The sequence below is a fragment of the Streptomyces sp. NPDC057271 genome, assembly GCF_042668715.1.
Classification (GTDB): domain Bacteria; phylum Actinomycetota; class Actinomycetes; order Streptomycetales; family Streptomycetaceae; genus Streptomyces.
In genome coordinates, this window is sequence record NZ_JBHUYJ010000013.1 from 66,857 (window position 1) to 123,328 (window position 56,472).

At 72.6% G+C, this 56,472-nt stretch carries 48 protein-coding genes and 4 tRNA genes; 25 read left to right on the plus strand and 27 right to left on the minus strand.

Features of this window, described 5'->3' with window-relative positions; translation table 11 throughout:
• The 5 genes from ACFUJR_RS09365 to ACFUJR_RS09385 form a co-directional block, all read right to left on the minus strand.
• Positions 1–813, minus strand: an 813-nt coding sequence (locus ACFUJR_RS09365; RefSeq protein ID WP_383450291.1) for a hypothetical protein, incomplete at its 3' end; no start/stop codon positions are given.
• A complete protein-coding gene (locus tag ACFUJR_RS09370) occupies positions 810–1,817 on the minus strand; it encodes an SPFH domain-containing protein (RefSeq protein ID WP_383163512.1) in 1,008 nt (335 codons plus the stop codon). The genes ACFUJR_RS09370 and ACFUJR_RS09365, both read right to left, overlap by 4 nt.
• Positions 1,818–1,868: 51 nt before the next feature.
• The gene (locus ACFUJR_RS09375) at positions 1,869–2,540 is read right to left on the minus strand and encodes a MerR family transcriptional regulator (RefSeq protein WP_383163511.1); all 672 of its coding nucleotides are present in this window, start codon (positions 2,538–2,540) and stop codon (positions 1,869–1,871) included.
• Positions 2,541–2,661: 121 nt separating this feature from the next.
• Positions 2,662–3,678, minus strand: a complete 1,017-nt coding sequence (locus tag ACFUJR_RS09380; RefSeq protein ID WP_383163509.1) for a DMT family transporter — start codon at positions 3,676–3,678, stop codon at positions 2,662–2,664.
• Positions 3,675–4,403 (minus strand): phosphatase PAP2 family protein, encoded by a 729-nt coding sequence (locus tag ACFUJR_RS09385; protein WP_383163507.1) that lies wholly within the window; start codon positions 4,401–4,403, stop codon positions 3,675–3,677. Before ACFUJR_RS09385 ends, ACFUJR_RS09380 begins: the two co-directional genes overlap by 4 nt.
• A 314-nt stretch (positions 4,404–4,717) precedes the next feature.
• On the opposite strand from ACFUJR_RS09385, the gene ACFUJR_RS09390 reads away from it, so the two are divergent.
• From ACFUJR_RS09390 to ACFUJR_RS09400, 3 genes are all read left to right on the plus strand, one after another.
• Complete coding sequence (locus tag ACFUJR_RS09390) at positions 4,718–5,335, plus strand: TetR/AcrR family transcriptional regulator (RefSeq protein ID WP_383163505.1); 618 nt, start codon at positions 4,718–4,720, stop codon at positions 5,333–5,335.
• A gap of 29 nt (positions 5,336–5,364) precedes the next feature.
• On the plus strand, positions 5,365–5,739 hold the full coding sequence (locus ACFUJR_RS09395; RefSeq protein WP_383163503.1) for a DUF488 domain-containing protein: 375 nt from the start codon (positions 5,365–5,367) through the stop codon (positions 5,737–5,739).
• A gap of 80 nt (positions 5,740–5,819) precedes the next feature.
• A complete protein-coding gene (locus tag ACFUJR_RS09400) occupies positions 5,820–7,070 on the plus strand; it encodes a cytochrome P450 (RefSeq protein WP_383163502.1) in 1,251 nt (416 codons plus the stop codon).
• Between the two features lie 19 nt (positions 7,071–7,089).
• Here the strand turns inward: ACFUJR_RS09400 and ACFUJR_RS09405 are convergent, their stop codons facing one another.
• Positions 7,090–7,551 carry a DUF309 domain-containing protein gene (locus tag ACFUJR_RS09405; RefSeq protein ID WP_383163604.1) on the minus strand — a complete coding sequence of 154 codons (462 nt, stop codon included), beginning with the start codon at positions 7,549–7,551 and terminating at the stop codon, positions 7,090–7,092.
• A 147-nt stretch (positions 7,552–7,698) separates the two neighbouring features.
• Here ACFUJR_RS09405 and ACFUJR_RS09410 point away from each other — a divergent pair.
• Positions 7,699–7,772 (plus strand) — tRNA-Pro (locus ACFUJR_RS09410).
• Between the two features lie 523 nt (positions 7,773–8,295).
• On the opposite strand, the gene ACFUJR_RS09415 is transcribed toward ACFUJR_RS09410, so the two are convergent.
• Positions 8,296–8,640 carry an alpha-amylase gene (locus ACFUJR_RS09415; RefSeq protein ID WP_383163501.1) on the minus strand — a complete coding sequence of 115 codons (345 nt, stop codon included), beginning with the start codon at positions 8,638–8,640 and terminating at the stop codon, positions 8,296–8,298.
• A 401-nt stretch (positions 8,641–9,041) separates the two neighbouring features.
• Here ACFUJR_RS09415 and ACFUJR_RS09420 point away from each other — a divergent pair, with 401 nt between their 5' ends.
• Positions 9,042–11,105 carry a carbohydrate binding domain-containing protein gene (locus ACFUJR_RS09420; RefSeq protein ID WP_383163499.1) on the plus strand — a complete coding sequence of 688 codons (2,064 nt, stop codon included), beginning with the start codon at positions 9,042–9,044 and terminating at the stop codon, positions 11,103–11,105.
• 352 nt (positions 11,106–11,457) lie between these two features.
• On the opposite strand, the gene ACFUJR_RS09425 is transcribed toward ACFUJR_RS09420, so the two are convergent.
• From ACFUJR_RS09425 to ACFUJR_RS09455, 7 genes are all read right to left on the minus strand, one after another.
• A complete protein-coding gene (locus tag ACFUJR_RS09425) occupies positions 11,458–12,774 on the minus strand; it encodes a phytase (RefSeq protein ID WP_383163497.1) in 1,317 nt (438 codons plus the stop codon).
• Positions 12,775–12,962: 188 nt separating this feature from the next.
• A complete protein-coding gene (locus ACFUJR_RS09430; RefSeq protein WP_383163495.1) occupies positions 12,963–13,424 on the minus strand; it encodes a hypothetical protein in 462 nt (153 codons plus the stop codon).
• Positions 13,425–13,463: 39 nt separating this feature from the next.
• On the minus strand, positions 13,464–14,708 hold the full coding sequence (locus tag ACFUJR_RS09435) for a mannosyltransferase family protein (RefSeq protein ID WP_383163494.1): 1,245 nt from the start codon (positions 14,706–14,708) through the stop codon (positions 13,464–13,466).
• Positions 14,709–15,030: 322 nt separating this feature from the next.
• Positions 15,031–15,480, minus strand: coding sequence for a hypothetical protein (locus ACFUJR_RS09440; protein WP_383163492.1), 450 nt, complete (start codon positions 15,478–15,480; stop codon positions 15,031–15,033).
• Positions 15,473–15,970: a SigE family RNA polymerase sigma factor gene (locus ACFUJR_RS09445; protein WP_383163490.1), complete on the minus strand. Its 498-nt coding sequence runs from the start codon at positions 15,968–15,970 to the stop codon at positions 15,473–15,475. The genes ACFUJR_RS09440 and ACFUJR_RS09445 overlap by 8 nt, the downstream gene beginning before the upstream one ends.
• Positions 15,971–16,261: 291 nt before the next feature.
• A complete protein-coding gene (locus ACFUJR_RS09450) occupies positions 16,262–16,990 on the minus strand; it encodes a YoaK family protein (protein WP_383163488.1) in 729 nt (242 codons plus the stop codon).
• Positions 16,991–17,150: 160 nt separating this feature from the next.
• A complete protein-coding gene (locus ACFUJR_RS09455; protein ID WP_383163486.1) occupies positions 17,151–17,636 on the minus strand; it encodes a DedA family protein in 486 nt (161 codons plus the stop codon).
• A 365-nt stretch (positions 17,637–18,001) separates the two neighbouring features.
• Here ACFUJR_RS09455 and ACFUJR_RS09460 point away from each other — a divergent pair, with 365 nt between their 5' ends.
• Entirely contained in the window at positions 18,002–19,822 is a 1,821-nt protein-coding gene (locus ACFUJR_RS09460) for an ABC transporter ATP-binding protein (protein WP_383163484.1), read from the plus strand.
• A 106-nt stretch (positions 19,823–19,928) separates the two neighbouring features.
• The gene (locus tag ACFUJR_RS09465; protein ID WP_383163482.1) at positions 19,929–20,771 is read left to right on the plus strand and encodes a hypothetical protein; all 843 of its coding nucleotides are present in this window, start codon (positions 19,929–19,931) and stop codon (positions 20,769–20,771) included.
• Positions 20,772–20,800: 29 nt separating this feature from the next.
• On the opposite strand, the gene ACFUJR_RS09470 is transcribed toward ACFUJR_RS09465, so the two are convergent.
• Positions 20,801–20,876: transfer RNA gene (locus ACFUJR_RS09470), tRNA-Trp, on the minus strand.
• 104 nt (positions 20,877–20,980) lie between these two features.
• Here ACFUJR_RS09470 and ACFUJR_RS09475 point away from each other — a divergent pair.
• The 4 genes from ACFUJR_RS09475 to ACFUJR_RS09490 all read left to right on the plus strand — a co-directional run bounded on the left by ACFUJR_RS09475 (position 20,981) and on the right by ACFUJR_RS09490 (position 28,263).
• Positions 20,981–22,387, plus strand: a complete 1,407-nt coding sequence (locus tag ACFUJR_RS09475; protein ID WP_383163602.1) for a hypothetical protein — start codon at positions 20,981–20,983, stop codon at positions 22,385–22,387.
• Complete coding sequence (locus ACFUJR_RS09480) at positions 22,384–24,225, plus strand: AAA family ATPase (RefSeq protein WP_383163480.1); 1,842 nt, start codon at positions 22,384–22,386, stop codon at positions 24,223–24,225. Before ACFUJR_RS09475 ends, ACFUJR_RS09480 begins: the two co-directional genes overlap by 4 nt.
• A gap of 300 nt (positions 24,226–24,525) precedes the next feature.
• A complete protein-coding gene (locus ACFUJR_RS09485) occupies positions 24,526–25,386 on the plus strand; it encodes an alpha/beta hydrolase family protein (RefSeq protein ID WP_383163478.1) in 861 nt (286 codons plus the stop codon).
• A gap of 195 nt (positions 25,387–25,581) precedes the next feature.
• Entirely contained in the window at positions 25,582–28,263 is a 2,682-nt protein-coding gene (locus ACFUJR_RS09490) for a LuxR C-terminal-related transcriptional regulator (RefSeq protein WP_383175955.1), read from the plus strand.
• A 58-nt stretch (positions 28,264–28,321) separates the two neighbouring features.
• Here the strand turns inward: ACFUJR_RS09490 and ACFUJR_RS09495 are convergent, their stop codons facing one another.
• From ACFUJR_RS09495 to ACFUJR_RS09510, 4 genes are all read right to left on the minus strand, one after another.
• Positions 28,322–29,611, minus strand: coding sequence for a ribonuclease inhibitor (locus tag ACFUJR_RS09495; RefSeq protein WP_383175952.1), 1,290 nt, complete (start codon positions 29,609–29,611; stop codon positions 28,322–28,324).
• The gene (locus ACFUJR_RS09500) at positions 29,608–30,957 is read right to left on the minus strand and encodes an SDR family NAD(P)-dependent oxidoreductase (RefSeq protein ID WP_383175949.1); all 1,350 of its coding nucleotides are present in this window, start codon (positions 30,955–30,957) and stop codon (positions 29,608–29,610) included. Before ACFUJR_RS09500 ends, ACFUJR_RS09495 begins: the two co-directional genes overlap by 4 nt.
• Positions 30,958–30,988: 31 nt before the next feature.
• Positions 30,989–31,061: transfer RNA gene (locus ACFUJR_RS09505), tRNA-Gly, on the minus strand.
• 7 nt (positions 31,062–31,068) lie between these two features.
• Positions 31,069–31,141, minus strand: a tRNA-Glu gene (locus tag ACFUJR_RS09510).
• Positions 31,142–31,262: 121 nt separating this feature from the next.
• On the opposite strand from ACFUJR_RS09510, the gene ACFUJR_RS09515 reads away from it, so the two are divergent.
• Complete coding sequence (locus ACFUJR_RS09515; protein WP_383175946.1) at positions 31,263–31,835, plus strand: antibiotic biosynthesis monooxygenase; 573 nt, start codon at positions 31,263–31,265, stop codon at positions 31,833–31,835.
• On the opposite strand, the gene ACFUJR_RS09520 is transcribed toward ACFUJR_RS09515, so the two are convergent.
• The gene (locus tag ACFUJR_RS09520) at positions 31,832–31,993 is read right to left on the minus strand and encodes a hypothetical protein (RefSeq protein ID WP_383175943.1); all 162 of its coding nucleotides are present in this window, start codon (positions 31,991–31,993) and stop codon (positions 31,832–31,834) included. The two genes, ACFUJR_RS09515 and ACFUJR_RS09520, sit on opposite strands and share 4 nt — an antisense overlap.
• Before the next feature lie 181 nt (positions 31,994–32,174).
• On the opposite strand from ACFUJR_RS09520, the gene ACFUJR_RS09525 reads away from it, so the two are divergent.
• The 4 genes from ACFUJR_RS09525 (at position 32,175) to ACFUJR_RS09540 (ending at position 36,820) form a co-directional block, all read left to right on the plus strand.
• Entirely contained in the window at positions 32,175–33,452 is a 1,278-nt protein-coding gene (locus ACFUJR_RS09525) for an ROK family protein (protein WP_383175958.1), read from the plus strand.
• A 175-nt stretch (positions 33,453–33,627) separates the two neighbouring features.
• The gene (locus ACFUJR_RS09530) at positions 33,628–35,100 is read left to right on the plus strand and encodes an ABC transporter permease (protein WP_383175940.1); all 1,473 of its coding nucleotides are present in this window, start codon (positions 33,628–33,630) and stop codon (positions 35,098–35,100) included.
• 118 nt (positions 35,101–35,218) lie between these two features.
• Positions 35,219–35,917, plus strand: a complete 699-nt coding sequence (locus tag ACFUJR_RS09535) for an ABC transporter ATP-binding protein (protein ID WP_383175937.1) — start codon at positions 35,219–35,221, stop codon at positions 35,915–35,917.
• Positions 35,918–36,097: 180 nt separating this feature from the next.
• Positions 36,098–36,820 (plus strand): CDP-alcohol phosphatidyltransferase family protein, encoded by a 723-nt coding sequence (locus ACFUJR_RS09540; protein WP_383175935.1) that lies wholly within the window; start codon positions 36,098–36,100, stop codon positions 36,818–36,820.
• Here the strand turns inward: ACFUJR_RS09540 and ACFUJR_RS09545 are convergent.
• Positions 36,801–37,292 carry an adenylyltransferase/cytidyltransferase family protein gene (locus ACFUJR_RS09545; protein WP_383175932.1) on the minus strand — a complete coding sequence of 164 codons (492 nt, stop codon included), beginning with the start codon at positions 37,290–37,292 and terminating at the stop codon, positions 36,801–36,803. The genes ACFUJR_RS09540 and ACFUJR_RS09545 overlap by 20 nt on opposite strands.
• Positions 37,293–37,488: 196 nt before the next feature.
• On the opposite strand from ACFUJR_RS09545, the gene ACFUJR_RS09550 reads away from it, so the two are divergent.
• Genes ACFUJR_RS09550 through ACFUJR_RS09560 form a run of 3 tightly spaced genes read left to right on the plus strand, consistent with a single transcriptional unit; the run spans position 37,489 to position 41,671 of the window.
• Positions 37,489–38,694, plus strand: a complete 1,206-nt coding sequence (locus ACFUJR_RS09550) for a glycosyltransferase family 4 protein (RefSeq protein ID WP_383175930.1) — start codon at positions 37,489–37,491, stop codon at positions 38,692–38,694.
• Complete coding sequence (locus ACFUJR_RS09555) at positions 38,691–40,433, plus strand: lipopolysaccharide biosynthesis protein (protein ID WP_383175927.1); 1,743 nt, start codon at positions 38,691–38,693, stop codon at positions 40,431–40,433. The genes ACFUJR_RS09550 and ACFUJR_RS09555 overlap by 4 nt, the downstream gene beginning before the upstream one ends.
• On the plus strand, positions 40,430–41,671 hold the full coding sequence (locus tag ACFUJR_RS09560; protein ID WP_383175925.1) for a hypothetical protein: 1,242 nt from the start codon (positions 40,430–40,432) through the stop codon (positions 41,669–41,671). The genes ACFUJR_RS09555 and ACFUJR_RS09560 overlap by 4 nt, the downstream gene beginning before the upstream one ends.
• Here the strand turns inward: ACFUJR_RS09560 and ACFUJR_RS09565 are convergent.
• A complete protein-coding gene (locus ACFUJR_RS09565; protein ID WP_383175922.1) occupies positions 41,644–43,149 on the minus strand; it encodes a hypothetical protein in 1,506 nt (501 codons plus the stop codon). The genes ACFUJR_RS09560 and ACFUJR_RS09565 overlap by 28 nt on opposite strands.
• 159 nt (positions 43,150–43,308) lie before the next feature.
• Between ACFUJR_RS09565 and ACFUJR_RS09570 the strand changes: the two genes are divergently transcribed.
• Together ACFUJR_RS09570 and ACFUJR_RS09575 are read left to right on the plus strand one after the other, a co-directional pair.
• Positions 43,309–43,845 carry a WcaF family extracellular polysaccharide biosynthesis acetyltransferase gene (locus ACFUJR_RS09570; protein WP_383175919.1) on the plus strand — a complete coding sequence of 179 codons (537 nt, stop codon included), beginning with the start codon at positions 43,309–43,311 and terminating at the stop codon, positions 43,843–43,845.
• Positions 43,842–44,969: a glycosyltransferase gene (locus ACFUJR_RS09575; protein WP_383175916.1), complete on the plus strand. Its 1,128-nt coding sequence runs from the start codon at positions 43,842–43,844 to the stop codon at positions 44,967–44,969. The genes ACFUJR_RS09570 and ACFUJR_RS09575 overlap by 4 nt, the downstream gene beginning before the upstream one ends.
• A 72-nt stretch (positions 44,970–45,041) precedes the next feature.
• Here the strand turns inward: ACFUJR_RS09575 and ACFUJR_RS09580 are convergent, their stop codons facing one another.
• From ACFUJR_RS09580 to gmd, 3 genes are all read right to left on the minus strand, one after another.
• Positions 45,042–45,728 (minus strand): hypothetical protein, encoded by a 687-nt coding sequence (locus ACFUJR_RS09580; protein ID WP_383178637.1) that lies wholly within the window; start codon positions 45,726–45,728, stop codon positions 45,042–45,044.
• A 77-nt stretch (positions 45,729–45,805) separates the two neighbouring features.
• The gene (locus ACFUJR_RS09585) at positions 45,806–48,529 is read right to left on the minus strand and encodes a DNRLRE domain-containing protein (RefSeq protein WP_383178634.1); all 2,724 of its coding nucleotides are present in this window, start codon (positions 48,527–48,529) and stop codon (positions 45,806–45,808) included.
• 188 nt (positions 48,530–48,717) lie between these two features.
• Positions 48,718–49,731: a GDP-mannose 4,6-dehydratase gene (gene gmd / locus ACFUJR_RS09590; protein ID WP_383178631.1), complete on the minus strand. Its 1,014-nt coding sequence runs from the start codon at positions 49,729–49,731 to the stop codon at positions 48,718–48,720.
• Between the two features lie 125 nt (positions 49,732–49,856).
• Between gmd and ACFUJR_RS09595 the strand changes: the two genes are divergently transcribed.
• Positions 49,857–50,825: a GDP-L-fucose synthase family protein gene (locus ACFUJR_RS09595; RefSeq protein WP_383178628.1), complete on the plus strand. Its 969-nt coding sequence runs from the start codon at positions 49,857–49,859 to the stop codon at positions 50,823–50,825.
• Between the two features lie 21 nt (positions 50,826–50,846).
• Here the strand turns inward: ACFUJR_RS09595 and ACFUJR_RS09600 are convergent, their stop codons facing one another.
• On the minus strand, positions 50,847–52,322 hold the full coding sequence (locus ACFUJR_RS09600; RefSeq protein WP_383178625.1) for a sugar transferase: 1,476 nt from the start codon (positions 52,320–52,322) through the stop codon (positions 50,847–50,849).
• 786 nt (positions 52,323–53,108) lie between these two features.
• Here ACFUJR_RS09600 and ACFUJR_RS09605 point away from each other — a divergent pair.
• Positions 53,109–54,641, plus strand: coding sequence for a glycoside hydrolase family 71 protein (locus ACFUJR_RS09605; RefSeq protein ID WP_383178622.1), 1,533 nt, complete (start codon positions 53,109–53,111; stop codon positions 54,639–54,641).
• Positions 54,642–54,677: 36 nt separating this feature from the next.
• A complete protein-coding gene (locus tag ACFUJR_RS09610; RefSeq protein WP_383178620.1) occupies positions 54,678–55,151 on the plus strand; it encodes a hypothetical protein in 474 nt (157 codons plus the stop codon).
• A 59-nt stretch (positions 55,152–55,210) separates the two neighbouring features.
• Here ACFUJR_RS09610 and ACFUJR_RS09615 read toward each other — a convergent pair whose 3' ends face one another.
• Complete coding sequence (locus ACFUJR_RS09615; protein ID WP_383178617.1) at positions 55,211–55,633, minus strand: DUF350 domain-containing protein; 423 nt, start codon at positions 55,631–55,633, stop codon at positions 55,211–55,213.
• A gap of 199 nt (positions 55,634–55,832) precedes the next feature.
• Between ACFUJR_RS09615 and ACFUJR_RS09620 the strand changes: the two genes are divergently transcribed.
• A complete protein-coding gene (locus ACFUJR_RS09620; RefSeq protein ID WP_383178614.1) occupies positions 55,833–56,378 on the plus strand; it encodes a DoxX family protein in 546 nt (181 codons plus the stop codon).
• Positions 56,379–56,472 lie beyond the last annotated feature (94 nt).

Here is a 56,472-nt window from a genome sequence, read left to right on the forward strand (position 1 = left end):
GGCCTGCGGCTCGGGCGCCGAACCCGCCCGACCCGCCGAATCAGCCCAACCCGCCGCCCTCGCCGCCGAACCCGCCGTCCCCATCGAACCCGCCACCGACCCAGCCGCCGTCCCCATCGAACCCGCCGCCGTCCCAGCCGAGCCCGCCACCGTTCCAGCCGAGCCCGCCACCGTTCCAGCCGAGCCCGCCACCGTTCCAGCCGAGCCCGCCACCGAACCCGCCCCCGGCGCCCCCGCCGGACCCTTCCCATCCGTTCCGCCGTCGACCGCGAGGGTGTAGCGCGCGGTCTGGTGACTCGGTGGGCCGAGATAGATCTCGTTCAGGGCGAGGAGCCGCTGCGCGTCGTCCGTCACCGCCTCCGCCATCGTGAGTTCGTCCACCCCCGTACGTTCCGCCGACGCGGCCGCCGACCGCAGCAACGTCCCGGCGTCCGCCGCCCGGTGGCGGACGAGGACCCCCGGGTTCCGCCCGGGGTCGGTGTCGATGCCGACGACCGGCTGACCGTCCAGGTACTTGGCGGCATTGGCCACCAGGCCGTCCTGCCCGACCACCACGACCACGTCCTCGGGACCGAACAGGAACCGGTCCAGGTCCGCCCGCTCCACCGTCGCCTGCCGCCACGACAGCGGCACCGCCGCCGCGACCTCCGCGAGCCCCCGTCGGTGGCGCTCGTGCCGCCGACGTACGTCCTCGATGCTCCGGCCCCGGCTCGACAGGAAGAACTCCGCCTGCCCGTGCGTACCGTGGCGCGCGAGCAGCCCCTCGTACTCCGTGACGCGGTGCACGAGCACCGCGCGCGGCGCCAGGCTCACGACGACGACCCGCCGCCGCCCAGCCTGCCGAGCAGTGCGGTCAGTACGTCGGGGGAGACCGTCACGCTCTCGATCCGCGGCAGGTTCTCCGCCGCCCTGGTCGCCGCCAGCGCGTGCAGCGTCCCGGCGTCGACCTCCCCGTGCACCCGCAGCCACGCCGCCTGCGCGGCCGCCCGTGCCTCGCCGACCTCCCGCGCCGCCTCCGCCTCGGCCCGCGCGAGGCGGACCTTCCGTACCGCCTCGGCCTCCGCCCGTACGGAGTCGGCGGCGGCGCTCTCCTCGGCCTCGCGGCGGGCGTTGGTGCCCCGCTGGTCGACGAGCCGCTCCTCCTGCCGGGCCAGCTCGATCTTGCTGGCGAGCTCGTTCTCGGCGATGGTCCGCTCCCGCTCGACCGCCACGGCCCGCCGTTCGTACGTCGCCCGGTCCGCCTCCTGCTGGATCTGCTCGCGGGCCGGGGTGCGCAGCGCCCGCTCCACCTCCGGCTCCGGGCGGATCGCCACCACCCGTACCGCCACCACCTCGATTCCGGTGGCCGGCAGACGCGGCTCGGCCGCGAGCCCGTCGGTGATCCGGTCGCGTACCGCCGCCACGCCGTCGACCAGCGCCGCCGCCAGCGGGGTGCGCGCGAGGACGTCGAGGGCGTGCTGCTGGGCCGTCTCGGTCAGCAGCGTGGCGATCTGCTCCAGCGGCGCACCGCGCCACGCGCCCGTGTCCGGGTCGATGGAGAAGTCGAGCCGGGTGGAGGCCGCCTCCGGTTCGCCGATCCGGTACGTGACGGTGGACTGCACGCTCACGTCCTGGAAGTCGGCGGTCCGCGCGTGGAAGGCCATCGCGAGCTCCCGGTCGTTCACCGGCACTTCGGAGAGCGCGGCGGACAGGGAGCGGTACCAGAAGCTCAGGCCCGTCCCGTCGTGGACGAGGCGTCCGCGACGGTGGTGACGGATGTGCGCCGTGGGCGCGGACCGCAGATGGCGCCAGCCGGCGCGGCGGGTGATGTCGGCCATGGGAACTCCCCCTTGTCGTCATGTTGACGATAACGGGAGGGTGCCCTTTCGTCAAGATGACGATATCGGGGGTTCCGGTGGGGCGGCGTCATGCAGGTGAGCCGAGACGTCCTCGTGTGCCAGGCGGCGCAGGGCGAGCAGGATCGGCTCGTAGAGCATCGTGTACGCGACGGCCGCCTCGATCGCCTCCTCCACGACCGGGTACTCCTCCATCACCGTGTACTCCTCGGCGGCGATCGGGTGCATCACCTCGGCGTACCGCCGGATGTGGTCGACACCGCCCCGGTAGCCCAGCGCGCGGAGCGTCACGACCGCCCGGGTCAGCGCGGCGAGCGCAGGCGCCCCGTCACTCACCCGCCAGCCCATTTCGGCGAGCAGATCGCGCATCTCCGCGAAGACCTCGTCCCAGCGCGCGCGCTCGGGGTCGGACGTTTCGGGCGGCGAGATCTGCGGACCGAGCATGTACGCGGCGACGCTGACGCGCTCGTGGCGGCCGGAGGCGGGGTCGTCCGCCACCGCCAGGACGTCCCGGGCCTGCTGGATCGTCATCCCGCCCACCGTGAGGAGCGCCCGCACCAGGCGCAGCCTGCGCAGATGCTCCTCGCCGTACGTCGACTGCCGGGCCGTGACCGGCGTTCCCGGGGGCAGGAGCCCCTCACGGAGGTAGTACTTCACGGTGGCCACCGACACACCCCCGCGGTCGCTCAACTCGGAGAGGCGCACAAGCGGTTCACCGTTCCCATCGTCTCGACACGCACACCGGGGAGTTCTACTCCGGGCATCGAGGATAGTGCAGCTATCCAAGAGGGGATCGGGTGTCTGCTCGGGGCGGATTGACCCGCAGTCAGCCGGCGACGGCCGCCGGGGCGGCCGCCGGAGGATTCGCCGGTGCGGTCGTGGGAGTGGTCCCGGGCATGCTCGGTGCCTCGTCCTTACGGGGGTGGGGGAGCGGCGGTCCGGAGGTGACCACCGGAGACGCGCTAGGGGTGTTCGGAGGTGCGGGCGGGGATCCCGCCCCGGTCGTCAGGAGTACGACCCCGCGTGCCGCCACCGCCGAGGCGGCGGCCGCCACCGGCCAGCCCCACACTCCCGCGCGGAACGTCTCGCCGAGCAGCGCCACGCCGATGATCGCGGCGGCGGCCGGGTTGGAGAGGTTCACCACGGCCAGCGGCGCGGCGAGACCGCCCCGGTAGGCGGTCTGCGAGAGCAGTAGCCCGCCCACGGCGAAGGCCGAGATCAGGACGGCGATCAAGGCCGTCTGCCACCAGACCGTCGGTCCGCCCGGCAACTCGCGCGCGAGCGCGGCCGTCAGCGTCTGCGTCAGCGCGGAGCCGACTCCGGAGGCGATCCCCGAGGCCGTGGCGTGCCCCAGCCCCCGGCCGCGACCCGGCCTGCGCCGTCCGCCCGAGGCGAGGGCCGCGATCAGGAGCGCCGTCAGCGCCGCGACGACGAGGGCCTCCCGCAGGCTGAGCGCGTCGCCCGGGGTCGCCGGTCCGGTGACCGAGATCAGGCCGACGAGCCCGGTCAGCGTCCACAGCGCGCCGCGCCATTCCGCCCGGGTCACGCGCCGCCGCGCGTAGTACGCCCCCAGGGGCAGCGCCGCCACCAGGGTGAGCGCACCCAGTGGCTGAACGAGCGTCAGCGGACCGTAGTGCAACGCGGCCACGTGGGCGAGCGCGCCCGCCGCGTTGAGTCCGACCGACGACCACCACTGGCCACGGGCGAGAAGCGCGCGGAGCGTGCCGCTTCCGCCGTCGGAGCCAGAGGCGAGCCGTGACTGCGCTACCGCGGCCAGCGCGTAACCGGCCGTCGAGACCAGGGACAGGAGGACGGCGGGCAGGGTGCCCTGGAGGGCGTTCATTGCAGGACCTCCGCCGGGCGGGGTGCCGCGGCGTGAAGGACGGACCCGGGGGCGGCGGGGCCGGTGTCGGGGGCCCGTACGACCGCGAGGGCGAGACCGAGCAGCGCCGCCGCCGCGAGCGCGTCGAACCAGTAGTGGTTGGCGGTGCCGACGATCACGAGCAGGGTCAGCGCCGGATGGAGCAGCCACAGCCACCGCCATCGCGTACGGGTCGCGGCGATCAGACCGATCGCGACCATCAGCGCCCAGCCGAAGTGGAGCGACGGCATCGCGGCGAACTGGTTCGCCATCGAGTCCGTGGCGGGGGTCGCGCCGTACACCGACGGGCCGTAGACCCGCGCGGTGTCGACGAGGCCCGTCGCGTCGAGCATCCGGGGCGGGGCGAGCGGCATCAGGAGATGCAGCGCGAGCGCGGCGGCGGTGAGGAGCGCGAGGACGCGTCGGGACCAGAGGTAGTGGTCCGGCCGGCGCCGGTAGAGCCAGGCGAGGAACGCGATCGTGGCGGGGAAGTGCACGGCCGCGTAGTAGGTGTTGGCGGCCCGCACGAGCGGTTCGCCGTGCATCAGCAGGGCCTGTACGGACCCTTCGCCGGGCAGACGCACGGCGCGCTCCGCCTCCCAGATCCGGTCGGCGTTGTGGAAGGCCCGCAGCTCGTGCCCGTTCGCGAAGAGCCGGCCGAACTTGTAGACGAGGAACAGTGCGGAGACGAGCAGCAGCTCACGCACGAGGGACGGCCTCGGGGTGCGCGACGGGCTGGGGGTGCTCGGGGTGCGCGACGGGTGCGGCGGGCTCGGGGTGCTCGACGGGTGCGGCGGGCTCGGGGTGCTCGACGGGTCCGGGGTAGCGGTCGGCCCCGGTCCGGTGGGACGTGTCCCGCGTATCCCGGCAGCCATGCCGTGGCCCCTTTTTCCGTCAAATCGCCAGCAAACGGAGGAAGCCTAGATCCGAATTCATCGAGACGCAAGCGTCTCGATACGTTTGCGTCTCGATTGTGCACCCCCTACTCTCGTATGTGCAGAGAGCTGTCCGGGAGGAAGCCATGTCCACGCAGGCCGCGACCGAAGCCGCCCGCCGCAGCAAGATCACCCCCGAGCGGGAGACCGAGCTGTACGAGGCGGTGCTCTGCCTGCTCCGCGAGGGCGGATACGACGCGGTGACCATGGAGGGGGTCGCGGCCCGCACCAAGTGCGGCAAGGCGACGCTCTACCGGCAGTGGGGGACCAAGCCGAAGCTCGTCACGGCCGCCCTGTCCAAACAGCGTTGCGTGTTCTTCGCCGGCATCGACACCGGTTCGCTCGCCGGGGATCTCCGCGAGGCCGCCCACCTCGCCTCGACCCGCCGCGACCACGACGCCGAGCTGATGGAGGCCGTCAGCCAGGCGTACGTCCAGTACCCCGATCTGCGCGAGGCGCTCCGCGAGACCGTCATCAGCCCCGAGATCGCCGCGCTCGACGAGATCCTCCGACGGGCAGCGGAACGCGGCGAGATCGACCCGGACAACCCGGCGGTCGGTTTCGTCGCCCCCAGCTTCCTCGGCATGCTCCGCATCGAGCGGCTCTTCGAGGAGCGGTTCGCCGACGCGTCGACCATGCGCGCCTTCGTCGACTCCGTCCTCCTGCCCGCCCTGATGCCCGCACCGGGGCGCGCCGAGGTGTGACCGCCCGTCCCCTCCGGCACCCTGGACCCATGGATTCCGCCACCCCCGACGTACGCGTCCGACGGATCTACGAAGCCCCCTCGCCCGACGACGGCGTGCGGGTCCTGGTCGACCGCCTCTGGCCGCGCGGCCTCGCCAAGACCGACGCCCGGATCGACGAATGGCCCAAGGCGCTCACCCCCTCCACCGAACTGCGCCGCTGGTACCACGGCTCGGAGGGCTCGTACGAGGAGTTCTGCCGGCGGTACGAGGACGAGCTCGCCGAACCCGAGGCCGCCGAGGCGCTCGACCGGCTGCGCATCCTCGCCGCCCAGGGACCCGTCACCCTCGTCACCGCCGCCAAGGACCCCTCCGTCAGCCACACATCGGTACTCGAACGCGCGCTGGCCGACTCCGCGGCGTAGCCAGGGACACGCGGGTCCGGTCACCATGGCGTGACAGCACCCTGCCCGAGTTCCGCACCTTCCCGTTCCGGAGGCGCCGCGTGGACCCGTCGACATACGCACGTCACGAGCTGCTCGACGAGCTGCAGCGCGACCCGTACCCCCTCTACGCACGTGCGCGACAGGCCGACGGTCTGACTTTCGTCCCCGAGCTCGACGCCTGGCTGGTCGCCCGGGACGCCGACGTCCGGGAAGTGCTGCTGCGGCCCGACGACTTCTCCTCCGCCCAGTCCCTGCGGCCCGACGTGCTGCCCCCGCCCGCCGTCTTCGGCGTCCTCGCCCGCGGCTTCGGGAGACGGCCCACCGTCGTCTCCACGGACGGCGCCGCGCACCGCCGCCATCGGGCCCCGATCAACCGCGGCCTCTCCGCCGCGCGCGTCGCGGCCCTCACGCCGTACGCCGCCGAGGTGGCCGCCCGCCTCGTCGACGGCTTCGCCGCGGACGGCCGCACCGAGGTGATGGGGTCGTACGCGCGCGAGCTGCCCGGCGCCGTCATCGGCCGGCTCATCGGCTTCGACCCCGAGGACGTGCCCGCCGCGGTGCACGGAGGACACCGCGCCGAGCAACTCCTCTTCCGGCCGATGGCCGAGGACGAACAGCTGGCCGCCGCCGAGGACGTCGTCGCGCTCCAGCGCCTCCTGGACCGCTACGCCCGCGACCGGCGCGCACGGCCGCGCGACGACCTCTGTTCCGCGATGGTCGCCGCCCTGGCCCCCGACACCGGCCTCGGGCCCGGCACCCGTGAACTCACCGACGACCAGCGGAACGAACTCGTCTCCAATCTGCAGAACCTCCTCATCGCCGGCCACCTGACCACCACCGCGCTGATCGGCACCGCCCTGTTCCACCTGCTGTCCCACCGCGACCGGTGGGAGCTGCTCTGCGCCCGGCCCGAGCTCATACCCGGGGCGGTGGAGGAAGCGGCCCGCTTCGACACCGCCGTCCAGGGATTCCGCCGGACGACCACCCGGCCGGTCGTGCTCTCCGGAACCGAACTGCCGGCAGGAGCCACCGTCTTCGTCGCCTACGGCTCCGCCAACCGTGACGAGGCACGCCACGAGGACGCCGACACCTTCGACATCACCCGGTCCGCGAGCCCCGTGCGCCACGTCAGCTTCGGCCACGGCGCCCACGGCTGCCCCGGCTCCCAGCTCGCCCGCACCCAACTCCGGCTCACCCTGGAGCTGTTCACCCGCCGCCTCCCCGGGCTGCGGCTGGCGAAGGACCAGGAGGTCGTGATGCGGCCGACCATGATCCACCGCTCGCCCCTGGAGCTGTGGGTCACCTGGTGACCCTCCGCGAGGCGCCGCGTCACTCCCCGAGCAGACGCGGCGCCTCGGCGGCGGCGTCCGTCACCTCACCCGCGCGGTCGGCCAGCGCACGGGCCCACCGTACGAGTCCGCCGACATCGATCCCGTACGGATCGGGCTGCCCGGCGATCCGCGCGGCGCCGCGCAGCAACAGCCGTGCCCCGCCCGCCGCGTTGCCCCGTGCCGCGTGCGTCAGCCCCACGGCCAGCTGGGCGAGCCCCTGCCAGAGATCCTGCTCCTCGGCGGGGCCGCTCTTCCAGGCGTCCTCGAAGACCTCGTGCGCGTGGAACGGCATCCCCGCGTCGAGGAGCCGCTGTGCCTCGCGCACCGTCGCCTCCGGGGTTCGTACGACGCCCTCCGGCTGCCGTGGCACCCCCTCGGCCCCGTACGGCAACGGTCGCCCCAGCCCGTCCCGAGGCCGCCCGCTCCGCGCCCGCCCCTCCGTGTCCCGGTCCCTCGGCATCCTGTCCACGCTCCCATTCTCCCCCGAGCCCGCCCCGCCTGGGCGGATACCACCCGCGACCCGGCAGGGGGTGCGCCCCGGCGCCGCACGGAGTGGGGTAATGTTCTCTTGCACGCCGCCGCCGGGGACAACCGGGGGCACGGGCATCGGGACGTGGCGCAGCTTGGTAGCGCACTTGACTGGGGGTCAAGGGGTCGCAGGTTCAAATCCTGTCGTCCCGACGAGAGGTTCGCCTCGTAGTCGCAGATCAGGGGCCGTTTCAGAGCAATCTGAAACGGCCCCTTGATCGTTTTTGGGGACCCGTCGGGGACCGACTCGCTTGACCGTGTCAGCGGGCGACCGCGATCGGGCTCGTAGCCGAGTTTCACACCCTGGACGAACTCGCGGCGCGCTGCCGACCGAGGCGCGCACCCCGGCGACGCTGACGGAGTCGTCGGCCCCCGCGGCCTCCGCCGTCGCGACGCACGGCACTCGTCGTGGCGCCCTCCATCGGCCTGATCGGCAAGCCCCCCGGCTAGCGGGTCGTGGAAGCGGCGATGGCCGCCTTGTACCAGTGGTACGAGGACTTGGGGGTGCGCGTTCCGGTCGGGAAGTCGAGGCGGTGTCGCCGTCGATGGAAGGCACGATCACTGCGGCGGGCGCGAAGAGGGTGAGCGACCCGCCACTCATGGGAACGGTGCAGGTGCAGGGCAGGGGGTGTGGCCTCCGGCCTTCACCTGCACCGGTCATGGAGATGTCCGGGGCTCAGGCGCCGTCGGCTGTGACGAGGGAGGGGGCACACGTCTTCAGCCCCAGGACGTAGTTGGCGTTCGTCCCGTAGCCGGTGAAGGTCGCCCAGCCGCCGGGCTCGATGACGCGGCACGGGGCCCACTGGCCGTTCGTGTACGTGACAGTCACGGAGACGGTGTCGCCGCAGCCGTTGTGGACGTCGGTGTAGCGCCAGCTCTGGAAGTACTCCACACACTCCGGAGCCGGCGATCCGGTGGACGCCGCAGCGGACGGGGCGGTGGTCAGGGCCATCAGGAGACCCGCCGCGGTCATGGCGGCGAGAGCGACGGGACGCGATACGCACTTCAAGTGGTTTGCCATGTCCCGAATCCTCGGGACACATGGATACCTTGTGCAAGTTTCTGCAAGGGTTTTCAGCCAAGGGGCTTGTCGCGCGCGGGAGGCATTCTCGTAGGCGCGCGCCTGTGACGCCGCGCCCCCGGTGACGGCCGGGAGATCCGCGTACTTCGGAGGGTCAGACCGCGTCTGCCATCCAGGAGTTCCTCCGGCCCCGCGTCCGCTGCGCCTGCTCCCCCAGCCGGTTCGGCGCAGGTGGCCCGGATGCCGTGGCGGCGGGCGAAGTGGTCGTGCCGGAAGTCTTGACCCGATGCGGTGGAAACCTTAACTTTCTGGCACTTGCTGAAAGTTACAGCAATGTTTTGCGGAGCTTGGGGCCCGTAACTTCCGCGACTCACATCCACCTGACCCTTGGGAGCCGCCGTATGAGCTCGATCGCACCTGCCCGAAGACGAACCTCTGCTGCCCTGGCGGGCGTCTGCCTGATGCTGGGTCTGACCACCGCCCTCACCGTGCCCGCCCAGCCGGCGGCGGCGGCGCCGACCGTCAACGGGAACAAGAAGGTCACCGCCGTCCTGTTCGAGTGGGACTTCGACTCGATCGCCCGCGAGTGCACGCGCACCCTGGGCCCCAAGGGCTACGGGTACGTGCAGGTCTCCCCGCCGCAGGAGCGCATCCAGGGCAGCGCCTGGTGGACCGCGTACCAGCCGGTCAGCTACAAGATCCAGGGACCGCTCGGCGACCGTGACTCCTTCCGGAGCATGGTGAACACCTGCCACGACGCGGGTGTGAAGGTCGTCGTCGACGCCGTGCTGAACCACATGACGTCCGGCTCGGGCACCGGCACCGCCGGCACGCAGTACAGCAAGTACAACTACCCCGGCACCTACTCGGACGCGGACTTCCACGGCTGCCGCCGTCCCATCGGCAGCAACTACGCCGACCGCTACAACGTCCAGGAATGCGAGCTCGGCGAGACGGGGCAGCCGTCGCTCTCGGACCTGAACACCAGCAGCGACCACGTGCGCGACAAGATCGCCGGGTACCTCAACGACCTGCTGTCGCTGGGCGTCGACGGATTCCGCATGGACGCGGTCAAGCACATGGCCGCCGGCGACCTCGCCGCCATCCGCGGCAAGCTCACCGACCAGAACGTCCACTGGATGCAGGAGGCCATCCACGGCGCGGGCGAGGCCGTCTCGCCGAACGAGTACCTGGCCACCGGCGACGTCCAGGAATTCCGCTACACCACCGACCTCAAGCGGACCCTGACCGGCGAGAAACTGTCCTACCTCAAGAACTTCGGTGAGGCCTGGGGCTACATGCCCTCCGGGCAGAGCGGCGCCATGGTCGCCAACCACGACACCGAGCGCAACGGCTCCAGCCTGAGCTACCGCGACGGCGCGAACTACACGCTCGCCCACGTCTTCATGCTCGCCCACCCCTACGGCGCACCGTCCGTCCACTCCGGGTACGAGTTCGGCAACCGGGACGCCGGTGCCCCCAACGGCGGTAACGTCAAAGCCTGTTACAGCGATGGCTGGAGCTGCCAGCACGCCTGGCGCCAGATCGCCAACATGGTGGCCTTCCGCAACGTCTCCGAGGGCACGGGCATCACCAACTGGTGGGACAACGGCAACAACGCCGTCGCCTTCGGCCGCGGCAGCAAGGCGTTCGTCGCCGTCAACCACGAGGGCGGTTCCCTCACCCAGACCTTCCAGACCTCGCTCCCGGCCGGCACCTACTGCGACGTCCAGCACGGGGACCCGACCACGAGCGGCGGCTGCACCGGTACCACGTACGCCGTCGGTACGGACGGGAAGTTCACCGCCACCATCGGCAGCAACGACGCCGTTGCCCTGCACATCGACGCGATGGTCGGGGACAAGCCCGGCGACAACACGGCCACCGTCTACTACAGCACCGACAAGAACTGGTCCGCCTACAAGATCCACTACGCCCCCGCCGGCGGCACCTGGACCACCTCGCCCGGTGTCGCCATGGAGAGCGCGTGCACGGGCTGGGTGAAGAAGAGCATCACCCTCGGCTCCGCTACCGGCCTCAAGGCGGCCTTCAACAACGGCTCCGGCACCTGGGACAACAACAACGGCGCCGACTACGCCCTCGGCACCGGCGAGATCACGGTCATGAACGGCACCGTCGGCACGGGCAACCCCTGTGACGCGCAGCAGACCGAGCCCGGCGCGGCCTTCGCGGTCACCGCCACCACCGTCCCCGGTCAGAACATCTACGTCGTCGGCAACCAGGCCGCCCTCGGTAACTGGGCGCCCGCCGCGGCCCTCAAGCTCGACCCCGCCGCGTACCCGGTGTGGAAGCTCGACGTGGAGCTGCCCGCGGGCACGTCCTTCGAGTACAAGTACGTCCGCAAGGACGCCTCCGGCAACGTCACCTGGGAGAGCGGCGCCAACCGCACGGCCACCGTCCCCGCCGACGGTCAGGTCTCGCTGAACGACACCTGGCGCGACTGACCTGCTGTTACGTGCTCGGGTACGGGTCGACGCCGGCACCCGCCCGACGCACACGCGACAACGCTGCCTGCGGGCATCGCCCGTGGGCAGCGTTGTCCCCTCCCGTCGAGCGGGTCGCCAACGGCGAGCCCCTCCTGGTGGACGGGGCGCGCCGCTGGGTCGAGTTCGACGAACCGGCCGTCAGCGACGGCGACTTCCCCGCGGTGGGGGAGGCGTTCGCCGCACGGACGGGCCTGCCGTACCGGCTCGGTGGGCGGGCTGCGGGCCGTCCTGCTCCCATGCGCCCGCTGGTGGACGTCGCGTCGCGGTGGTCCGGGGCACGGAGCCGGACGGTACGAGCTGACCGACGAGGTCAGTCCGTGTCGCGGGGGTCGAACGAGTCGGTGTCGACCGTGAGCGGTTCGGGGAAGGCGCCGGCGACGGCGTCCCAGCGAGTGAACTTGAAGTTGGTGCCCTCGCGGTCGCCGTCGGTCGGAGTGGCCTCGCCGTCGTGGGTGATCAGCAGCCCCTTGGGGAAGGAGCGGCCCAGGGGAACGTTGACGACGGTGGAGCCGTCGGAGTGCTGCACGCCGTCGGTGGCGCCGTCGGTGACGGCGAACGAGCCGAGGTAGTCGTTGTCCCCGTCGCGCTCGTACACGGCGAAGGTGTTGTCGCCCTGGCTGGAGGCGAGGACGTAGCCCTCGCCGTCGTCGCCGTGGTAGACGGTGACGCCCTCCGCGTCGGCACTCAGGTGCTCACCGCCGAAGCCGGGGTCGTTCTCCGTGTCGAGGACGCACTCCTCCTCCGCCGCGTCGTACCTCCACGGCGTACCGTACTCGCGGACGCGGTCGATCAGCTCGGGGTCCTCGAACTCCTCGTCGTCCAGGTCGATCCGCCACAGGCCGACGCCCTCCTGGGCGGCGTACAGGACGTGCTCCTCCAGGTCGACGGCCATGCCCTCGACCTGGGGGTTCTCGCCGGGGTCCGCGCACGGGGTCCAGTCGGTGCCGTCGGGCAGAGTGAAGGCGGCGGGCAGGTCGAGGGTGTCCTCGGTCTCGTAGCCGACGCGTCCGTCGGCGTCCTTCAGCTGGAGAAGACGCAGGCGGGTCTCCTCGCGCTGCGACACCACCGCGTAGGCGTCGTCGCCGTCCTTGAAGGCGGTCAGGCCGTAGGAGGTGCGCTGGTCATCGACCTCGGTCTCGTCCGCGGCGAAGACCGGTGTCGCGTCGGGGGCGGTGACGTCCTTCAGCGGCGGCCTTCCGGCCGCGACGGCGGCCGGGTCGATGGCGTAGGCGCGGATGCGGTCGCGGCCCCGGTCGCTGACGAGCGCGAGGTCCGTCTTCTCGCCGTCCAGTTCGAAGCCGTAGACGATGTCGACGTTGTTGAAGCGGCCGGGCTTGGCGTCCTCGTTCGGGGCCTGAGGCGCGGCGATGTGCTGCAGGCGGCGGCCGTTGAGCCCGTAGACGTCGAGGCCTGCCTCCTTCAGAGTGCCGATGACGATGCTGCGGCCGGGGTTCTCGGGGTCGACCCAGACGGCCGGGTCGTCGGCGTCGGCGTTGCCGCCCGCCTCGTCGTCGTACACCACGGGGGTCTCCACCGTGGCCCTGACGGTCACCGGGACGGCGGGCCCGGTCGTCAGGGAGAGAGCGGTGGCGAGTGCGGTCAGGGTGCTGAGAGCGAAGGCGCTCACGTTACTCCTTGGTAGGGGTGCGAACGCCGAGAACGCTATGGAAGGTCCGCGAAGGAATCGCGACGCGATCATTAACGCGACGTGATGTCGCGGTTCCGTCTGTCTGCATGCTGGACACCGCCCTCGGGCAGGGTCACGCCCGCTCCGTCGGGCGGCCCGAGATCCGCAGCGCAGGCGGAGCGTTGTGACTACCGCTCGGCGGGGGCGGGTTCCTGCGGGGCTCGGCGAAGTGCGCCGAGCGCGAAGGCGGACCAGGCGGCCGCGGCGGCGAGTGCGATCGCGGCCATCCCGACGAGAAGAGGGGCCTCCGGGCGCCAGCCGAGGGTGAGTCGGGTGCCCAGGTAGGTGAGGCCGGCCGCGATACGGCCGGGGGCGTAGACCGGGACCCTCGCGGCGACGGCGCGCAGAATCGTCGCCACAGCGAGGCCCACGGCGCCCCAGGCGACCAGATAGGCCGTGAGATCACCGGAAGCGGCGGCCGGAAGTCCGTACTCCATGAGCCCCAGGCGGAACAGGGATGTCACCCAACCCAGCGCCAGCGCGGCGACCGTGATGCCGACCACCCACAGCGCGTGGCGCCAGAACGGGCCGGGGCGCACGGCATCTTCTTCGTCATCGGGGTGGGTGCCGGGGTCGTGTAAGTCGATCATGTTCCGAAGGACGTGTTCCCGCGGTGGGAGGTTGCCTGGTCAGCCGGCCCAGCGTCCTGTCAGATAGGTGAGGGCGAAGACGGTCGACAAGGGTGCGACGAGGCAGAGGTAGGCGGTCCCGAAGCGGGGATGACGCAGGCTCCACGCGGCGAGCGTGACCCACAGCGGCCACCAGAGGAGGGTCGCCCGGGGGATGGACGTGTACCAGTACGACGTGCCGAGGGCCCAGAGGCTGAGGGCGATGTAGACGGCCTCGGGCCAGCGGCGCCGCCGGATCAGCAGGGCCGCCAGGGCCAGTCCGATGAGCATCGTGAGAAGTTCGGCCTGGAACATGAAGGCGTAGCCGGTGGTCTGGACGTGGTCGAACGCGGACTCCCACGTGGTGCTCCAGGCTTCCCAGGGTGCGTGGAACCGGCGGTACCAGCCGCGTTCCTGGGCGTGCTTCCAGGCCATCCAGTCGCCGGTGTGGGCGTGCAGATACCAGGCGTAGAGGACGGCGGGCAGGGCGGGCAGCGCGAGCCAGGGCAGTCGTCCCCAGTCGGCGCGGGTGCGGGCGGCCAGGAGGAAGTGCAGCGCGAGCGCGGCGGCGAGGAAGAGACCGCTGATGCGTACGGTCGTGGCCAGGGCGGCCAGCGTCGCCGCGAGGGGCCACCGGCCGCGCTGGGCGGCGAGCCAGGCGGGCAGGGCGAGGGCGAGGAAGAGCGACTCGCTGTAGCCGGCGGCGAGGAAGACCGCGCACGGCGAGAGCAGCAGGAGCTGGACCGCCCGTGGTCCCGCCTGGGCGTCCGGCAGGTACAGCCGCGCGATCCTCGCCAGCGCCAGGACGGCCACGCCTCCGGCGACGAACGAGATGAGCAGCCCCGCCGCGGTCCAGTGCGGGACGACGGTGTGGACCGCCCGCAGGGCGAGCGGGAAGCCGGGGAAGAACGCCTCGCGGTTGTCCCAGGCGGTGTTCCAGGGGCCGTCTCCCGCCGGGAAGTAGCCGTCGCGCGCCACGTTCAGGAAGTGCCCCCAGTCCCATCGCTCGAAGGAGGCGAGAACGGGGCCCGGGTCGCGGCTGTCGGCGTCGGCGGGAAAGATCCACCGCGCGCAGTAGGCGGTCGTCCAGACGGCGGTGCGGGTCAGCAGGTAGAGCCAGAGGACGTCCCGGTCCGTGCCGCTCAGCCGCGGGCGGCCGGTGCGCCGTCCGGTGCCTGGGGAGCCACCGGCGTTCGGTTCCGGGGCGGTGCGGGGGAGGGCGAGCGACGTCGTCTCTTCCCGCGACTGCGGGGATATCACGGACATTTCAGACTCTCGTGGGTGTGAGAAGGCAGGGGGATCGCGCGACGACGACGGCGCATCGCGAGGAACGGTGGCGAAGCCCGGCGGCGCGGAGGCCGGGCGGCCCGGAGGCCCGGAGGCCCGGAGGCCAGGAGGTAAGCGGTCAGGCGGGGGCGGAGGCCAGGAAGGCGGGGGTAGGGGGCAGGGGGCGGAGGCCGGGAGGGTGGCGGTCAGCGGGGGCGGAGGTCGGGCGGCCGGCGGTCAGGCGGAGGGGAAGGCCAGGGGGCAGGGGGGCGGAGGGCGGAGGTCAGGCGGTCGGCGGTCCGGGGAGGGCGGAGGGTGGTGGTCAGGGAGACGGAGGGCTGGGGGGCGTCGTGGTCGTCCGTCCCGACGGCTGTGTCGTGGTCGTCCCCGACGGCCATGTCGCGGAGGCCGACGGATCGCCGGGGACGCCCTGACCGGTGGCCGTGGTCGGTGACGTCGAGCCGGTCACCGGCGGCCGGGTCGTCTCCGCGGGAGACGGCGGTTCGGCCGGCGGGCTCGGGCTGGGACTGGGGCTGTTCGCCGGGACGACGGGCGTCGGCCCGTCCGACAGAAGCGCCGCCGCGGTCACCCCGCCACCGGCGAAGATCAGGCACGCGGCGCCGGCCGCGACGGCGAGGCGCCGCCGGCGCGCGCGCCTGGCGCGTTCGGCGATGTGCGCGACCGGTACGGCACGCGAACGGGACTGCCCGGAAGCGGCGGCCTGCCGGAACAGCTCACGAAGGGGGTCCTGGGGTTCCTGGGGGTCAAGCACCGGGGTCCTCCTCAACGTTCCGGGGCTGCAGGCGATCGGCGAGGGCGACCCGGCCGCGGACCAGGTGCGTCTTGACGGTGCCGGCGGACTGTCCCGTCTCGCCGGCGATCTGTTCGACGCTCAGGTCGCACAGGTAGTGCAGCGTCACCGTGCGCCGCTGCTGAGCGGGCAGGTCACGCAGCGCCTCGACGAGCACCACATGCTCGGGGCCGGGGCCCTCGACGGGTGGTGGGGCGCCCGCGCGGTCCCAGGCGTCCGACGTGCGCCGGCGGAAACGCCAACGACTCACGGCGAGGCGCCAGGCGACGGTACGGATCCACGCCTCCGGCTGCCGGTCGCGGTCGAGCTGGCGCCGTCGGCTCCAGCCCTTGACGAACGCCTCCTGCACGACGTCCTGAGCCTCGTGCAGATCGCCCAGCATCACGTACAGCTGCCCTGTGAGTCGCGCGACCGCCTGCTCGTAGAACGCCTCGAACTCCTCAACGGTCAACACTCACTCCCGGATCTTTCGCTTCACCCCGCATACGCCTGGCACCAGGCGTCCGGTTGACACGGGCCACGAATCAACAGGGTGACGGTGATCACGGAACCGAAGGAGGCCGACACGCGTCGCCCCCGCGGAGCGTACGCAGGCCGCTCTCCGACCTCTCCGACCTCTCCGACCTCTCCGGCCTCTCCGGCCTCCCCGGCCTCTCCGGTCCACCGCGGGCCGCCCTCCCCTCCGCGAGGACCTTCACCGCGCCGACCGCGCGCAGCTCCTCGCGCAGTCTCGTACGGGAGGCTAGGGCCTGGTCCAGGCGGCGTCGGTGGCGGACAGGCGTCGGACGACCAGGTGCACCACCACGAGCAGGGCAAGCGTCACCGCCAGGGCGAGGGTGAGCCGGACCTGGAGGAGCAGCGCGCCCGCGAGGGCGCCGAGGAGCATGGCCAGGACGGACAGGGCCCGCCTGGCCGGCCGGGGCGCGGGTCCGCCGGCGGTGGCGGAGTCGGCGGCCAGTCCGGTCAGCGTCTGCGTCAGTACCGTCGTGGTCAGGTCGGGCACGGCGACGCGACGGGCGACCGCGGTCTGCAGCCCCATGGCGAGGCCGAGGGCCACGATCAGGGTGTACCGCACCGGCGTGCTCACCTCGTCCCCCGACACGACCGCGGTGACGAGCGCCGCGGCGACGAGCACCACCTGCACGGCGATGCCAGCGCCGAGCAGGCGCCCCCGGTGCGCGGTGAACCGGGTGCCGAAGCGGCCGCCGGTCACCGCGCCGACGAGGAACGACGCCAGCGCCGTGAGCGAGGCGAGGGCGGACAGGCCCTCGGCACCCGCCACGGCGAAGCCCAGGAGTGCCACGTTGCCGGTCATGTTGGCCACGAAGACATGCCCGAGCGCCAGAAAGCTCACCGCGTCCACCAGGCCTGACACCAGCGTCAGGGTGAGCATGAGCGGTGGCAGGGGCCCGTGCCGGTCGCCCTTCGGCGGAACGAGCGTGTGGGCCACGTCGGCCGGCAGCTTGCGCATCCTCGGAGGTCCTTCCGGGACGGAGGGGCGATGCGGACACCGAACGGTGTCGGTCCCCCAGGACATGATCCACCGCCAGGCGTCCAGGACCGGCGTCCCCGGGCCATCGGCCCGGCGAACCCCGTCGCGCCCGGCGCGCCTCGCCCTCGCCGGGAGGGGCTCAGGAGTCCTCGGCCACGGTGTCGCCGGCGGACAGCGCCGCCGCCCTTCTTCTGCGACGGACCACCACCCCGCACACCGCGAGGAGAAGCAGGGCCACGGCGGACACCCCGAGGGCCGTCCGCTCGGCGAAGAGCCTGCCCAGTACTTCGAGCACGCCGATCCCCGCGGTCGCGTAGATCAGCGCCCAGGCCGCTCCGCCCACGAACAGGGCGGGGAGGTAGCGCGTCAACGGCATGCGCATGCTGCCGGCGAGGAAGTTGACGGCGGTCTGGAAACCGACGGTCAGGAAGGAGAAGGCCACCACCGGCGCGCCCCACCGCCGGATCGCCCGTTCGGCGCGCTGGAACCTCGCCGAGGAGATCCGCCCGGAGAACCTGCTGCGCCGGGCACCGGCACCGGCGAGCCACCCGACGGCGAACGTCCCACCGGCGCGGAGCAGGACGATGGCGTACAGGGCTCCGGCCGTGAGCGCGATCTCATCCACGGCGCCTCGTCCCCGGCAGCGGGCCGGAAACCGCGTCGGCGGGCACACGACGGGCCCAAGCCCGGTCACTGTCTCTCACCTGCGCCCCCCTCTGCCCGGTCCGTCCTGTGGGTTCCCGCCCGCGGCACCGGGGACTGCACGTCCGCGCGCAAGGCAAGGTCAGCCTAACCGAACGTGCATACGGCGGGCATACGGTACCGGGCTGCCCAGGCTTGAGCCCGGCAGGTCGGGTGCGGGACCGAGGGGCCGCGAGCCTCATCCGTCTCCGGCTCCCGCCCGCGCGGAGAAAACACGTGGACCGGGCACGTGCCGACACGCAAGACTGACGTTTTGTCACCTGTCGGTCCGAGAACACAGGGTTCGAGATGGGATCACCTGAATCATCCGAAGGTTTACCGAGCAAGGGCTCGGTGCTCCTCGCGCTCCGCTACTACGGAAGGGAACTGGCCCGGCTCCGTCGGATGACCGTGCCTGCCTTGCTCCTGCCGGCGCTCGGCAACATCGGCATCTTCTACATCGCGCCGCTGGTCGTCGCCAAACTCGTCGGCCGGATCGCCGGCGACGGCGACGCAGCCACCGGAATCGGCCCGATGCTGCCGTACGTCCTCGGCTTCGCCGGCGTCCTGCTGCTCGCCGAGGCCCTGTGGCGCATCGGCCTGCACTGTCTGAACCGCCTCGACGCCCGCGGCATCGAGAACCTGTACGTGATCGGCATGGACGAGCTGTACGCCAAGGACGCCGCGTTCTTCCACGACAACTTCGCCGGATCGCTGACCAAGCGGGTCCTCAGCTTCGCTTCCCGCTTCGAGGAGTTCGTCGACACCCTCACGTTCTCCGTCATGGGCAGCTTCGTACCGCTGGTGTTCGCTTCGGTGGTGCTCTGGCAGTACGACCCGCTGCTCGTGGTCGGCCTTCTCACGCTGATCACGGTCACGGCGGTGTGCGTGACCCCGCTCATCCGTCGCCGCCAGGCGCTGGTCGCCCGGCGCGAGCAGGCGATCGCCCGCGTCTCCGGTCATGTCGCGGACAGCCTGATGAACATGGACACGGTCCGGTCCTTCGCCGCCGAGGAACGCGAGGCGGCCGAGCACCGGTCCCGCGTCGCCGAGTCGCGACGACTCACGCTGCGCTCCTGGGACTACGGCAACCTGCGCATCGACACTCTCGTCGCGCCGATGTCCGTGCTGACCAACGTGCTGGGGCTGCTGCTCGCACTCGGGCTCGGCGCGGGACAGCACGGCGTGGAGGCCGTCATCGTCGCCTTCACGTACTACGCCAACGCGACGCGGATCATGTTCGAGTTCAACCAGATCTACCGTCGGCTGGAGAGCTCCATGACGGAGGCCGCGCAGTTCACCGAACTCCTCCTCCAGGCGCCGACCGTGCGCGACCCCGCGTCCCCGGAACGGCTCACGCCGCGGGGCGCCGACGTGTGCTTCGAGAAGGTGACCTTCGCCCACGCGGGGGCCGAGCCGCTCTTCGAGGGTCTCGACCTGGCCGTGCCCGGCGGGGCGAAGATCGGCTTCGTCGGGCGGTCCGGCGGGGGCAAGACCACGCTCACCCGGCTGTTGCTGCGGATGTCGGACATCGACGGCGGCCGGATCACGATCGGAGGACAGGACATCAGCCGGCTGCGCCAGGCCGAGCTGCGCAGCCAGATCGCGTACGTACCGCAGGACCCGGCCATGTTCCACCGCACCCTGCGGGAGAACATCGCGTTCGCCCGGCCGGGCGCCACTGAGGCCGAGATCCGCCGCGCCGCTGAGGCGGCGCACGTCACGGAGTTCGCCGACGCGCTCCCCGACGGCTTCGACACCATGGTGGGCGAGCGCGGGGTGAAGCTGTCGGGCGGGCAGCGCCAGCGGGTCGCTCTCGCCCGGGCGATCCTGCGTGACGCGCCGATCCTGCTGCTCGACGAGGCCACCAGCGCCCTGGACTCCGAGAGCGAGATCCTGGTCCAGGACGCGCTGTGGAAGCTCATGGCGGGACGCACGGCGCTCGTGGTGGCGCACCGGCTCAGCACGGTCGCCGGCATGGACAGGCTCGTCGTCCTCGACCGCGGCCGGATCGTCGAACAGGGCACGCACCAGGAGCTGCTCACGTTCGGCGGGGCCTACGCGAAACTCTGGCAGCACCAGTCGGGTGGCTTCCTCGACGACACCCCCGCCCAGGCCGACCTGCGCTGACACCGTCGCACCGCGACCGGGCCGCGCCCGTGATTCCCGTACTCTTTGCCGACCTCGGCAAGATCGGGACGGACGCGGCCCGAGCAACAGGAAAGGGGCGGGGGCCATGCATCATGACCGAGACACGGACGGCGCGCTGGACGTGCTCGTCTCCCTGGCAGACCCGGACGACGCGGGGCGGATACGGGAGCGGATCGGGATGGCGGAGCGGCCGAGCGGGCGGGACAGGCAACGCGGGCTCACCACGAGGCAGATCGCCTCCACCGAGCCACGCGCTTCCACCTGGCTGTGGATGCTGGAGGAGGACGACCCCGAGACCAACGAGATCGTGGTCCTTCTCGACGGCGGCCTGAACGGCGCACTGGAGCTGGCGGTCCTGGGCGGCGAGCCCTTCGGACCCGACGAGCACCGCCGGGTACCCGTGACGGCAGCGCTGGCCGGCCGGCCTCGACCGGAGGCGGTGAAGCGGCTTCCCCTCGACGAACTGGTCCCCGCCCTCCGTGCGGTGACCACCATGCGCCAGGGCCGACGGGCTGCGAAGTCCGTGGCCCGCGGGGACTGGCCGCGGGTCGTCGAGGCGGACACCGAGAACCCGTTGCCCGGGTACGCGCGGTGGGCGCTCGCGCTGCGGCCCGACTGCCCCGTGGCCCTGCGGAAGCGGTTCTCCGACCACCCGAGCTACGCCCACCGGATGCGGACGGCCGGCATCGTCGAGAGCCCGGCCGTCTACGTCAGGGAGTGGCGCCCCGCCCGCACGGTCCTTGCCACTCTGGACACCGGCCGATGGGCCTTCCCCACCCGGGTGCGGGAGGCCGAGGACGTGCTGCGGCCGCTGGTGCACGGCTCGTTGGGGGCGAACGTCGAGGCCTGGGCCGTACTGGCGCACCTGCTGCCCACCTTCACCGGGACCGTTCCGGAGCTGATCGTGACGGCGGGCGCGATCGCCTGAGGCGCCGCCAGGGAGGCGCCGTGGAAGGGGGCGGGGCGGCTGGAGTCGAACCAGCGTGTCCCGGTTCTGGAGACCGGTGCGTCTGCCTCTGCGCTACGGCCCCGCCTTGCGGCCGATCCTAGACCAACCGGCAGAGCCGAAACGCCTTCGCCCGTTGTCGGTGCCACCTGATAGCAATGGGTGAGCACCAGGGGAGTGACGGGGGAGACATGGCGTACGGGGAGCGCGGAGGACGGCCGCGCCGTGTGGTCGATCTGGCGGACCGGCGTGCGCTGGAGCGGTGGCGGCCCGCCGACGAGACGGTGATCGCGGAGGCCCGGCGGCTGAAGGAGGCCGCGCTGCTGGACTTCGGGCTCTCCGGATCGGCGGTGGCCTCGTGGCTGTACGCCAAGTGCCGCCACCAGATACCGACCACGGCGGTGGACACGGCCGCGGTGGTGGCGAGCGGTGACGGCACCTGCCTGCTCGTCTACAACCCGGAGTTCTTCGTCTCCCTCGGGCTCGAAGGGGTGAGGTTCGTCCTCTTCCACGAGGCGCGACACCTGATCCACCGCCATCTGTTCGTCGAGCCGGAGCTGCGGAGCGATCCGGTCTTCACCCTGGCCGCCGAGGTCTCCATCAACCATGTGGCGATGGTGCGTCTCGGCGTGCGCGAACTGCCGTCACGTGACGGCACACCGGTGGGCGTGAACCCGCGCGAGATCCACACCGCCTACCGCGAGGACCTCCGCGCCCACGGCCTGGAGCCCGTGGATTACCGGGAGTTCATCGCCACGGACATGTCGGTGTACGGCGAGCTGAAACGGATGGCGCACCCGCCCGTACCGGCCCCGGCGCTCTGCCCCCGGCTCTCCCACGACGGGATACCCACCGACCAGGAGACCGTGGACACCCTCGCCTCCTCCGTGCTGCTCAACTCCCTGCTCGCGGCACGCCGGGGACACACGGTGGCCGAGGCGGAGATCGGCGAGCTGATGGACCGTACGGACGGGGCCTCGGACCGGGTGACCCGGATGTGGGGACGGCTCGGCGTGGGGCTGTTGCGCGGGCAGACACCCCGCACGGCGCGGGTGGACTGGTGGCAGCGCTGGCTGGTGGACGTCGTCGCGTCGAAGCTGCGCGACGGCGAGCGGCTGGTGTACCCGAAGAAGCGCGGTGCGCTGCTTGCCGCGCTCGGCCTCGACCCCATGCTGTCGCGGCGCGGGCCGGTGCGGGACAAGGTCCTCGTCATCGCGTACGACACCTCGGGTTCCATGCCGGACCACGTCGTCGGCTGGCTGACCGAACTGGTCGGCGGGATCGACGGGGTGGAGGCGCACTGGCTCTCCTTCGACGCCGTGGTGATGCCGTTCCGCCCCGGCGAGAGGGTGTACGGGGGCGGAGGCACGAGCTTCCAGGTCGTCGCCGACTACGTGGAGGGGCGCACGCCCGTCGACGGCCGGCCCTTCGAGGAGACCCCGGACGCCGTGGTGATGCTCACCGACGGATACGCGCCCCCGATCACCCCGGCCGAGCCCGACAAGTGGATCTGGCTCATCACCGAGGGCGGCGACGACTGGCCCGACTCCCACACACCCGCGATGGCCTGCCATCGCGTCACGACAGGATCGACATGACCGCGCTCCGTACCGTCCCGTGGCGGCCCAACGCCACCTACCCACAGCCGCCCGAGGGCTGGACGGGCGTGTCGCGCCTCGAGGCCTTCATCGACGCGATGATCGACATGGGCCAGACCGGCCAGGTCTTCGGCGAGCACGGCATCGGCAAGACGGCGACCTTCTTCTCCCACGTCGCCGCGGCCTACCCGGACGCCGAGCTGGTCTTCGTCCCGGCCGCCAACCTCACCCCCGACGACCTGCTCGCCAACGCTCCCGTACGGGACGAGGAGACCGGGCGGCTCGTGCTGAGGCAGCTGGTGATGAGCCAGTTGAAGCCGGGGAAGCCGTTCGTCCTGCTCATCGACGACTCGCTGCAGGCGGGGGAGTCGATCCAGTCGCAGCTCATGCAGATCGCCTGCAACTGGACACTCGGCGGCTACGACCTCCGGGCCCTCGGCTGCATCGGCGTCTTCCTCACCGACAACGAGTCGCTCGCCGAGACCGCCGCCCGCCGCAGCGACCTGGCCATCCTGGACCGGATGGTCACCATCCGGATCACCGCCAACGACACGGCCTGGCGGCTCAAGCTGGCGGCGAAGTACCGCGGTCGGGACCTTGGCGGAGTGTTCCACGTGTGGGCGTCGCTGAGCCCCGCACTGCGCGAACTCCTCTCGCCGCGCACCGTGGACCACATTCTCGCCAACGCCCAGGAGGGTTTCCCGCTGAACTGGGGGCTGCCCCTCGTCAACGGGGAGCGGCTGAGGCTCGCCGAGCCGCGCCCCGACGGCAGCCCGGGACCCAACCGGACCCAGGAGATCCTCGACCGGATCGCGCAGGCGCTCGGCGTGCCGAACCCGGCGCGGATCGCCGACCCCGTACGCAGCGTCGTGCGGGCGGCCCTGCGCAACCGGTGGACCGTCCTGCTCCAGGGCCCGCCCGGATGCGGCAAGACCGAACTCGTACGGCAGACGGTCCGCGAGGGCCTGGGCGGGCGGGAGCCGCTGTACTTCTCGCTGCCCGTCACGAACGTCGAAGACCTCTGCGCACCGATCCCGACCTCCGACGGCTCGCTGGACAACCTGCTGGCCGCCGCGTTCACCGGCACCGAGCCGAAGGCGATCGTCTGGGACGAGTACAACCGGCCCAAGGACAAGGCCGCCTTCGCCAAGCTGATGGAGATCACGCAGGAGTGGTCCCTGGCCGGCCGACCGATCGAGGGGCTGCGGGCGCAGGTCGCGGTGCAGAACCCGCCGTACCACCTGGGCCGCAAGCTCCTCGTGGCGCGGAACAACATCGCCCAGGCGACGCGGTTCACGGCCTCGCTGATCGTGCAGCCCGGAGACATCCCGGCCAACGAGTGGCTGATCGACACGTACGGTCCGGTCGCCGAGACGGTGCTCGAGTGGTGGAAGCACGACATCGACGACGACGGCCGTGCCTGGATCACGAAGCGGACCATCGAGCGGCTGATCAAGCTCCATCAGCGGGGGCTGCCCCTGGAGATGGGAACCGTCTACCTCGGGGACGGCGAGTACGCCCCGGTGTCGATGAGCGGCCTCGTCGAGCGTCTGAACAACCGGCCGGTGACGGGGCTGCGGGAGATGGCCCGCCAGTTGGAGGCGTGGGAGACGCGGCTGCGGCGTGCGGCGGACGAGTCCTCCGAGGGCGGCGACGACAGCGATGTGGTGCACCAGGTCATCGCCAACGCCGAGCTGTCGCAGCTGAAGAAGCACCGCAAGGCCGTGACCCGGCTGGTCGCCCTGCTGCCTCCGAAGCTGCGGTCGACCTACCTGGTCGGAGCCTCGGAGGAGCATCAGCGGTTCTGGATCGAGGTGTTCGCCGCGATGCCGCGGTGACACCCCTCGGCTGAGGACGGCGGGAGCGGCGAGCGCCGGGTCCCGTGGCCGTCTCGACACCGTGTCGCCGTCGCCGTGCGCGGCGGTGACGCGGCGTTCTGCCGTGACGAGGCGTTCTGCCGTGTCATGTCCGACCCGGTAGGGGCGGCCCCCGGGTGACCGGTCATTTCGCCGATGCCTTCCTCCGTCGCTGCCCCGACAGTGGCCGAGCCGGTCGATACCGGTGCGCCGGCCGATCCCCGGGCCGACGCCGAACGCCCCACGACATGACGCAACACGACACGAGAGGACGACTCCGTCGTGAAACGACACCTCGCCGCCGCCGCAGCCCTGTCATCCCTGGTCTTCCTGGCCGCCCCCGCCGCCGGCGCCGCGGACAACCCCTACCAGCGCGGACCCGCGCCGACCGTGGCCTCCATCGAGGCGGCGCGCGGCTCCTACGCCGTCTCCCGGACCAGCGTCTCCTCCCTCTTCGTCACCGGATTCGGCGGCGGCACCATCTACTACCCGACGACGACGAGCGACGGCACGTTCGGCGCTGTCGTGATCTCCCCCGGCTTCACCGCGTACGAGTCGTCGATCGCCTGGCTGGGACCGCGGCTGGCCTCGCAGGGCTTCGTCGTCTTCACCATCGACACCCTCACCACGCTCGACCAGCCGGACAGCCGGGGCCGCCAACTGCTCGCGGCCCTCGACTACCTGACCCAGCGCAGCTCCGTCCGTGGCCGGGTCGACGCCTCGCGCCTGGGCGTGATGGGGCATTCGATGGGCGGCGGCGGCACCCTGGAGGCGGCCAAGAGCCGGCCCTCCCTGAAGGCCGCCATCCCGCTCACCGGCTGGAACACGGACAAGACCTGGCCCGAGATCAGTACGCCGACCCTGGTCGTGGGCGCCGACGGCGACACCATCGCCCCGGTCGCCACCCACTCGGAGCCGTTCTACGAGAGCCTGCCGACGTCCCTGGACAAGGCGTATCTGGAACTCAACGGCGCGACCCACTTCACGCCGAACACCTCGGACACGACGATCGCGAAGTACAGCATCTCCTGGCTCAAGCGGTTCATCGACGACGACACCCGCTACGACCAGTTCCTCTGTCCGTTGCCACGGCCGAGCCTGACGATCGAGGAGTACCGGGGCACCTGCCCGCTGGGCTCCTGACGGCGGCCGCCGCCCCCGCAGCGCGCCCGAACGCGGGGCGGGGGCGGCGGCTGGGCGGGGGCGAGGGGAGGAGGGCGAGGGGGTGCCGGGCGGCGGCGATGCTTGTCCCTGAGCACAGCGGGCCTCCCGCAGGTGTGGGCCCTGGCCCAACACCCAACTCTTTCCTCGGCCCTTACCCGCCAGTACCGTTACGGCGTGAGTGGAGCGACGAGAGCCGCCGCTGCTCCGCGGCTGTACGACCGTACGTCCGAACTCGCCGCCGTGGCGGCGTTGTCGGCGCGCGCCGCCGACGGTTCCGGCGGTGTTCTGCTGGTCACGGCAGGCCCGGGGATGGGCCGTACCGCGCTGCTCGACCGAGCGGTCCTGGACTGTGCGATCCGCGCGCACCGGGTGGGCGCGCCGAACGGCAACCGGGTGCCCTGGAGCGGAGTTCGGGCCCTGGTGTCCGCTCTCGCCCCGACGCCCTCGGCCGCGCGCCGCGCCGTACGGGCGGCCCGCGGGCCTGAGGGCGTGGCCGGGGCACTGGCCCTCCTGCGCCCCGGCGAACCCCTGCTGCTGTGCGTGGACGACCACCACCTCTGGGACGCGCACTCGCGCACCGCGCTCGACGCGGTGTGGCGTGCGGGGCCGGTCCCCTGGGCGTGGGTCGTCTCGTTCGCGGAGCACCACCGGCCGCCCGGGGTGCCCGGTTCCCGACTGCTGCGTCTGGGGCGGCTGGGCAGACAGGGTGCCCATGCCCTGCTCGACGATGTGTGCCGGTCGCCGCTCCCCGCCTCCGCACGCGCCCGGCTGCTCGACGAGGCCGCCGGGCATCCGGGCGTCCTGACGGCGATGGCCGCACGCCTCTCCGCCACGGGTTTCTCCGCCGCGTCGTCGGATGCTGTGGGAGGCGGCCGCCCGGGTTCCGTGACGGATGACGCCGTGCTGTCCGAGGTGTACCGAGGGCTGCTGGAGTCCCTGCCCGCCGAATGTGTCCGGGTGTTGACACTGGTGGCGGTCGCGGGCGAGCCGGACGGGGTCGCGGCCGGGCCCGGCGCCGTACGCCCGGTCGGCGCCGACGCCGTCCTGGCGGTGACCCGCGCCGTGCGTGCCTCGCCCGAAGCGCTCGACCGGCTGGTCGCGTACGGGCTGATCGGGGGGCCCCGCGAGGCGCTCCGGTTCGAGGAGCCCCTTCTGCGGCGCGCCGTCCTGGGCACCGTACCGCCGTCGCGGCGCCGGGACCTGCGCACCCTCCTGACCCCACCGGCTCCACCGGTCTCACTGATCCCATCACCCCCACCGGCTCCACCACCCCCGCCGGCTCCATCACCCCCGCCGGCTCCATCGGCCCCGGCGGCTCCACCACCCCCGCCGGCTCCATCGGCCCCGGCGGGAGGCGAGGTGTCGTCCGGTCGCGCGCCCGCCGGTGTGGTGCGGGGGCGGGCCGAGCTGATGCGCGGCCTGGCCGCGCTCGCCGACGGTCCGGCCGGCGACGCCCACCAAATGCTGCTTCTCGCCGCCTCGCTGCTGCGCGAGGGTGCGCCGCAGGAGGCGGCCGACGCGCGGTTCCTCGCCATGGAGGCGGCCTGGGCCGCCGGGGACCCGGAAGCGTGCGCGACCGCGCTCGGCGGCGGCGACGGCGTCCGTACCCCCGGAACGGACGGGTGTGCCGACGCGGCAGAACGGGACTTCCGCGACGGGATGTGCGCCGCGCTGGCCGTCCGGCTGCACGAGGCACGCGCGCCACTGGCCCGCGTCGTGGCCCGCGACGGAGCGGCCGACGAACCGCGCCCCCTGCTGAGGGCCGGGGCCGCCGCCCTGGTGCTCGGGGACATGACCACCGCCGTACGCGTCCACGCCCGCCTGCTGGCCAAGGTACGGGCCGAGGGGCTCACCGCGCTGCTTCCGCGGGTCCTCGAACACCTGGCGTACGCCGAACTGAGGGCCGGTCGTCACGAACGCGCCGCCGCCCATGCCCGGGAGGGACTGCACACAGCCGAACGCACGGGCCAGCGCAACGCGGCGGCCCACCAGCACGCCGTACTCGCCCTGGCGGCCTCGGTCTCGGGCGACAGGAGCGCCGTGACGGAACACGCCGGACGGGCGCTCCGGACCGCACGGCCGCACGGACTCGTCCAGGCGATCACCCTCGCAGAGTGGTCGCTGGCCCGGGCCGAACTGGCCGACGGACTCGCCGCCCAGGCCGCGGCGCGCCTCGCCCCTCTCGTCGGCCAGGGCCCCCGCAGCGGCCACTTCGCCCTCCGGATGCTCGTCGTTCCCTGCTTCGTCGAGGCGGCCTGCGTGGCGGGCCGGGCGGCGGACGCCCAGGGTGCGGCCGAGGAGTTCGCCGTCTGGTCCGGCCTGGGGGTCGACCCCCAGGCGCCCGCGCAACTGGCCCGCTGCCGTGCTCTGCTGGCCGGTGCGGACGAGTCCGCGCACTGGTACGGGGAGGCGGTACGGCACCACGAGGAGACGGGCAACGACTTCGAGCGGGCGCGGACCCTGCTGGCCTACGGCAAGTGGCTGCGCAGGCGCAGGCGTCCGGTCGAGGCCAGGGGGCCCCTCAGTGACGCGCTCGTCACCTTCGAACGGGCGGCGGCCGGTGTCTGGGCCGACCAGGCGAGGGCGGAACTGCGAGCGACCGGCGGCGCCGTGGGCGGGACGGCCACCGCGCCGCCGGACGCCGTCGGCGGGCTCACCCCTCAGCAGCAGCGCATCGCCTGCCTGGTGGCGGCGGGGGCGACGAACCGCGAGATCGCCGACCGGCTGTCGCTGAGCCCCCGCACGATCGACCACCATCTGCGGAACGTGTTCGCCCGGCTCGGCGTCCGCTCCCGTGTCGAACTCTCGGGGCTCCTGGCCCGCGCAGCTCGGGACACACAGGGAACCGGCCCGTGACCGACCCGCGCCCCGTCGTCCGCCCACCCCGGGGACGTCAGTCCTCGCGCGCGGGACGTCAGTTCTCGCCAACCACGTCCGCCGGGTCGGCCGGGTCCGCCGGGCCCGGAATGTCCGCCGCATCCGTCGGGGCCGGTGGGGCCGTGCGGTGGACGCTGCGGACGGCGTCGACGTCTGCGGAGACCGCCGGCCTCGGCAGGTGCGCGCTGAACGCGTCGAGCCGACGGCGGACGCTGGTGGCGATGCCCTTGCCGAGTACGAAGCGCGTCGCGGTGACCGCCCGCGGCGCGGCGTCGAGGAGCCGGTGCGCCTCGCGGCTGCGCAGACCGGTGTGGGCGAGGACGAGATGGGTCAGACGGTGCTCGCGCGCCGCCAGCGCCTCACCGATCGCGGTCGCGGCGGCCAGGTCGACGTGGTTGTCCGCCGCGCCGAGCGTGCCGGCGGCCCGGACCCGGCCGAGGTCGAGCAGTTCGACGCCCGCGCCCGCCGCCGCGGCGACGAGCCGGGCGGCGGCCCCGGGCCCGACGCCGTTGCTGGCGACGGAGAGCCGGACCGTACGGCCGTACGGCGCGCGCTCCATGGCGTCCGCGAGGAGCAGCGCCCCGTCGTCGCCCAGCCCGGCGGCCGAGGCGTACAGCTCGCCGACCGCCCCGGCGGACAGCAGCGCGGCGAGCGGTACGGCCCCGGCGCGGCCCAGCGGATTGCCGCCGACGAGGAGCCGTTCGATCCGGCGGCCGGAGACGGCCGCCGCGAGCAGCGCCTCGGCGAGAACGGCGAGGCCGGCGGGGTCGAGACCGGTCTGCACGAGGTCGAGGGTGCGCAGACCGGACGCGGCGGCCACCAGATCGGCCGCCGCCCTGCCGCCCTCCGTACCCAGCGGGTTGCGCTTGAGCCACACCCCGCTGACGACGTGCTCGGAGGCCCGCAGACTGTCTGCGATCCGGCAGGCACCGCCCGCGGTGATGCCGTTGCAGCCCAGGTAGAGGGTCTCGACGCCCGCGCCCACGGTCTTCTCCGCGACATCGGCCGCGCCCTCGTCACCGAGCCCGTCCGTGCCGAGGAGCAGATGGCGGACCTGCGACGGGCCGGCCGTGGCGCCGAGGGCCTCGGCGATCAGCGCGGCACCTTCGGGGCCGAGGGCCTGCTTGCACAGGTCGAGCCGTCCGTCGGGCATCGCCGTGCCCGCCGGGAAGTCGAGCCGCCGTTCGGCCGCCCCGCCGTCGCGCAGCCAGGCGATCAGCGGGCCGAGATCGGCGATCGATCGGGGCAGGACGTGCGGCACGCCGGCGAAGGAGGAGGTGCCCCCGGCGCCCGGGGCGTCTCCTGCCGCGTTCTCCTGACCGCTCACCACTCCGCCTCCCGGTAGTCCTTGAGGAAGACGCCGGACACCGGCGCGCCGGCCTCTCCGCGCACGATCGGGTCGTACACCCGCGCCGCCCCGTCCACGATGTCCAGCGGCGTACGGAACCCCTCGGCGGCGAGGCGGTTCTTCTTCGGCAGGGGGTTCTCGTCGGTGATCCAGCCGGTGTCGACGCTGCACATGTGGACACCCTGGGCCGCGAGTTCGGGTCCGCTCGTGCGCGTGAGCATGTTGAGCGCGGCCTTCGCCATGTTGGTGTGGGGGTGCCCGGCGGTCTTGCGTCGCGCGGCGAAACGGCCCTCCACGGCGGTCACGTTGACCACGTACCGGTTCGGCCGGGGCGAGGCGAGCAGAAGCGGCAGCAGCCGGTCCACGAGCAGCGCGGGCGCGAGCGCGTTGACAAGCTGGGTCTCCAGGAGCTCCGCCGGGTCCAGTGCACCGATCCGCGCCGACCAGGAGTTCACCGGGGCATGATCGGGCAGCAGTCCCGCCTCGTCCGCCTCGGCGAGTACCAGCGCCAGCGCTCCCCCGGCGGAAGGCGCCTCCAGGGCCCGCAGCGGGGCGTAGCCGGGGGCGGCCCAGGCGGCACGGGGGAGCGCCGCCGTCTCGCCCGCGGCGAGCAGCGCGTACGACTCGGGCGGGCGACGGACCGTCTGTGCGGCGTTGTTGACCAGGATGTCGAGCGGTTCGCCGTCCGCGCGGAGCCGTGCGCAGAGCCCGAGGACCTGGCGCGGGTCGCGCAGGTCGACGGCGACGACCGTCAGCCGGTCGAGCCACGCCGCGCTGCCCGGCGCGGCCTGGAAACGGCGGAGCGTGTCGTGCGGGAAGCGCGAGGTCACGAGGAGTTCGGCGCCGTCCCGAAGCATCATCAGCGCCAGCTGGAAGCCGATCTTGACCCGGCCGCCGGTGAGCAGGGCGCGGCGCCCGGTGAGATCGGTCGACAGGGCGCGCCGGGCGGTGTTGTCCGCGGCGCACCCGGGACAGAGCGCGTGGTAGAACGCGTCGACCCGCCGGTAGTGCGCCTTGCAGACGTAGCAGCGCCGTGGCCGGTGGAAGACCCCGCCCTCGCCCGCGTGTTCGCGGCTCAGCGGGGCGTCCTCGCGGCGGGCGACGGCGCCGGTCGCCGTGGCGGCCGCCACCGTGGCGTCGGCCTCGCCGAGGGCGCCCCTGCGGGCCTTGCGACGCCGGGTGCGGCCGTCGCGGGCAAACGATTCGGCGACCTGCTCGGCGCGGAGGCGGACCGGATCGTCGACGGGCAGGGCGCGGAGCTTGGCGACCGTGCGGTCGAAGGCGGCGAGCTCCTCGTCGCTGATCTCGTCGCCGACCCGCCCCATGCCTGTTCCGCCCCGCTGTCGTCCGTCGTCGTGGTCCCGGCCGGATTCGAACCGGCGTGTCCCCTCCGGGAAGGAGGGCGCGACTGCCTCTGCGCTACAGGACCGGAAAGGCCCGGACGGTCGGATTCGAACCGACGTGACCCGACCTGAGAAGTCGGTGCGACTGCCTCTGCGCTACATCCGGGTGGGGTGATCATACCGACGGCACGCGGGGCGCCCGTCAGCCCCTGGACCCGCCCCCGGAGCGCCCCGACCGGACGCCGCGTACAGTGTCGGCGGGCGCGGTGTGATCACGAGGAGTACGTGTGACCGCGGTGAGTCTCGAACACGCCACCGTCCCCGCCGACACCGGCGAGGTGACCCTGTTGATAGCCCGCCGGGTGGAGCCCGGCTACGAAGCCGCCTTCGAGCGCTGGGCGAGGGGCATCCTCGACAGCGCGGCCGCCTTCCCCGGCCACCTCGGATACGGACTCTTCCGCTCCTCCGGCGGCGACGCCCCCTGGTTCCTCGTCCATCGCTTCCGGGACGCGGCGGCCTGCCGGGCCTGGCAGGAGTCGCCGGAGCGGGCGGCCTGGTTCGCCGACTGCGAGGGCCACCACCACACCGAGATCGCCCGGCGGAAACTGACCGGCATGGAGACCTGGTTCGCCGAACCGGGCTCGACGCGGCCCGCGCCGCCCCGGTGGAAGATGGCGATCAGCGCGACGCTCGCGATCTATCCGATCTCCCTGCTCGGCAGCGTCTTCCTCGCGCCCCACCTGACCGCCCTGCCCCTCCTGCTCAGCAGCGCGGTCGTCGCCGCCGTCTTCAACGTCCTGATGACGTACGTGGCGATGCCGGCCGTGAGCAGACTCCTCCGCGGATGGCTCGGCCGCTAGCGCCGCCTCCCGGCCCGCGAGTGGAGTCCGGTGACGGAGTGCCGCCGGAAGGTGGTGATGAAGACCCGCTTGTGCCCTGTGCGGGCCGTCACGTCCTCCCGGACCAGGACGTCGATGCCGGTCTCGGCCAGGGCGGACCGGATCTTCTCGACTCCCACGGTCTCTGGAGAGGGACCCGACCGCCACGGCCGGGGAGGGAACGGCGAGGAGGGGGATTAGGCTCGTCGCACGATGACGAAGACTCCGCGGACCGGGGACGCTCGCCCGAAGCGGCGGAAGCCGGTGGCCGAGGGCGGCGCCCACGAGGGCGGCGCGGCCGAGGGCACGCCGGCGGCCGGTATGCCCGCGCGGAGTGCGCCGGGAGAGGAGCGGGCGCGGGTGGAAGCGCGGCCCCGGGAGCCCAAGGCCGACAAGGCGAGCGTGCGGCGGCACAACCTCAGCCTCGTCCTGCGGACCGTGCACGAGGCCGGCGAGACGACCCGGGCGGCTGTCGCCGCGCGCGTGGGACTCACCCGTGCCGCCGTCTCCTCCCTCGTCGAACAGCTCCTGGAGCAGGGTTTCCTGGTCGAGTCGGGCAAGACCTTCAGCGGACAGGCCGGGCGGCCGGGGACGGTCCTGAAGGCGGCCGGCACCGGTCCGGCCGGGGTCGGGGTCGAGATCAACGTCGACTACGTGTCCGTCTGCGTCGTCGACCTCGCGGGAGCCGATCGGGTTCGTGTCACCGAGCCCCTCGACAACCGCGCCGCCGAGCCGGACGAAGTCCTCGCACGCGCCGCCGGAATCGCGGCGGGCGCGGTGCGGAGCGCGGCGGATCTGGACCTGCGTCCGGCCGGGGTACGGCTCGCCCTGCCGGGCCTGGTCTCGTCCGGAACCGTCCGCCAGGCACCCAACCTCGGCTGGAACCGCGTGGCGGCCGACCGGTTGTTCGGGGCCGCACTGGTCGCGCAGCACCGCTTGCGGCCGGAGCTTCCGGTCGCCTCGGACAACGAGGCGAACGCGGCGGCGCTGGCCGAGCTGTGGTTCGGCGCCCTGGGCGATGTACGGAGCTTCCTGTACCTCACCGGCGAGATCGGCGTGGGCGGGGCGATCGTCGTGGACGGCGCACTGCTGCGCGGCGCACACGGCTTCGCGGGCGAGATCGGCCACCTGCCCGTGGACGCGGACGGGCGCATGTGCCGCTGCGGCTCGCGCGGCTGCCTCGAGCAGTACGCGGGCCAGACGGCGCTGCTGCGGTCGGCGGGCGTGGCCGACATGGAGGAGCTGTCGCGCCGCGCCGACGCGGGTGAGACGCGAGCGGTGGCCGCCGTCGAGGAGGCGGGGCGGATGCTCGGGCTCGCGCTCTCCGGCGCGGTGAACCTGCTCGACCCCGAGGCGGTGGTCCTCGGCGGGATCTACCCGCGCCTGATGCCCCGTCTCGGACCGGCCGTCGACGCCGAACTCGCCCGCCGTGTCGTCTCCGGCCTCTGGACGCCGGAGGCCGGCCGCCTCCGCGCCGCCTCCGCCGCGAGCCCGGTGGGCCCCCTGCGCGCGGCCTCCGCCGCCAGCCCCGCGTCGCGCGGCGCGGCCGCGTTCGTCATCCGCCATGTCCTGGCGGACCCCCTCGCGTACCAGTCCTGAGCCGGGCCCCGCTCTCGCGTGCGGGCCCGCTTCGTTCCCGGCCCCCGCCTTTGGCCCCGATCCTGCCGGGCCGTTCCCACGTGGCGCCCCGCCTCCGCGGCCCCCCACGCGACTCTCATCCCGCTCTCACGTGGGCCTTATTCAGCCATCACCGTGCGCACCTAGCTTCGCGCCCATGTTCTTCACCTACCTCCGGCGCGAGCTGCGCCGTCGCAGAAAGGCGGCGCTCGTCGTCGCCTCCGGGCTCGCGCTCGGGATCGCGTTGGTCATCGTCGTCAACTCCGTGGCCTCAGGCATGAAGCAGGCCCAGACTCAGGTCCTGGAGTCCCTCTACGGGCTCGGCACCGATCTGACCGTCACCAAGGCCTGGGAAGAGCCTCAGGCCGGTGGGCAGGCGCAGCGGCCGCGGTTCGAGTTCGACGCCAACGAGGACGGCGAGGAGCAGAGCAGCGACCGGCTGATGGTCCAGGGGTTCCAGACCCTGCCCGCCTCCACCTCCGCGACGGTCGCCAAGCAGGCCGGCGTCGCCCAGGCCGTCGGCGGTCTCAGCCTCGTCAACCTCAAGATCGACGGCGAGTTCAGGCGCGGCGAGTTCAAGCAGGCCCAGCCCGCCCAGCCCGGCACCCCGGGCGGCGGCAACGGCGGCGGCGGGGGCGGAGGCCGCGTCGAAGGCGGTGGCGCCGCCTTCGACGTCAACTCCTTCACCCTCTACGGCACCGACGTCACCGCGCCCGACCTCGGCCCCCTCACCACCTCCAGCCTCACCAAGGGTCGTACGTTCAAGGCCACCGAGACCGACGCCGCCGTCGTCGTGATCGACAGCGCCTATGCCAAGCAGGAGGGCCTCGACGTCGGCGAGACGCTCACGGTCAGGGGCGTGAAGTTCGAGGTCGTCGGCATCGCCACCGCCGACAGCGGCCAGGCCGCCGCCCAGGTCTACCTCCCGCTCACGAAGGCGCAGACGCTCTCCGACTCCAAGGACAAGATCACCACCGTCTATGTGAAGGCGACCGACTCGACGAAGATCGAGGCCGTCAAGGCCGCCATCCAGAAGAACGTCACCGGCACCACCGTCACCACCTCCGCCGATCTCGCCGAGACGGTCTCCGGCTCCCTCGACACCGCGGCCGATCTCGCGACCAACGTGGGCAAGTGGCTGTCGTACGCCGTCCTGGTCGCCGCCGTTCTCGTCGCGGGTCTGCTCACCTCCTCGGCCGTCAGCCGCCGGGTGCGCGAGTTCGGCACGCTCAAGGCGCTCGGCTGGAAGAGCGGCCGGGTCACGCGGCAGGTGATGGGCGAGGCGCTGGTCAACGGCCTCATCGGAGGCGCTCTCGGCATCGCCGTGGGCCTCGCCGGCGCGTACCTCGTCACCGCCGTCAGCCCCACGCTCACCGCCGAGCTCGGCGGTGGCGCGCTGACGGGGGGCGGCCCCGGCGGGGGACGGATGCTCGGCGGACCCGGCATGGCCGCGGTCCGCGACGCGGGCGGCGGCAACACCCTCGACATCGCCCTCACCGCGCCCGTGAGCCTCACCACCGTCGGCCTCGCCGTCCTCCTCGCCCTCGGCGGCGGTCTGGTCGCGGGCGGCTTCGGCGCCTGGCGCGCCTCGCGCCTGCGCCCGGCTGACGCGCTGCGCCGCGTCGAGTAGCCGCTGGGTCGTGTCGTCGAAATCCCGTCTGCCCGGCGCCCGCCCTTCGGGCGGACGGCGCTCCTTTGACGACACTCCCCAGGCCCCGAACCCCTTCCCGTATCGCAGGAGTTGCACCATGTACGAACTCACAGGCGTCACCAAGCAGTACCGCAGGGGCCAGGAGAGAGTCGACGCCCTCGCCGGGATCGACCTCACCATCAGGGAGGGTGACCGTCTGGTCATCCAGGGTCCCACCGGCGGCGGCAAGTCCACGCTGCTGCAGATGCTGGGCGGTCTCGACCGGCCCACGGCGGGCAGCGTCATGCTCGACGGCGTCGATCTGGCCAGACTTCCGGAGAGCCGGCTGACGGCCGTACGGAGTCAGAACATCGGCTTCGTCTTCCAGTCCTTCAACCTCATCCCCACGCTCACCGCCCAGGAGAACGTGGAGACCGCGCTCGTCCCGATGGGCATCAGGACCGGCGAGCGGCGGACCATGGCCGCGGAGGCGCTGGAGGCCGTCGGTCTCGGCGAGCGCCGGGCGCACCTGCCGTCCGAGCTCTCGGGCGGACAGCAGCAGCGCGTCGCGATCGCCCGCGCCCTGGTCAAGCGGCCCAAGGTGCTCCTCGCCGACGAGCCGACCGGCAACCTCGACGAGTCGATGCGCGACGAGATCGTGGAACTGCTCGAAGGGCTCTGGAAGGAGCACGGGCTGACGTTCGTGATGGTCACCCACGACAGTGCCATCGCCCGCCGGGCCCCTCGCCTCGCGACGATCCGCAAGGGCCGGATCACGATCAAGGAGAACCGCCACGCGGAGGCGGTGGAGGCCTAGGGGTGTCGTGAAGGGAGCGCCGTCCGTCCGAAGGGCGGGCCTCGCGGGTCATGGGGGTCCCCCTGCTCGCGGGGCGGGCGGGACTTTCGCAACACCCAGGACTCGTCACCCCGACCCCCCCGGTGATGCGATGATGTGCGCCATCACGTACGAAAATCACACAAAGACCCGGGGGGGTTCGTGGGAACGTTCGGGACCGCGCTGGCCGAGCTGAAGTCCGCCCAGAAGTCGGCGAAGGGGGTCTCGCTCTACTCGCGGTTCGTCAACCGCCCGGTGGGTCGCCTCCTCGCGGCCGGTTCGTACCGAGCGGGACTGACGCCCAATCAGGTCACGCTGATCAGCGCCCTGTTCAGCTTCGCGGCCGTCGCCGGAGTGGCCGTCGGCGGCCCGTCCTGGGCGCTCGGCCTGCTGGTCTGGCTCGGCCTCGCGGTCGGCTTCGCCTTCGACTCCGCCGACGGGCAGCTCGCACGGTTGCGCGGGGGTGGCAGCCCGGCGGGGGAGTGGCTCGACCACGTCGTGGACTGCGCGAAGATCACCGCGCTGCACACCGCGGTCCTGATCGCCTTCTACCGTCGTCCCGAGCACTTCGGCACGGAAGCCGACGGCTGGCTCCTCGTTCCGCTCGCGTTCCAACTCGCGGCCGTGGTCACCTTCTTCGGCGGACTGCTGACCGAGAAGCTCAAGCCCCGCCCGGCGCCGGGCAGCCAGGCCCCCCAGCCCTCCACCCTGCGCGCGGTGGCCCTGCTCCCCGTCGACCACGGCGTCTTCTGCCTGGTCTTCCTGCTGCTGGGCGGCGGAGCGGTCTTCCGCTGGGGCTACACCGCGCTCGGCGCCGCGAGCGCGGTGTTCCTCCTCGCCTTCCTCGCCAAGTGGTTCCGCGAACTCAGCGCAGCCCCTCGCTGACCCCGCCGATCCCGCCCGCACCGGTGCCCGGCTCGGCCTCCTGCGTCAGGAGGTCGAGCGCGCGCCGGAGTTGGGTGCTGGAGGTGTGCATCGTGTACGGGAAGTAGACGATCTCCACCCCCACCCCCGCGAAGTCCCGCTCCAGCCGGTCCCCCTTGGGCGTACCGCGCCAGTCGTCGCCCTTGAACAGCACGTCGAACCGGACCTGCTTCCAGGTCTCCAGCTTGTCCGGCACCGTCTCCACGAAGGCCGCGTCGACGTACTTCACATGGCGCACGATCTCCAGCCGCTCGACCAGCGGAATCACCGGCCGCCGGCCCTTGGCCAGCTCGGCCATCTCGTCCGAGACCACGCCCGCCACCAGGTAGTCGCACTGACTGCGCGCGTGCCGGAGGATGTTGAGGTGCCCGATGTGAAAGAGGTCGTAGGCCCCCGGTGCATAGCCGACGCGGTACGGCCTTCCTGCGGTCATGTACGCAAACCCCCCAGGTGCGTTCGCGCTCCCCAGCGCGAAGGAGTTTCGACGATAGCGTGCACGTTCCGTTGAGAGTGGGTGAACGACTAGGGTGATGACCGGTTCGCGTCAGGGGGAGAGGGGCGGTCGCGTGGGGGATCGGACGGCGGGGAACAGTGGCCCGGGTACACCGCACAGGCGCAGACGTCTGCTGATGGTGTCCACCAACTACGCACCCGAGCATGCCGGCATAGGCCCCTACGCGACCCAGATCGCCGAGCACTGGGCGGCGAACGGCCACGAGACCCATGTCCTCGCCGGAATGCCGCACTACCCCTCCTGGTCACTCGACCCGGCCTATGCCGGGACCTGGCGCCGTACGGAGGAGCGGGCCGGAGTCGTCGTCCACCGCCGACGCCACACCGTCCCCCCGCGCCAAACCGCCCTGAAGAGGGCCGCGTTCGAAGCCAGTGTGCTCGTCCACGGCCTCATCGCGCCGCCCGCGATGCCCCGGCCCCACGCCGTTCTCGCCCAGATGCCCAGCCTCGCCGGCGGCATCATCGGCGCCCGGCTCGCGGCCCGTTGGCGCGTCCCGTACGTTCCGGTCGTCCAGGACCTGATGGGGGCCGCGGCCGCGCAGAGCGGCATCGCCGGCGGGGACCGCGCCGCCGCGCTCGCCGCCCGGGCCGAGGCGTACGCCGTGCGCCGCGCCACCCTCGTGGGTGTCATCCACGAGACGTTCGTCGACAAGGTCGCCGCCATGGGTGTCGACCGCGGCCGCATACGGCTCGTCCCCAACTGGTCCCACGTGACCGGCCCCTCGGCGCCCCGCGCCGAGACCCGGCAGCGGCTCGGCTGGGGCGACGGCGAGACCGTCGTCCTGCACTCCGGCAACATGGGCCTCAAGCAGGGCCTGGAAGTGCTCGTCGAAGCGGCCCGGCGCGACCCGAAGGTGAGGGTCGTGCTCCTGGGCGACGGCAACCAGCGTTCCCGCCTGGAGGAGTCGGGCGCCGGAATCCCCAACCTGGAGTTCATGGCGCCCGTCGACGACGACGCGTTCCCCGACACCCTCGCCGCGGCGGACGTCCTCGCCGTCACCCAGCGGGCCTCGGTCCTCGACATGAGCGTGCCGTCCAAGCTGACCTCGTACTTCGCGGCGGGGCGCCCCGTCGTCGCCTCCGTGGCAGCCGGGGGCGGCACCGCCCAGGAGGTGCTGCGCTCCGGTGCCGGTGTCCTCGTACCTCCGGAAGATCCCGACGCGCTGCTCGCCGAGATCCGTAGAATCGGCGACGATCCGGCGGCGGCCGAAGCGCTCGGCGCCCAGGGGCCCCGCCACGTCGAGGCCCATCTGACGCGGGCGGCCGGGCTCGCCAGGATCGACGCACTGATCGAAGAGGCTCTGGGGGGTCCGGGCACGTGACACAATCGCACGTCACCGCGGTGGAGGACGACGAACCGGAGCTGCTGCGCGACCAGTTCCGCCAGCTCCTGCGCTACCGCGCGATCATCGCCTCCGGCATCGGGATCGGTCTGCTCGGCGGCGTCTGGTTCGGGCTGTCCAACGCGGACACCTACGTGGCCACCAGTCAGGTCGTGCTCCGCGCCCCCGTCAACGACCCCTTCAACCCCAGCATTTCGCAGGACAAGACCCTCAACATGGGGTCCGAGCGGCAGACCGCGCTCAGCAGCAGCGTCGCCGGTCAGGCCGCGAAGAAGCTCGGCTGGACCGGCACCATCGGCAAGCTGCAGAAGGACCTGCAGGTCACCAACCCGCCCCAGAGCCAGGTGCTCCAGTTCACCTACACGGCCGACACGCCCCAGGCCGCCGCCGACCGGGCCAACGCGGTCACCCAGGCCTACCTCGACCTGCGCAAGAAGCAGTGGACCGACCTGCGGGCCACCATGCTCGACGGGCAGCAGAAGCAGCTCGACGAGGTGGCCAAGAAGCACGACCAGAAGATCAAGGAACTCGACCGGATGCCCGACGGGGCGGCCCGGGACGCCGAGTACGGCGTCAAGACCAACCTGCTCAACCGCATCAACGAACTCGACGGCCGGATCTCCCAGCTCAAGTCGCTCGACATGTCACCGGGCACCGTCATCCGCGTCGCCACCGCCCCCGGCTACTCCGACGGCCCGGGCCTGCCCATGAGCCTCGGCCTCGGCGCCCTCGTCGGCGTGGCGCTCGGCCTGCTCGCCGCCTGGGTCCGCCTCGTCTTCGACCCCGCGCCCCGCTCGCCCGGCGACGTCGCCCGCGCCGTACGCGCCCCCGTCCTCGGCACCCTGCCCCGCGGAGCCACCGACGTCCTCCTCGCCGAGGAGCACACCGACGCCCGCGTCGCCGAGGAGTACCGCTCCGTCGCCTTCCGGCTCGCCTACGACCAGCGGTTCGCCGACCGGAGACGCCTGCTCGTCGTCGCCCCGCGCGGCTCCAACGAGGCCGCCGTCGCCGTCGCCTCCCACCTCGCGGCCTCCTTCGCCGAGACCGGCAAGGACGTCCTCCTCATCGAGGCCGACCTGCGCGCCCCCACCCTCGCCGGGCGGCTGCGCGCCCACGCGGCAGCCGCGCCGCGCTGGAGCAACCCGCCGGAGGGCGAGGAGAGCGACTGGCCCCGCAGCCGCCAACTCTCCGTCGAAGCGGGGGAGTCGGGCTCCTTCGGTCTGGTGCCGGGCGAGCGGGTACGGAACGTGGCGCGCGCCCTGACCGGGCCCCGGGTCTCCCGGCTCATCGCCGAGGCCGACTCACCCAACTCCACCGTCGTCGTCCTCGCCCCGCCCGTCCTCAACTACGCGGACGCGCTCGCGCTCGTCGACCGCGTCGACGGTGTCCTCATCGTCTGCGACCCGCGTGCGGTCCACCGTACGGACCTCCAGCGCATCCGCGAACTGATAGGAGGCGCCGGCGGTACGGTCCTCGGCGCCGTCGTGTACACCCCGGGGCGCCGTCGGGGCCGGGCCGCCAAACAGCAGGCCCCCCGCCGGGGGGCGGGCGGCGGCCGGGGCGGCCGGCCCGCGCCGGCACCCGCTCCCGACGGGACCGATGAGTTCGCCGCCGAACCCGAGCAGATCCTCGTGGGCGACGGCTCCGACACCGTCGCCCTGCGCGCCCTCCGTGCGCAGGACGTGCGGACCGGCGACATCCACGCGGGCGACCGTTGAGACGTGCCGCCGCCGTCGCCGCCTCGGTCCTCGATCAGGCGGCGGCCAGTCTCACCAACATCGCCGTCCTGGTGATCGCGGCGCGCGCCTCCAGCGCCGACGGCTTCGCCGCCTTCTCCATGGTGTACATCGTCTTCACCGTGCTCCTCGGCCTGGGGGCCGCCTTCGTCGGGCAGAACGTCGTCCTGGAGAAGGGCGAGGAGCACGAGCTCGGTGCGGCGGTCCGGTCAGCCGTCACCTTCACCGCCGCCGCCTCCACGGCGGCCGGGCTCCTGCTCCTCGCGACCGGCGCCGTCATCGGCGGTGGAACCGGTCTCGCCGTCCTCGCCCTCGGCGCGGTCCTCCCGGTCGTGCTCGTCCAGGACGGCCTGCGCTACGGGTTCTCCGCCCTTCGGCAGCCCCACCGGGCCCTCGCCGCCGACCTGCTCCGGCTCGCCTGTGCCGTGCCGGCCCTGCTGCTCCAGCCGCACGGGAGTTCACCCGCCCGCCTCGTCCTCGTCTGGGGCCTGTCGGCGCTGCCCGCCGCCCTTCTCGGCCTGGCCCTCCTCCACCCGTACGTCCGCGACCGGCCCTGGTCCCTCCGCCGCCAGTTGCGCAAGGACCACCTCGGCCGGCGCTTCGCCGTCGAGTTCGCCGTCGGCAGCGCCTCCAGCCAACTCGCCGTCCTCGGCCTCGGACTCCTCGCGAGCCCCCTCGTCGTCGGCGCGCTGCGCGGCGCGACCACCCTCTTCGGGCCGCTCAACACGCTGTTCACCTCCGTCAACGCGTTCGGTCCGCCCCTCCTCGGCAGGGCCGGCGGCCGCCGCGCGACCGTACGGACCGCCGCCGGGCTCGCCGCCGTCCTCGCACTCGTCGCGCTGGGCTGGGCCGCCGTGCTGTACGCGCTGCCCGACCACGTCGGCCGTCGACTCCTCGGCGACACCTGGCAGTCCACCACCGCCCTGCTGCCCGCGACCGGCAGCCAGTACGCCGTGATGGCGGCGGGCACCTGTGCCCTGGTCACCCTCCGCGTCCTCACCCCGCGCGCCACGCTCCGGGTGCAGGTGGTCTTCTCGCTGCTCGCCGTCGCCCTGATGCTCGCGGGACACGGCGTCGGCGGCGCCGCGGGCGCGGCCTGGGGCCTCGCTGCCGGCTCCGCCCTGAAGGCGCTCGCCGCGTGGACCCGGGTGGCGCGCACGCGCCCCCGGCCCGCCGCACCGCGTCCGGAGGATCAGCGCAGCGCCGCGCCCTCGTCCTGACGCCAGGTCATCACCAGGGCGACACAGATCAGCGCGATCGCCACCCGCCCCGAGGCCTGGAGCAGCGGGCCCCGCAGCAGGATGAAGGAGTAGCCCGCCACCAGTGGCACCACCAGGGAGATCAGACTGCCGGGCGGCGCCCTGCGCGTGCCCCGGCGGGCGAACCGCCCGTCGACCCGGGCGGCCGCGTAGCCGAGCCCCGTCATTCCGGCGGCCATGCCCACGGCCCCGAAGTCGATCCACAGCTCGGCCCAGACGGGGGAGGAGAGATTGGTGTTCACCGTCCCCATCCACTGGCCGACCATCACCCCCGTGTCACGGGACTTGCCCGGCCACACCGAACGCGGCACGGCGAAGAGCACGGACCCGGCCAGCTGACGTCCGTACCGGTGCCGGCTGCCCGAGTTCACGAGCGTGATGGTGTTGGCGAACATGCCGACCTGGTCGTAGTCCTTGAGCGCCAGCGGCTCCAGGACCGATGTCGTCTCGACGGGACGGTAGTTCTTCTCGTCGTACCGGAAGCGGTCGGAGAACGGGAAGACGATCAGCGCCATGACGACGCCCATGCTCAGCGCCGACCGGTACATCGCGGCGCTCACCGGGAAGACGGTGAACAGCATCGAGAACATCACCGTCAGGAACCAGTAGCGCGGGTTCGAGATCGGGTTGTTCACCACGCAGTTGAGCACGACCAGGCCCGCGAAGACGGCGAGCACCATGGGGCGGCGTCTGGCCCGCCGCGAGGTGACCAGCCAGCGGCTGTAGACGAGCAGAGCGAACAGCGCGGGGACCGTGCCGAAGCCGCGCAGGAACGCCTGGCCGGCCTGCGAGTCGGCCTGCGAGACGCCCGCCTCCTCGATCCCCGCGATGATCTCCTGGCGGCTGGAGAAGAAGACCGCCGGCCCGCCCAGCTTGACGACGAACAGACCGCTGCACAGGAAGGCCAGCAGCACGAGGAGGTACAGCCGTCGCCGGTGCACCAGCGCCGGGCGGCCCTCCGCCTTCCGTGACGCACCCGGTCGCCCCCGGGCCAGCAGCGACCCCAGGTCGAACGCGGCGCAGCCGACCAGGACCAGGGCGACCGCCGTCGTCAGGTCGGAGCGCGGCCCCACCACCGGCGTCGGCACCCGGCCCAGAACGGCCTGCGCGAGCGGCGCCACGCCCATCGCCATGTAGACGAAGAGCCAGAACGAGCCCTGGAGGAGCTTGCGCCGGCTGGTGAGGATCATCGCCGACAGCCGGGCCCCGGCGTACATGGTCAGCGCGATCTGGAGGTAGTACGGGGCGTCGTGCACGCCCGCACCGGGCTGGATCGCCACCAGCAGCGGCAGGAAGACCGCGAAGCCGAGCACGAGCGGGATCGAAAGGGCCCGGGAGAGCAGCGTGCGCGGTGACACGGCCGGGGCGAGCAGCAGCGGCGGGGGCGCGGCCGGCTCCGGGCGCGCCTGGGTTCTCGCACCGCGTACCTCGGTCGTCATCGCGCCCCCTGGACTCCCCGGGGCCACGGCCTGGCAGGCGTCGAAGTCCCCACCCCGGAACATCACTTCGCGGCAGTCTACCGACGCCCCCCTGTCACCTCGCGTCAACCGCTAGTCTGAACGCCGGGTGCCTGGGGAGGCACCCGTGGGGGTGAACTCATGCGGAATCTACCGGCCTTCACGCTGGCCGGCTACGACAAGGGCCGCGGCAGAATCGTGCAGGCCCTCTGGTTCGCGGTGATGAACACGGTCTTCATGGCCTGGTTCTGTCCGGCCCGGCTTCGGGTCGCGCTGCTGCGGGCCTTCGGCGCGACCATAGGGGACGGCGTACTCGTACGGCACCGGGTGCGGATCCTGTGGCCGTGGAAGCTGACCGTCGGCGACCACACCTGGATCGGCGAGGGCGCCTGGCTGCTCAACCTGGAGCCCATCACGCTCGGCGCCCATGTCTGCGTCTCCCAGGAGGCGTTGCTCTGCACGGGCGGTCACGACCACCGCGCCGCGGACTTCCGCTACCGCAACGCCCCGATCGCCGTGGAGGACGGCGCCTGGGTCGCGGCCCGCGCCACCGTCCTCGCCGGGGTCACGGTGGGCCGTCACGCGGTCGTCGCCGCCGGTACGACGCTCCACAAGGACCTGCCCGAGCTGACACTGCACACGGCCGAAGGCCGCCGACCGGTTCCGGTGCCCGCGTGAGCGGCCTCAGGATCCTCCACGCGGTCACTCTGCACAGCCCGACCCACGCCTTCGGCGGACCGGTCAGGGTCGCCGTGAACCTCTGCCGCGGGCTCGCCGCACGCGGCCACCAGGCGCGGCTGACCGCACTCGGCGACGGCTTCCCCGGCTCCCTCCCGACCGCAATGGAGGGTGTGCCGGCCCGGCTCTACCAGGCCCGCTCGATCCTCCCGCTGGGCTTCAGCGGGATCACCTCGCCCGCGCTGCTCGCCGGGGCCCACGCGCTCGTCAAGGACGCCGACGTGGTCCATGTGCACCTCGCGCGTGATCTGGTCACCCTGCCCGTGGCGCTGGCCGCGCTGAGGGCCGGCCGCCCGCTGGTGCTCCAGACGCACGGCATGGTCGACCCCAGCGACAAGCCGCTGGCCAAGCTCCTCGACGCCGTCGCCGTCCGCCGTGTGCTGCGCCGGGCCTCCGCCGTGCTGTACCTGACGGACCGCGAGCGCCGGGACCTGGACGCGGTCGTCGACGGCCCGCTCACCGGGGCCGTACGCCTCGTCAACGGCGTACCGGCCCAGGAACCGCGGCCGGCGCCCACCGGCCCGCCCCGCATCCTCTACGCGGCCCGGCTGCAGTCCCGCAAACGGCCCACGGACTTCGTCGCGGCCGTACCGGAGATCCTGCGCCACCACCCGGACGCCACGTTCGTCCTCGCCGGACCGGACGAGGGCGAGCGGGCCGCTGTGGACGCCCTCGTCGCCGAGCTGGGGGTCGGTGACCGGGTGAGCCGCCCGGGGCCCCTGACGTCGCGGCAGATGCTCGACGAACTGCGCCGGGCGCATGTGTACGTCCTGCCGTCGGTCGACGAGCCGTTCCCGATGTCCGTCCTGGAGTCGCTGTCGGTCGGCACCCCGGCCGTCGTCACCACCTCCAACGGCCTCGCCCGGGACATCGAGGAGGCAGGCGCCGGACGGGTGGTCGCGGACGCCGCCGGCCTGGCCCCGGCCGTGGGCGCGCTCCTGGACCCCGGCGCGAACGACGCCGCCTCGGCGGCGGCCCGGAAGCTCGCGGCGGAGGCGTTCTCGATGGACGCGGTCCTCGACACCCTGCTCGGGGTCTACGGGAGGGCGGCTCCCGGGGCGTGACCCGTCCACGCACGGAGAAGCCCGGTGCGGTCGTGCCGACCGCACCGGGCTCTCCTGCACGCGCTCCTGAGGCTAGGCGGGCAGCCAGGCGTAGCAGGCGCTGGAGGTGAACTCCCGTGTCCCTGCAGGGATCTTCGCGCGAACGGGCCCCTCGGAGCCGGTCGCGGGGCCCGACGCGAGGACCTCTCCGTCCGCGCCGACCGCCCGCCAGGTGCAGGCGGGGTCGGTGGTCAGGGCGCGGTAGGTGCCCGCCTTCGGCCTGGTGAGGGTTCCGTCGGGGAAGCCGGTCCCCGCGGTGGCGACCAGAGGCTTCTGCGCAGGACAGAGATGCTCCACGACAGCCTCGGCGTCCCGGATGTCCCCGGCGATGATCGCGCCGACGGCCGCGTCCTTGTCCCGCTTGGCGGTGCGCTCCAGACGCTGGCAGGACTCCTGTCCGGTCTGGAGGACGGCGGCCGGGTCCGTGTTCACCGGCACCCGCCCGCTCAGGTACTTCTTCTCCTTCTCCGTGAACGAGCCGGTCACCGGCTTGAGCGCGGAGTCCGGCACGACCGGGCCCTTGGTGGCGGACGCGGTGGGGCCGGCCGGCTCCGGTGCCTCCGCCTGCCGGTCGGGCACGGCCGCCGAGCGCGTGGGCCCCGCGGCCTTCGGCGCCGCGTCGCCGCCCTCGTCCTGCGAGGAACAGGCGGTCAGGGCGAGCAGCGCGGTGGCGAGCACGGCCGCCGCCGCTGCCGGGCGCCGGTGAAGAGAACGACGCATGAGGGAACTCCCGTGGTACGTCGGATGCGGGGCCCGGGTGCCGGGCCCCGCATCCGTGATGGAGGTGTGACGACCCGTTACGGAGCGCCGAAGGTCAGCACCAGCTGCGGAGTGCCCTCCGCGGCCGCCGCCTCGGACGACCAGAGCCACAGCGCGTCCGTACCGGTGCTGGTCAACGCCAGGCCGTACGAGCCGCCGAGCGCCGCCGAGACCGCCGTGGTGTCCAGCGGGGCCGAGTAGACCGCCGAGCCGTCCACCGCGCCGCTCAGCGTCCCGATCGGGTTCGCGTCGAGCGTCGGACGGTTGTTGTACGTGAGCGTGTCCTCGGCCCACGAGCCCGTGATCGGCACGACCGACTGGGAGTCGGCCGAGCCCGCGCCGGTCATCGTGGTGGTCTTCACCGCGAGCCGGGCGCTCTTCAGGACCGTGCCGGCCGGAGCGGCCGGCAGCGCGAACCGGAGGTAGGACGCGTACGGCGAGGTGCCGCGGACGGCCAGCGAGCTGGACGCGCCGTAGTTGGTGCTCGGTGCGCCCGCGTTGGCGTAGGTGTCCTCGGACGCCGTGACGGTGGTGACCGAGTCGGCCGGGGCCGACGCCAGGTTGTAGTGCTGGGAGACCTGCGTCCCGGTGAGCGCCGACGGGTAGACGGCGACCTCGTCGATCTGACCGGCGAAGAAGTTGCTCGTCGGCCGCAGCGGCCAGCCGGAGAGGTTGTCCGCGCCGACGTGCCAGTAGCCGGCGTACTGCTGGTTGGTGGTGACGTTGTTGGAACCGACCAGCTGGCCGTCGATGTACAGCCTCATGCCGTCGGGGCCCTGGGTGCCCACGGCGTGATGCCACTGGCCGTTGTTGTACGAGCCGAGGGAGGTGAGCGTCCGGGTGGATCCGGTGTACACGCCGAACACCACGTTGCCGAAGTTCGTCATGTACAGGTGCTTGTCGTAACTACCGCTGTTCCGCGTCGTGTTGTTGCCGAAGCCGATCAGCTTGCCGCCGCGGTTCGTGGTGGTCTTGAACCACGTCTCGACGGTGAAGGCACCGGTGACGCTCTGCCGCCGGTCGCTGTGGATCTGCTCGTTCGTGCCGTTCAGCGCGACGGCCGTGGACGCGCCGGAGACGGCCCCAGGGGTCTGGCGCAGCGCGGGGGCGTTGATGTACAGACCGCTGTTGTCGCCGCCGTCGGAGGAGTCGGCCGCGTACGGCGTGGTCGACTCGTCGAAGCGCCAGTACAGCCCGGCGCCGTCGGCGATCACCTTGGAGGCGTACGGCTCCGGCGAGGTCGGCACGGTCACCGTCGAGGTGGCGGAGAGGGCGCTGGTGTTGCCGTCCGCGTCACCCGCGGTCACCCGGTAGCTGTAGGTCTGGCCCGGGGTCACGCCGGTGTCCTTGAAGGAGACCTGGGGGCGGGACCAGTGCAGCGAGCTTCCCTGGACGGTCGCGACCGGAGTCGCGGAGCCGTTGCGGTAGACCTTGTACGTCAGCGTCGAGTCGTCCAGGTCGAGGCTGGAGCGCCAGCGGACCTGGACCGCGTTCGGTCCGACGGCGGCGGCGCTGGCGACCGGGACGGTCGGCGCGCCGGTGTCGGGGCCGGAGGCGAAGCGGGTCAGCCCCTGCGCCGGGGCGCCGTTCGTGGTGGTGAACTCGCCACCCACCCAGAGGTACCTGGTGGTTCCGGTGCCCGAGATGGCGAAGGCGCGCGGACCGATGCCCTCACCGATGCCGTCGTTGGTGTCGGGGAACCAGCCGAGCTTGCCCGTCGACGTGGTCGGCTGGGCGAGCAGGTGGTAGCGGCGCCCGTCGGGGAACTCGCCGACGCTGGAGCAGTCATGGGCGTGCGAGGCGCTGTAGAGCACGCCCTCGTAGGAGCGGACGGCCTGGGTGGCGCCCAGGCAGGTGTCACGCCAGCGCTGCTCGAAGTCCGAGAGGTTCAGGGCGATCCGGCCGTCGAAGACGCCGCCGCCGGTGCCCTCGTTGCCGGTGTAGAAGCCCGTGGCGTCCGTCTCGATGTCCTTGACGACGGAGTTCTGCGGGATCCAGCCGTTGGGATACGCCTTGGTCACGGCGCCGCTCGTGGCGTTCACCACGGCCAGCGCGTGCGAGTTGGCCCCGTTGACGGTGAAGAAGTCCCCGCCGAGCAGGACGTTCTGTCCGTCCGGGGTCACCTCGATGGCACGGCCCGGTTCGTCGGCGTTCGCCGTGAACGGCAGCAGCGCGCCGGCGGTGGTGATCGCGGCGAACCGCTGCCGCGTCTGCCCCTCCACGGTGCCGAAGTCGCCGGCCGCGTAGATGGTGGTGTCGGTGACGGCGAGCGCCCGCACGGTGGCGGGGAAGCTCGGGGTGAAGGACGCCCTCGGTGTGCAGGTGGCGATGTCGATCGCGGCGAGGCTGGAGACGGGGGTGCCGTTGACGGCCCCGAAGTACCCGCCCGCGTACAGCGTCTTCTTGTCCGGCGAGACCACCAGGGTCCGCACGGTCGCGGTGCCGCTGCCGACGGTGAAGGACAGGTCGCAGCTGGTGGGCGCGCCCGTGGCCGCGTCCATCGCCGCGAAGTTGACGGCGCTCCTCGGAGTGCCGGTTCCGCCGTCGGGCGGACGCACCTCGGAGAAGGTGCCGCCGACGAAGACGGTGTCGTTCGCCTCGGCGAGCGCCCAGACGACACCGTTGGTCTGCCAGGTCGGCAGATCGTCCGCGGTGAAGGCCACCGGCGGCGTCAGTGCCGCGGCCGTCGGGGCCAGAGAGCCTCCGGCTCCGGCCGCGACGGTCAGGACGAGGGCAGCGGTGAGCCCCCAGGATCTACGCATGTTCCCCCCAGGCGTGATAGCCCAGTCAATGTGGCGTGAAGTGGTGCAACTGCCATCTGTTGAATGCGAACTGTATGACGAAGTGGCAGTCGGTCAAGCCAACTTGACCAATTCCGTAGCTTCCGGCCCTGTGGAAACCCGGGGCGCAGCCGCCCCCAGGGGCGCCTGGACGGGCCGGAAGTCGCCGCTCAGCGGTCGATGCGCACCGTCACGCCGGCCAACTGGTCCTCGACGAGACGGACATCGGCGTCGACCATGATCCGCGCCAGTTCGTCCACCTGCACCGAGGGCTTCCAGCCAAGGAGGTCCCGGGCCTTGCTCGCGTCGCCGATCAGCGCGTCCACCTCGCTGGGGCGCTCGTACTTGGGGTCGTAGCGGACGTGCTCGGCCCAGTCGAGCCCCACGTGGGTGAAGGCCGTCTCCACGAACTGCCTCACGGTCGCGGCGACTCCGGTCGCCACCACGTAGTCGGTCGGCTCGTCCTGCTGGAGCATCCGCCACATCGCGTCGACGTACTCGGGGGCGTACCCCCAGTCGCGTACGGCGTCGAGGTTTCCCAGATAGAGCCGGTCCTGAAGGCCGGCCTTGATCCGGGCGACGGCCCGGGTCACCTTGCGGGTCACGAAGGTCTCGCCCCGGCGCGGCGACTCGTGGTTGAACAGGACGCCGTTGACGGCGAACATGTCGTACGCCTCACGGTAGTTGACCGTCGTCCAGTAGGCGAAGACCTTGGCTGCGCCGTACGGGCTGCGCGGGTGGAACGGGGTCTGCTCGTTCTGGGGCGGCGGGGTGGCGCCGAACATCTCGGAGGAGGACGCCTGGTAGATCCGGGTGTCGACCCCGCTGGCCCGGATCGCCTCCAGGAGCCGCAGGGCGCCGAGACCGGTGACGTCACCGGTGTACAGCGGGGCGTCGAAGGAGACCCGCACATGGGACTGGGCGCCGAGATTGTAGACCTCGTCGGGGCGTATGTCGCGCAGCAGGTTCACCAGGGCGACACCGTCCGAGAGGTCCGCGTGGTGCAGCACGAAGGACCGGTTCGCCTGCTGCGGATCCTGGTAGATGTGGTCGATCCGCTCGGTGTTGAAGCTGGACGAGCGGCGGACGAGGCCGTGCACGGTGTAGCCCTTGGACAGCAGCAGCTCGGCCAGGTACGAGCCGTCCTGCCCGGTGACGCCGCTGATCAGTGCGGTCTTGCTCATGCGTCGTGCCCCTCCCTGACGGGCCGGCCCCCAGCCGGTCCGTATCTTACGGATATGGTCTGATCCAGGCAGAAAATCCGGATCTGGTGTACTGCGGTCCCGCTCGGCCTGGCATGATCCGGGCCATGACTGAACCGACGAGCGTCTCCCCGAGCCCATCGACGTCGTACCTGCCCGAGCGAGCCCGGATATTCGTCGCGGGACACCGCGGCCTCGTCGGCTCCGCGATCACCCGCCGGCTCGTCGCCGACGGACACGAGGTGATCACCCGGACCCGTGCCGAGCTCGACCTGAGGGACGCGGCGCGGACCGCCGCCTTCCTCGCCGAGACCCGCCCCGACGCCGTGGTGCTCGCCGCCGCCAAGGTCGGCGGGATCATGGCGAACAGCACCTATCCGGTGCAGTTCCTGGAGGAGAACCTCCAGATCCAGCTCGCCGTCGTCGCCGGTGCGCACGCCGCCGGAGTCCCGCGCCTGCTCTTCCTCGGCTCGTCCTGCATCTACCCCCGGCTCGCACCCCAGCCCATCAGCGAGGACGCGCTCCTGACCGGCCCGCTCGAGCCCACCAACGAGGCCTACGCGCTGGCCAAGATCGCCGGCATCGTGCAGATCCAGGCGTACCGGAAGCAGTACGGAGCGCGGTACGTCTCCGCGATGCCGACCAATCTCTACGGCCCCGGCGACAACTTCGACCTGGAGACCTCGCACGTCCTGCCCGCGCTGATCCGCCGCTTCCACGAGGCGCGCGAGGAGGGGCGGCAGGAGATCACGCTCTGGGGCTCCGGCACCCCTCGCCGAGAGTTCCTGCACGTCGACGACCTCGCCGCCGCCTGCGCCGTCCTGCTCCGCGGCTACGACGGGGACGAGCCGGTCAACATCGGCTGCGGCGAGGACCTCACGATCCGGGAACTGGCCGAGACCATCGTCGATGTGACGGGTTATCAGGGCCGGATCGCCTGGGACACGAGCAGGCCCGACGGGACCCCGCGCAAGCTCCTCGACGTGTCCCGGCTGACCGGACTGGGATGGAAGCCCGCCGTCGCCCTGCCGGACGGGATCGCCGCCACCTACGCCTGGTGGCGTGACCAGCACTGATCTCATGCGGCGGCCGGCCCGTCAGTACGCTCCGCGACCGTCGACGACGGCGCGGAACGTACGGGCCATGACATCCACGTCACTCGTGAACGACCAGTTGTCGACATAGTGCAGATCGAGCTCGACCGTCTCGTCCCACGACAGGTCCGAACGGCCGCTGATCTGCCACAGCCCCGTCATCCCCGGCCGCACCGCGAGGCGGCGCAGCTCCACGTCCCCGTACCGGGCGACCTCCTCCGGCAGCGGCGGGCGCGGCCCGACCAGGGACATCGAACCGAGCAACACGTTGATCAGCTGGGGCAGTTCGTCGAGCGAGGTGCGGCGAAGCAGTCGGCCCACACGGGTCACGCGCGGATCGCGGCGCATCTTGAACATCAGTCCGTCGTGCTCGTTGGACCGCTCCAGCTCCGCCTTGCGGGCGTCGGCGTCCAGGAACATCGTGCGGAACTTCCACATCACGAACGGCACCCGGCCCTGGCCCACCCGCACCTGCCGGTAGAAGACCGGTCCGGCCGAGCCGAGCCGGACCGCGGCGCCGATCGCCAGGAACACCGGCGACAGCAGGAGCAGGCCGAGCGCCGCGCCGGCCCGGTCCATCACGGACTTCAGGAGCGGCTGCACCCCGCTGCGCAGCGGTGGAGCGATCCGGAGCAGCGCGAGGCCGGCGGCCGACGTGGTCTCAAGGCGTTTGACCGCGCACTCCACCAGGCCCGGAGCCAGGGCGAGTTCGGTCCCGGCATCGTGCAGCCCCCAGGAGAGCCGACGCAGCCGCTCACCCGCCATCAGGGGGCCCGCCGCGACCAGGACGACGTCCGCCTCCAGCTCGCGGGCGGCGGCCAGCACCTGCCGAGTGTCACCGTCCGCGGCCTCCGGCATCGGGACGCCGAGCCGCGCCGCGACGGGCGCGCCGGTACGCACGACGCCCTCGCCGATCGCGACGACACCGACCACCACGTACGGGTGCTCGGTCCGTCCGGCGAGATGCTCGGCGACATCACCGGCGGCGGTGGGCTCTCCGAGTACCAGTACGCGGGTCACCACCTGCGCCTCCCGGCGCGCCGCCACCAGGTGATGCCAGGTCAACTTCGAGCAGACCAGGGTGAGTACCGGCGCCGGAAGCAGCGCGAAGAGACAGAGCAGTGCCGGGTGGTGAAGATCGGCGGCGGCGCGCAGCACGGCGAGGACCCCGAGCAGGATCAGCCAGTCGTGCAGAACGGGCAGACTGCCCCGTGACTCGCCGAGTTCACGCCGCGCGTACCGTCGGCGCAACGACCGCACGGCCGCCCACGCGAGGGCGGCCACGAGGGCGCTGACATAGGCGTGAGGCTGGCGCTCGATGTGCAGGATCAGCGCGACCGGCAGCCCCACGCCGAGCACGTCGACGCTCAGCGCGGCGACGGGATACCAGCGCGCCTTGGCGCGAGGGCGCGTCGTCGTAACGCTCGAACCGGTCTCGGTTCCGGCGGAGTTGGTCTCAGATGTGCGCGCATGCCACATGTACCCCCCAGGCACGTGTCGACGTTCGCCACCTTGTTCGTCGACCCCCTGATCGGCGAACAAGCGTCGCAACGCCGGAACAGTACGACATACAGGCGCACGTCCGCTGCAGTTCACGCGAACGACCTCAGAAGGCGATGGCGTATTCATCTCGTGACGTGGGCGCCGGTGTGGACACGGCCGAGCGCACGATACGTCTGTTCAAAGGGAGTTGCCGCACGTGGGGCCGTGGGGAGAAGGGGCGGGAACGTGTCGGGGACGGGCGCGGCCACGGTGGGGGAGAGAGCCGGCACTGTGGCGAAAAGCACACCGTCCGTCACGCCCCGAAAGCGTCGGGTGAGCCCAGCGCAACCAGGGCGATGGCCACGCGCAACCTCAGCCATCCTGTCCGGGCCGCCGAACCGCTCGGCACCTCACCGCGAGCGTCGGCGTCGACGACCGGCCCGGCGACGCGGGACCTCCGCGAACCCCGCTGGGACAACCGGTCGGTGGGGCCCGGCAGCTCGTCAGGAACGCGCCCGTCGCCCGCACCGACACCGTCGAGGGCCGGTCCGTCGTCCTCCTCGACCGCGGAAGACCCGACGCGTCACGGACGGCGATGCGGAACGACACCCTGGCCGCGTACGTCGCACGTCATCGCACCGGCCGTCGCACAAGCGGTACGCCGTGGGCCCGCGCCGCCCCGGCGCCACACGCCCGACGGTGGTTGTCTCCGCCGTCCGCCATCGGTTGTACTACAGCCAGCCCGCGGCCCCGTGAAAGCCGCGACCGACCCTAAGGACGCCCATGGCGGACAAGTCCTCGGCCCGGACCCACCGGGCCCCGGGACGGCGTCGTCTCGCCCCGGCCATCGCCCTGGGCGTACTCCTCGCCGGGGTCCTCGCCGGCATCGGCGCGGCGAACTCGCTCCGCGCGAACACCCCCGCCGAGGCGGCCGGCGCGTCCCCGGAGGCGTACAGCACCGCCCTCCCCTTCGACCTGCCCCCCACCGCCGAACTGCGTCGCTCGGACAGACTGGTCTTCGCCCACTACTTCACCCCGTACCCGCTCTCCCTGGACAACGAGCCCGCCGACCGCGACTACTACGCGCGCAACTACCTCGCCCCCGACGGCGAGAAGGGCCGACACCAGGCGTACGGAGGGCTGCTGCGCGACCGTCCGCTCCCGGCCGCGCCCGAGACGGGGAACTGGGAACTGGCCCATCTGCGCCAGGAGGTCCGCACCGCGCGCGACGCCGGACTCGACGGCTTCACCCTCGATCTGCTCTCCGAGACCGGACGCAACCGGGACCGCGCCGAGCTGCTGCTCCGCGCCGCCCACGAGGAGGACCCCGGCTTCCGGATCCAGCTCATGCCGGACATGAGCTCCCTGACGTCGACCACCCCCGCCGGCCTCGCCGATTCGCTCGCGCAACTGGCCCGGAACCCCTCGGCCCACCGGCTCCCCGACGGGCGGCTAGTCGTCTCCCCGTTCAAGGCCGAGGAGAAGGACCCCGACTGGTGGCGGCGGATGATGGCCGAACTGGAGACCCGGCACGGCATCCGCACCGCCCTCGTCCCGCTCTTCCTCGACTTCACACAGGAGCGGGAGGCCTACGCGTCGATCAGCCACGGCCTCTCCGAGTGGGGCGCGCGCAGCGCCGCCCGCCAGGCGGGGGCGGTCGCGGACGCCGAACGGGCCCACCGCCTGGGGAAGATCTGGATGCAGCCGGTCTCCGTCCAGGACGCCCGTCCCAACCAGGGCGTCTACGACGAGGCCGGCAACACCGAGACCCTGCGGGCGAGCTGGGCGGCCGCGATCGAATCCGATGCCGACTGGGTCCAGCTCACCACGTGGAACGACTACTCCGAAGGCACCCACGTCGCCCCGTCCCTGCACAACGGCTACGCCTATCTGGACCTCGCCTCCTACTACCTGACGCGGTTCAAGACCGGCGCCTGGCCGAGGATCCTGCGCGACACCCTCTACGTGACCTCACGCGTCCAGTTCGCCGACGACCTCCCGCCCGCCGCCCGCCAGCCCCAGGTGATACGGCCCCGAGAGGGCACGGCTGACCCGCGGGACACCGTGGAGGTCCTCTCCTTCCTCACGGCCCCCGCGGACATCCGCGCGAGGACCGGTGACACGGAGAGCGGCTACCGGGCACCGTCCGGTGTGCACGCGCGACTGTTCCCGCTCCGTACGGGGCACAGCGCGGCGACCGTCGTACGGGCCGGGACGACCACGACGAAGGTCACGACCCGCTACCCGGTCCGACGGCCGGTCGCCAGGCAGGACCTGCAGTACTACGCCGTGACGAGCGGACGCAGCCAGCGCTGAGCGCGGTTGTCAGAGGCGGGTCCTAGCGTGGGGGGCATGACGACGAACCGGGGGACCTTCGAGGCGGCGACGGGGGACGACCCGCCGCTGCCGGAGGGAGACAGGGAACAGAGATCCCGTGAGGTACGGGCCGCGGTCGAGGGACTGCTCCAGATACGGCGGCTGACCGGCGGCCGAGGAGGCGGCGATCCACGGCGGTACCCGGCCGAGTGGGAGCGCAGACAGCCGGTGAGGGCGGTGGCGCTCGCTCTGGAGGCGGCGGGCGTCGCACCTTCGGCGGTCGACGCCTCGGGAGCCCGGACGGCGACGGGCTACCGGGTCACCGCCGGGGAACGGCCCGGCACCGCCGTCGTGCACTGGGTGGGGCCGCCGGGTAAAGGAGCGGCCCAGGAGGAGGAGTCCGCCCTGGGCGCGTGCGTACCCGTCCTGGAGCGGCTCGGCTGGGAGGCGCTGCTCTACCGGGGGCCGCGCCGCAGGAGGTTCCTCGAAGTCGAGCCGACGGGGCCCTGAAGGGGGCACCCGGCGGCACGGCTTCCGGCGGCGGCCTGGGTGGCTCAGCCCGGCTCGGTTCAGGCGATGGAGGCGGAGACGATCGCCGAGACGGCGATGTTGCACGAGGCCGTGACCCAGACGGCCGGGTGGGGCTGCGGGTCCACGAGGGTGGCACCGAGCTTGCCCGGCGTGACCAGGTCCACGACCAGGAACGCCACGGCCATCATCACCAGGCCGAGCAGCCCGAAGACGGCCGTCGATGCCAGACCCTTGCCGAAGTCGTCGTAGGTCGTCCATATGGAGGTGAAGACGATGCCGCCGATGCCGAGGAGCGCGGAGCTCAGGAGCGTCGCGGCGTTGCGGTTGCGCTCCTCCCAGATCAGCCGGCCGAGCTTCCCCGGCGTGAGCAGGTCCACGAGGACGATGCCGAGGATCAGCAGCACCACGCCGAGGGCGCCGTAGGCGGTGGCCCGGCCGAGGCCGTTGACGATGTCGCTCATGTGTTGCCGGCTCCGAGGGGATGGATCGTGAATGATCGCGGTCAAGGACCGGCAAAATGTAGCGCATACGCCGTGGGTCACCGTCGGCCGGGCGCCCACTCGCCGCCGTCCCTGTATGGAGCAACAACGCACCGGCCTCGGCCTCCGCAGAGGTGAGAGTGGAAGTCGTACGGCTTCGGCTCTGCCCAGGGAGACCCAGATGACCACCCTCAACCGACGTGACCTCGGGCTCCTCGCCCTCCGGCTCGGCACCGGCGCCGTCCTCGTCGCGCACGGCACGCAGAAGCTGCTCGGCTGGTTCGGGGGAGGCGGAGTGGAGGGGACGACGAAGGCGATGGAGGCCATGGGCTTCCACCCGCCGCGCGAGAGCGCGATCGCCGCGGGACTCGGCGAGACGGGCGGCGGGGTCCTGCTCGCCCTCGGCCTGGCCACCCCCGCGGCCGGCGCCGCCGCGGCGGGAGCGATGGCGGGGGCGGTCTCCGTCCACGCCCCGGCCGGCTTCTTCGCCCAGAGCGGCGGCTTCGAGTACCCGGCCTTCCTCGGCTTCACGGCGGCCGCCATCGGCGTCGCCGGCGCCGGCCGCTACTCCCTGGACCACGCCACCGGCCACGTCGTGGACCGACCCTGGGTCGTCGCCACCGCGTTCCTCGGCAGTGCCCTGGCGGCCGCCGCCGTCGTGGGCCGGCGCGCCCAGGCCCGGAGCGAGGCGGCCCACGGGAAGGACGGGGAGAACGGGCCCGACTGATCGGACCTCCATCTGACGCGGCGGCTCCCCCGTCCCAAGGGGGGCCGCCGCGCCTCGACGTGTCCGGGCCCTCGAGTCACCCATATGCGCCCGT

Bases quoted from the DNA above. Each gene is read 5' to 3' on its own strand.
- ACFUJR_RS09465 (WP_383163482.1), top strand. From the start codon at position 19,929: ATGCATCATGACCGAGACACGGACGGCGCGCTGGACGTGCTCGTCTCC.
- ACFUJR_RS09565 (WP_383175922.1), bottom strand. From the start codon at position 43,149: ATGACGACCGAGGTACGCGGTGCGAGAACCCAGGCGCGCCCGGAGCCG.
- ACFUJR_RS09475 (WP_383163602.1), top strand. From the start codon at position 20,981: ATGGCGTACGGGGAGCGCGGAGGACGGCCGCGCCGTGTGGTCGATCTG.
- ACFUJR_RS09435 (WP_383163494.1), bottom strand. From the start codon at position 14,708: ATGTCCGTGATATCCCCGCAGTCGCGGGAAGAGACGACGTCGCTCGCC.
- ACFUJR_RS09550 (WP_383175930.1), top strand. From the start codon at position 37,489: ATGGTGTCCACCAACTACGCACCCGAGCATGCCGGCATAGGCCCCTAC.
- ACFUJR_RS09580 (WP_383178637.1), bottom strand. From the start codon at position 45,728: ATGCGTCGTTCTCTTCACCGGCGCCCGGCAGCGGCGGCGGCCGTGCTC.
- ACFUJR_RS09395 (WP_383163503.1), top strand. From the start codon at position 5,365: ATGGATTCCGCCACCCCCGACGTACGCGTCCGACGGATCTACGAAGCC.
- ACFUJR_RS09460 (WP_383163484.1), top strand. From the start codon at position 18,002: ATGGGATCACCTGAATCATCCGAAGGTTTACCGAGCAAGGGCTCGGTG.
- ACFUJR_RS09450 (WP_383163488.1), bottom strand. From the start codon at position 16,990: ATGCGCAAGCTGCCGGCCGACGTGGCCCACACGCTCGTTCCGCCGAAG.
- ACFUJR_RS09525 (WP_383175958.1), top strand. From the start codon at position 32,175: ATGCCCGCGCGGAGTGCGCCGGGAGAGGAGCGGGCGCGGGTGGAAGCG.
- ACFUJR_RS09390 (WP_383163505.1), top strand. From the start codon at position 4,718: ATGTCCACGCAGGCCGCGACCGAAGCCGCCCGCCGCAGCAAGATCACC.
- ACFUJR_RS09500 (WP_383175949.1), bottom strand. From the start codon at position 30,957: ATGGGGCGGGTCGGCGACGAGATCAGCGACGAGGAGCTCGCCGCCTTC.
- gmd (WP_383178631.1), bottom strand. From the start codon at position 49,731: ATGAGCAAGACCGCACTGATCAGCGGCGTCACCGGGCAGGACGGCTCG.
- ACFUJR_RS09570 (WP_383175919.1), top strand. From the start codon at position 43,309: ATGCGGAATCTACCGGCCTTCACGCTGGCCGGCTACGACAAGGGCCGC.
- ACFUJR_RS09585 (WP_383178634.1), bottom strand. From the start codon at position 48,529: ATGCGTAGATCCTGGGGGCTCACCGCTGCCCTCGTCCTGACCGTCGCG.
- ACFUJR_RS09420 (WP_383163499.1), top strand. From the start codon at position 9,042: ATGAGCTCGATCGCACCTGCCCGAAGACGAACCTCTGCTGCCCTGGCG.
- ACFUJR_RS09595 (WP_383178628.1), top strand. From the start codon at position 49,857: ATGACTGAACCGACGAGCGTCTCCCCGAGCCCATCGACGTCGTACCTG.
- ACFUJR_RS09405 (WP_383163604.1), bottom strand. From the start codon at position 7,551: ATGCCGAGGGACCGGGACACGGAGGGGCGGGCGCGGAGCGGGCGGCCT.
- ACFUJR_RS09430 (WP_383163495.1), bottom strand. From the start codon at position 13,424: ATGATCGACTTACACGACCCCGGCACCCACCCCGATGACGAAGAAGAT.
- ACFUJR_RS09610 (WP_383178620.1), top strand. From the start codon at position 54,678: ATGACGACGAACCGGGGGACCTTCGAGGCGGCGACGGGGGACGACCCG.
- ACFUJR_RS09615 (WP_383178617.1), bottom strand. From the start codon at position 55,633: ATGAGCGACATCGTCAACGGCCTCGGCCGGGCCACCGCCTACGGCGCC.
- ACFUJR_RS09545 (WP_383175932.1), bottom strand. From the start codon at position 37,292: ATGACCGCAGGAAGGCCGTACCGCGTCGGCTATGCACCGGGGGCCTAC.
- ACFUJR_RS09620 (WP_383178614.1), top strand. From the start codon at position 55,833: ATGACCACCCTCAACCGACGTGACCTCGGGCTCCTCGCCCTCCGGCTC.
- ACFUJR_RS09415 (WP_383163501.1), bottom strand. From the start codon at position 8,640: ATGGCAAACCACTTGAAGTGCGTATCGCGTCCCGTCGCTCTCGCCGCC.
- ACFUJR_RS09380 (WP_383163509.1), bottom strand. From the start codon at position 3,678: ATGAACGCCCTCCAGGGCACCCTGCCCGCCGTCCTCCTGTCCCTGGTC.
- ACFUJR_RS09530 (WP_383175940.1), top strand. From the start codon at position 33,628: ATGTTCTTCACCTACCTCCGGCGCGAGCTGCGCCGTCGCAGAAAGGCG.
- ACFUJR_RS09600 (WP_383178625.1), bottom strand. From the start codon at position 52,322: ATGTGGCATGCGCGCACATCTGAGACCAACTCCGCCGGAACCGAGACC.
- ACFUJR_RS09370 (WP_383163512.1), bottom strand. From the start codon at position 1,817: ATGGCCGACATCACCCGCCGCGCCGGCTGGCGCCATCTGCGGTCCGCG.
- ACFUJR_RS09535 (WP_383175937.1), top strand. From the start codon at position 35,219: ATGTACGAACTCACAGGCGTCACCAAGCAGTACCGCAGGGGCCAGGAG.
- ACFUJR_RS09605 (WP_383178622.1), top strand. From the start codon at position 53,109: ATGGCGGACAAGTCCTCGGCCCGGACCCACCGGGCCCCGGGACGGCGT.
- ACFUJR_RS09480 (WP_383163480.1), top strand. From the start codon at position 22,384: ATGACCGCGCTCCGTACCGTCCCGTGGCGGCCCAACGCCACCTACCCA.